This window comes from Pseudomonas sp. MWU12-2345, assembly GCF_023242385.1.
Lineage (GTDB): Bacteria > Pseudomonadota > Gammaproteobacteria > Pseudomonadales > Pseudomonadaceae > Aquipseudomonas > Aquipseudomonas gingeri_D.
Window position 1 is genome coordinate 976,743 of the sequence record NZ_JALLJA010000001.1, and the last position, 56,176, is coordinate 1,032,918.

Below are 56,176 nucleotides of genomic sequence, written 5' to 3' on the forward strand. Positions count from 1 at the left end.
CTCTACAGCGTCGCCCTGCTGGGGTGGCTCAAGTACCGCGCACGTCTGCTCGAGCGTGGGCCGGGCCCAAGCCCACAATGGCGCAAAGCTGAAATCGCGGTCGTGCTGGCCTTTGTCCTGATGGAGCTGTCCCGCGCCTACACGCAGCTAGGAGGCTGATATGACCCTCTACACCAACGACTATCTGGAGTACTACCTCACCCTGGTGGGCTGGCTCGTCGGCAACGGCATCTGGGACGTGCTGATGGACTCAGGACTCTTCGCCCTGCCGTTCTTTGCGATCCTGCTTCAGGAATGGCTCAAAGCTCGTGATGAAGGCGCTGATGAGGGCAACAAGGGCCTGCTGGCCGCCACCCGCATCGAGAACCGCCTCTGGCTGGCCACCGCCGTGATCATGTTTGCGGGCGTGCCCTTCATTGAGCTCAACCTCACGACCCTGCAGTTCGATGACAGCCGTTCACAGCAATGCCAGTACCAGGTGCCGATGCCCGAGGACACCGGCTGGGGACGCTCCTTCACGTCCCTGAACAACCAGAGCGCCCGCGTGCCCGTGTGGTGGTGGTTCGTGCACTCAATGTCCAAGGCAGTGACCGGCGCCGCAGTGGCGGCCATTCCGTGTGGGACGGATCTGCGGCAGATGCGCATGCAGGTCAACACCACCCGACTGCATGACCCAGTGCTCACCCAGGAAGTCGCGGACTTCACCAACGACTGCTACGGCTACTCCCGGGCCAAGCTGTTTATGAGCCGCCCCACCCTGAGTGACGAACAAACCAATGACATCAACTGGATCGGCTCCCGGTACTTCAACCAGCAGTCCGGGTACTACGACACCTACCACTCCAAGACGCCGAGAGCCGAGTGGCCCTACGATCCGGTGCGAGACATGGGGTTGGCCGAGGTCAGCCATGGCGGCGGTTACCCGACCTGCAACCAGTGGTGGGCCGACAGTGACCAGGGGCTGCGCGCACGGCTACTGACTCAGGTAGACATCACGCTGCTGGATCGCTTTGTGCGGTGGGCCAGCTCCATCCCCCTGGATGAAGTGAACGATGCAGTCATTCGGCAACTGGTGTCGCCGAGTAGCCAGCACATGACCCAAGGGCAGCTCTACTCTGACTATGGCGGTCAGGTGCAAAGCTCCATTTACAACGACTTGAGTCGAGCGGTGGGCACCATTGGCTTATCGATGGGAACGGCTGCGTACTTCCCGGCGATGGACGTTGTGCGCCAGGCGCTACCCATGGTGATGGCGGCGCTGAAGATGGCGCTGGTGATCTGCATACCACTGGTGCTGATTTTCAGCACATACGACCTGAAGGCCGCCGTCACGGTTTCAATCGTGCAGTTCGCGATGATCTTCGTGGACTTTTGGTTTCAGCTTGCGCGCTGGATCGATACCACGATCCTCGACGCCCTGTATGGCCAAAACTCGCCCTACTCGAATCTGGAGCCGTTGATGGGCTTGCACAACATGCAGGCCGACATGCTGCTGAATTATGTGATGGCGGCCCTGTTCATTATATTGCCAACGTTCTGGATGACTGCCTTGGCTTGGGCAGGCATACACGCTGGACCAATTATCCAAGGGTTGGTAGGTGGAACCAGTGGAGCCCAACAACAGGGGGGCAAGGGTGGGGACATAATGATAGGGAGCATTCAAAAAAATACGATGCCAAAGAAAAAGACAAAGAAATGACTCCTACAAGTCACGATCAAACCTCGGGTCATGAATATATTTAGGTGCATGGGGATCAGGACAGAGCTCTTCCACATCATAATCTACTATCTCTCCGCCACAGTCTGACTCTTCTCTCCGAAGTCCCTGGAGCGCCAAAAGTCCAACGATTAACAGGGACATCCAAAAAGCCAAATACAAGAAACAACCTGCAAAAAACAACCTCACCGACCACTTCAGGATGCCCGCCAGAACGGCGGGCACACCTTTGTCCTTTAGCCACCCCATGGCTGTATCCTCAGACCTCAGGTAGCGGCCGGAGAAGCGCCCCAGCGAGAAGCCCAAGTGGTATGAAGGTCCCTGATTCTTACTGTCGTCTGCCATGCTGCTGACCTCTGCTGTTGAGATTCCATTCTTCGCACAGTTCAAAGGTGCGATTGTTCAGACCAGCTTTGCAGATGATCCGCAGAAGCGCCTGTAGGGCTTTTCGGCAAATACAGACAGATTGGCCTTTTAATGGAGAAGCTGTTGAAGTGGCATCACCCTCGCGGACCTTGAAACTGCCAGCTTCTTGCCGTTGCGTGGTCGAATCTATCGATGTCGGATCAGGTCAAAGCTCCTCCACTTCAGAGTCCACTCTCTCTGCACCGCAGTCGGGATCCTTTCTCAGAATGCCCATCAGCACCAAGAGTCCAAGAATCAAAGGCACTATCCAAAACGCCAAATACAAGAAACAGCCGAGAAAGATCAGCCTCACTGACATTTTCAAGACGTCGGCCAGAACCGCGGGCACGCCCTTGTCCTGTAGCCAACCCATAGCGGTATCCTCAGCCCTCCGGTAGCGGCCAGAGAACCGCCCCAGACAGAAGCCCAGCCGATAGGACGATCCACGACGGGCGGCAGAAGGCCCGCCCCCTTCGCTGTTGTGTTGTGCTTTGCATCGTGCCCACCAGTCCTTCAACGTCTGCATCTGTGCCTGCGAGGCCGCAATGAGCTCAGGATCAGAGGTGGTTTTGATCACCTTCACGACAGCCAACTCGGCGTCGAACCGGTGCACCGTGTATTTGTAGTTGGAGCCGCCCTCTTCTTCCGTGTATCTGGACTGGGTGACATGTAACACAGCGTTCGCCCCCCACAGCCTGGCGGTCTCGATCAGCAGTTGGCGGGCCTTGTTGAGGTCACTGGATTCGCTCCAGCCTTTACCCGTGATCAGTACCCTCTTCATGCCTTTCGGTGGGCCGGCTTTGGACCAGACGAAATCGTAGGGTTCAACATAAATGTCTGTCGGGCCAGGTCCAGGAACCACACGTTTTGCCTTCGAGCCCTTGGCAGAAGGTGTCGGCATGAACGTGACGTTCTGCCCGGTCACCAGAGGCGCTCGACCTTCGACGTCATCAAGGTGGAAAAAGTACTGCTCCCTGTCCTCCCCTTTGATGAAACCGTACCCCTTGATGGGAACAAAACTGATGACGACACCTGCGATGCTACCGGCGGCTCTACTGTCCATGTCTGCCACGTAAATCTCTCCATAGTCATACCTCACTGGTAGCCCGTCTGCTGCTTCATCCACCCCGAAGCTCAGCACAACGTTTCAAAGAACCCGCGGCCGTTACTGGCCTGCAGGCCCTCAGCTTCGCAGATGGATACGAGACATATGCGTAGGGGAATTCGCAAAAACAGTGGGTATTTTTCAGCAGGAATCGCCGCCGCTCGAGAGCTCACGGCGACCTTCAGGTGTGAAGTTGGCGCAGGGTGGACGGAAGGGAGTTTTTTGAGGTTCGGCGAACCGCTGAACGAACGTTTCTTGGTCGTGATTTGCTAAGGCCAGCAAGACAACTCGCTTTCCATCGAGTGAAATTTCCTAGAAAATCCTGACCGCTTGTTTGCGCCTGATCTCGCGGCTAGGCTGCGTTCCGTCACTGCCAATTCAGTGACCGGGTTTAGCAGCCCATTGTGATCAGGCGCACGGCGCCACCTTCTACGAGGCGCTTTTTTTCAGCCTCCGTTTTATGGTGGTCGTGCGCAGGGCACTTCGGTGCGCCGGTTTTCCTGATCACCGGTCTGCTAACCTGCGTACGGCTGCCACCCCCTCGTTTAGCAGCGATGTTGGCAGCTCCCTCAACAGATCGGGAGTAACCACTCTATGTTCAAACCCACCCCTAATCCGCCTGTTTTCTCCAACGTTGAATCCATCGACCCTCGTATCGCCGACCGGGCTTTGTCTCACTACAACCTCGGTCCAAGCGCAGGGTCAAAACCTGCCTCTGTCACCGTACTGCATGATCACCTGAATGATCCCAGACATCAGGAAGACGTACTGGCAGACGTCTACTCGATTCTGCAATCCGCTGCGGCCACTGCTTATGAAAACGCCGACAACCAAACCGGTGCGAACCGCAAGGTGGCGATGGGCGTAATGCATTTGATTGAGTTGGCACAGCTGAGAATGGATTCGGTGCTGAATGAGCACGCGGTCAGCGGCTGACAGCAGTCCAGAGAAGAACGGGAAGCAGAGCTTCCCGTTCACTTTCATTTGAGGATGAATCCGTCCCAGCCCTATCAAGTGATTACCTGACACCTGCTGAGACCGAGATAAGAAGCTCAGGTAGTGTCCGGGATTAGTTGACCACTACATACCTGTCTTAGCCAGCGCAACCATGTGATTCCTCCGAATCCGAAGACCTTCCACAGTGTTCATCCTCGCCATATGGCCTTGCAAGTGGACTGGAATTCTCCATCAGCGTAAACATCGGTAACGATTTCCGGTACGACGGATGCACTCTGATTGAAAAAGGTTGCCGCTTCGCTCGATCGCCCCTGAGCGCACAAGATCTTTGTGGCGTTAATCGCGATAAATCGGCGAGTCCTGTTCTCGCTTGGGTTCAGCTTCCAAGCACGACTGATGCTGGCCAGCGCAGCAGTGAACTGGTTCGTCCGAAACTCTGAGTACGCTTTGAAATTCCATGCCAAAGGGTCATTGGGATTTTGTTCAATCGCAGTGTTGAAATTTCGCAACGCGCTCTCAAAGTCCCCTTTCCGTACATACGCCCGCCCCTCGGCCATTCCGGGCGCCAACTGTTGATCTCCTGAGGCACTCACAGCGCGAGGAGTGACAACCAGTGGTGGAACAGAGCTGTCCTCTTCAGCGGTATCCTGTTGCGCCATAGAAACTCCGTCGGTTTTTTGAGCACTAGAGCGTTGTAATGCGAGCTCTCGTCTAATCGTGTGAACCTGGGCGATCAGAGCATCCGCGTCCACTGGGAGTACAAGTCTCGCTAAGGCAGTCAATCTCAACTCAGCGTCAGGCTCATCTGACATGATCATGTCTATGTGATCTTGCAAAAATTTGACTCGGGTGGCGTCCCTAGAGCGCTCCATCTCGCTCTGCTTCAGTTTCAGGTCATCTGCCTTCTGCTGTAGCTCTACCTCCTGCCGGTGGGCATCAAGCTTCAGCCGAGCCGACTCATTGAGGTAGCTAGACGTAGCGGGGATGATAACTACAACAACGCTAACAAAAGCGCCTACCCATAAAACTGTTCGGTTGTGACTGCTTTCCGACCTGAATTTTGTGTCTTCGAGACGAAGCCTGTCGCGTTCGACTCCTTGGTTGGAGGTATCCTGATCCAATCGCGTTTCCCCACATAGACAATAGGTGATGGTAATGGCACTAAGCTACCCACACCTATGTCGCATTGCCACTCAAGTAGTTGCACTTCCTTGATCATTTCGAGAACACCAGGGCCGATAGACGTGGAATCAATGGTCTTGGCACAATGTTCACTTGGAAAGGAACCCACCCAAGGAACACCATGGCCCGCCCCGTACCCCCTCTGCGTTCAATATTGATGATTGTCGGACTGCTGCTGAATGTGGGCACGCCTGCCGTGGCGGCGTCCTTCGATTGCCAGAAAGCCTCGACACCGGTGGAACGAGCTATCTGTGCCAGTCCCGAATTGAGCGAGCTGGACAGCACCCTTGGTGCACACTACAACCGGGCAATCACCAAGCTGGCGCCTGATCAGCGCGATGCCTTACGCACTGGTCAGCGTACTTGGTTGAAAACTCGCGACGCCTGCGCCGCTGAACCAGACAAACTGGCTGCTTGCCTACAACCGCTACTGAGCCAGCGGGTAATCGAGGTGGGTACGCTAACTCAGCCGGGCACGGCGGCCCTGGACGCGACCATTGCCAGCATTCCCTACCACCCGGCCGAGGCGGCGCAAGGGCTGAGGCGTTATCCGAGCAGTGAGTTAGCCGCGGCCTGGCTGGTTTACCTGCATCGTTTTGAGCCGGCCAGCGGAGTGACGCAAGACGAAGCCGACGCGAGTCGCCAGCAGGTACTCAAGGCACTGACTGACGATGACTTTGCGCGCTCGGTGTTTAGCGACATTGAGAATGATCAATCGGTGAGCCGCGACCGGGTCGAGTTGACGCTGCTGCGCATGATGATCGAACGGGCAGAGTACGCGTTCTTCGCTGACCAGCGCGCCTTTGTGCACTGCTTTGTTTTCTCACGCCACGGTGAGGCCGCCTACGAAGCCTTTGGCTCGCTCTACGGTTCTACTCGTGACACCTTTGCGCCGATCTGCGCGCCCCAGGGCAACCTGTTTGAACAAGGTCCCTGGAAGCAACTGAGCGGCAGCTTTAACGAAGCGCTGTCTGCGGCGAGCGGGAATGCCGGCACCATTCGCTTTGCCAGCTATGCCGAATGGCACTTGATGGCGCTGCGGGCTACGGTGTCTCCCCGGGACTTTCTCAAGGCGCCGGCTGCAAAGACGGATGATCCCGAACAGAACGTGCGTGACTGGACCGACGACAAGTCCTGGCCGAAAAAACAGCGTCAGCAGGCCTTGGCTGCGGTTGAACCCGCCCGACAGGCGACCAGCACCTGGTTGCAGCACGAGCGCGGTTTATCCGCGAGCGAGGCGCAGCAGGCCGCGCGTGAAATCGTTCGGCAGTGGATGAGCCAGCGCCTGGATTTCATTAGCGAAAACAGCGGGGCCGGGTAAGCCCCCGTTACTTTTCCAACTACTCGTAAGCGCAAGCTTTTTTGATACGGTCGATCAGCCATCGGCCCGCAGGTCCAGGAAGAGCCGTTGCAGAATGCACGGCGGATATTCCCAACTTCACGCCCTCCCTAGGTATTCCTTCGACATCAAGAACAATCAGTGTGCCAGCAGCGATGTCTTGCTCAACCATATGAAGCGGCATGCTGCCCCATCCAACCCCATCCTTGAGAAACGCGTATTTGGTTGATAGATCTGCCAGACGCCACGTCAACGGTGACAACACACCGAAGTCCTGCCCGATCATTAAATCAGAACGATCAGTCAGAACGAGCTGAATGTGTTTCGCCAGTTCATGCCTTGGAGTTTTTCCAACCCAAGAGGCCAGCGGGTGGTCATGAGCCGCAACCATGACGAGCGAGACCTCGCCGATACGCTCGCTGGATAGCGATGCGAAAGAGACTGGCAGACTCCCCAAAATGCCTAAGCTGCAACGTCCGTCCAATATTGGCTGGTAAGCCGCACCCAAGGCCTCTACGAAGATTTTCAAGGGTGTAAGCGGGAACCGGATGGCAAACTCTTTCGCGACGGCTGTTATCGACGATGTCGGGAAGAACACGTCCATTACCACGGACAACTCCGGTTCTATCCCCGAGGACATGAGCTTTGCACGGGCCTTCAACGTATCTACGCCTGACACGATGCTCCGCGCATCCGCCAACAAGAGCACTCCTTCTGGAGTGAGCTTGGGAAATCGACCTGAGCGGTCGAACAGCACAACACCAATTTGGTTTTCCAGGCCGCCGACCCATCCACTCACTGCTGACTGCACCCGATTGAGCTTCCTGGCCGCGGCGGAAAAGCTTCCCTCATCGACTGCGGCGATAAATGTTCTGAGCTGATCCAGTGACACCCCGTCGAGCATAACGCCTCCAACCATCCCAAAAACAGATACTTCACATCTCAATATACCGTCTTTTCAGATCCAACTCAGCGGCAGATCATTCTCAACGCTTCCCCCCTACACCTCGAAGGTCAGTCACCATGCAACTCCTCCATCTTGATTCCAGCCTGCTGGGCACTCATTCAGTTAGCCGCAACCTGTCCTCTGACATCGTTGCTCGTTTGGTAAAGCTGCAACCTGAGCTCCGCGTGATTTATCGTGATCTCGCAGACGACCCTGCATTGCACCTTTCGGGAGCCCACCTAGCGGCATGGCAGGGTATCGACAACAAGGACAAGGTGTTGATTGACGATCTGTTCAAAGGCACCGCCTACATGGATGAGTTACTGGGGGCCGATATCGTTGTGATTGGCGCGCCCATGTACAACCTGTCGATACCTACACCTCTGAAAGCCTGGATTGACCGGATTGCGGTGGCCGGCAAAACGTTCCGCTACACCGCCACCGGCCCCGAAGGCTTGCTAAAGAACAAGCGAGCGTTCATTGCCTCCGCTCGTGGCGGTGTCTATTCAGCGGGAAACCCTGCTGCCGCGTTGGAGCATCACGAGAGCTACTTGATTGGACTCTTGAGCTTTTTGGGCATCACCGACACGACCGTCGTTCGCGCAGAAGGTGTCGCGTTCAGCCCCGAGGCGAAAGAAGAAGCCGTTACTCAAGCACGAAGAGCCATTGCTGCCATTACGGCCTGACATCTCGACTCGCAGCCATCTTTTGAGGAACTCACCATGACTTATTCCATCATTGGTTCCGGAAAACTCGGAACAGCCCTTGCACGCCAATTTGCCCGAAATGGTATCGAGTTCGGACTGGCCAACACCCGTGGCCCGGACACTCTCACAGCGCTTGCCCAAGAACTGGGCAAGCCAATGATTGCGCAGTCCCTCCAGGAAGCGCTCAAGGCAGACATTGTCATCCTCGCCATCCCGTTCAAAGCGCACCGAGAGATCGGGCTCACAATTTCCGATTGGAACAACAGAATCGTGATTGATGCTATGAACACCTACGGGGTTTCGCCGGAGGAGCTCGGCGATAGAGAGTCGACTGACATAGTGGCATCGGCGTTTATCGGCGCACGAGTGGTCAAAACCTTCAATCAGTTACCAGCAGCGCTGCTAGCTAAACACCCTGAAGAAAATGGCGGGCGCAGAGTGATGTTTCTATGGGGACGTGACCACGATGCCAATACCGATGTCGTCGATTTGGTCGGACAGCTTGGGTTCGCAGCGATCAATCTAGGGATGATCGAACAAGGCAGCAAGCTGCTAAGCCTGGGCGGCCCGCTCATCCTTCAGAACATCATTAAACACCCGTGAGTGAACCGGTTCGAATGACGGCCACCACCCGTTGTCCGTGGTATCGCGAACTTCGAACCGTCTACTTCGATTGCCAGCGTGCTCCAGGTCGAACGAGCGGCCGTATGGCGCGCATTAGCCGTGATTTGTTAGCGCTAGCAAGACGACTCGCTTTCCCTCGAGTGAAATTTCCTAGAAAATCCCGGCCGCTTGCGCCCGTTATTTTCGGTGGCTAGTCTGCGTTTCGTCACCGCCCATTCGGTGACCGGTTTTGACAGACCGATACTCACAGGCGCAAGCAGCGCCCCAATCACCATTGCAGGCGCGAGCCTGTCGTGCGTGTTATGGCGGCTGTGCGCAGGGCATCTTCGGGTGCGCCGGGTACCTGTGTCCGGTCTGTCAACCTACGTACAGCTGCCACCCTTCCCTGTTTGACAGCAGGCGGTGGTAGCCCATCACAGGAGCTCCATCATGTTCAAAGCCACACCCAACCCGCCGGCGACACCCAGCCCATTAGACCTCACCCCTGATGCCGTCGATCGAGCATTGGCGCACTACATTTTTTCGCAGCCCTCCACATCCAAACCCTCTCGACCCGGCAACGTCGCGGGTCCAAACCTTTGGGAGCAAGCCCTCGTCGATGCCTGTTCCATTCTCGAATCGGCCGCGGCCATGGCCTACGATCATGCAGACAACCTCACAGGCTCAAACCGCAAGGTCGCCATGGGCATGGTTCATCTGATTGAGTTGGCGCAACGCCGAGTGGACTCAGCGCTGGAGGAAAAGCTTCAAGGGTTTCGGGCCTGACTGAAGTGGACCTGCGGCAGCGTTTGCTGAAGGTCGTCTCGTAAGAGGGGCCGAGCTTTCCTTACTAAAACGGTAACCGCCTCAAAGGGCGGTTACCGAATCAGCAAGCCCTCACACCAGCCCGTCGGCGATCCAACACTGGACGAGGTTCCAGACCATGGTCAGGTTCATTTTCCATCTGGCCCAGCCGTACAAATCAGATCTGAATCGAGGGCAAACCCCAGAGGTGCCACTGCACACTCAATTCCCCCGATCATTCCTTCAATCCATCTGCTCGAACCGCCGCCGCTTCATGAACAATCCCATCCCCATCGCCACGGCAAAAACCGACAGCAACCCCAGATCAAACCCCAACAAGCGGGTCTGACCTGCCACAACGCAGCCAACCGCACCCGCCGCCACCAACACCACTCCTAGCCACTTGCGTAGCAGATACGGTTTGAGGAATTGATCGAGCAGAAAGGACACCACCAAGGCAATGACCAATTGAGTAATGTCGGACATGTACGTCTCCAGTCAAGTCTTGATGATCAATGTCGAGAGGGTGCGTTGCGGGCCGATACCGCCGTTGACCTGCGCCTCGATGCTGACCAGTACGTCGCCAGCATGGTAGGTGGGTAGGATTTCATTGGCATACGTGCGCACACCGGCCCCTACAGGTATCGCCACGTAAGAGGGGGCCACGGCCTTGGCGGCGGCAGTGAAGGCCATGCCTGCAAGGTTGGCGATCGTGGTGCGTTGGGCGTTGAGGGCATCGCCCTGTTGCCGGGTCAACGGCTTGGAGATGCCGATCATCATCACGCACGGCAGGTTTTTGGCCAGCATCTTGTCGTACACCTCGACGACCTTGCTGTTGACCTCATAGTGGGCGCTTTTTGCCTCGCCAAAATGCAGCTCGCGCAGGCGCCCACGTTCGCTGTCGGTGAGGGTGATCTGCGAGATGTTGAAGACGATCCCGTGATTGCCCATGTATTGAAAAGTCCCTTCGAACTTCATCGCGCGCTTCCTTTCGGCACAAAGGTGGCGATTCTCTACAAGGAGCGCGTTGGATTCAAATCATTTCACCTTGCTGGCAAGGCGGCGGGTGCCTTCATCGATCAGCTCGCACAGGTGTAAGCGTCCGCCGCACGCACACCTCTCGTAGCATTCGCGCGCGTCGTGGCGACGGTGAGACTGGGCGGCTCTTGCTGCAGGTCTGGTGAGGGGGATTAACGGTCCTCTCACCAGACCTGCAGCAATTTCCGTAACGGTTATCGAATCCTCAGGCCCTCACACCAGCCCGTCGGCGATCCAACGCTGGACCAGGTTCCAGACCATGGTCAGGTTCAAGGTGGGTTCGCACTCGGCCATCGACATGGTCACCTCCAGGACGGATCGTGGGTTCTGCATGTTGGTGCCCTGCTCTTTCGTCAGGCGGACCCAATGCTCCCACAGGCGGTTCTCTTCTTCAGGGCCGACCAGAGGCCAGCGCCCCTTGCGATGAGGAATCCCAAGGATGTCACGCCGAACGGCGACCTCTTTGGCCGGTAAACCAAAGAGCTCTGTGATCATGGGTGTGCTGGCACCTAGGCTGATCGCGCGGCGGATTGTGTCCTCTTCATCCGCATTGCTGGCATGGGCCAACAGACGGTGGACGACGGTGCCATCCACGGTGATCTTGAACCAGGGAACCGGTGAGTTCACCAAAGTCCCCATGCTGCGAGGATCAATCAGGGTTTGCAGATCTTTCTCTTCGAAGCCCATGGCCAGGCAGCTGCGCAGCTGACCATTCTTGATGTTGTCCAAAACTTGAAAGGCGACAGCCAGATTCAAAGGGTGCACGTGTACCTCCACCATTCCATGGTTATTGATCGGCCTCAGTCACAAGCCGTTCGCTCTCATAGCCCTACAGTCCGTCGGGCTCTATGTGTTTTCACGATACCCATTGCGCTGGACACTCAGTATCTCGACACCTGCCCAGTCCTCCATACGACAGGCCAGCTCATACAGAAAGCCATGGCTTTTCAATTGCTCTGTGCTGAGCTTGAGCTGGACTGTATAGGTGGTATCGACTGGGGCATCAGGACTCAAATCCATTTGTTTGTTCTCCCTGTTGTGGCTATCGCTCCAGGTGCGATAGGCGGTGATGGCTGATCGACCGGCGTCAGTTTTCCCGTGCGAACCTGCGAAAACGTTCCGCGGTTTCATCGAACCGGTCTGCTCCGCAGCGGCTCAATTTTGTGGTGCCCCTAATTATGTAGTGCACGCATAAGGAAGCTTCTGTCAGAAAAAGCGCCTCTTCAAAAGGGAAAAGCATATGTCAGTTGTGAGGCAGCTATTTTCTCGAGGAATACGCCAAAATTCACTCAGCTCTCCAGCTCAGAACAAATCACCTGCACGCGACAAGCGAAGTATCTCCTTACAACCACCCGGGAAATGGCTGGCTATCTCAGCTAAATGATTTAGCTCGATTATTAGATCGGGATGACGGCTGGTAACAACCTCTTCCCAAGTGGTGTTGTCTTCAAGACCACCGTGTACTGACAGCTCATTGATCGGTTGAGGCTTACTCAGCCTTTGCGAGTACGAGCCGTCGCAATGGACCACCTTACAAAACCAAAGCCGCTGTCAACGGCTTAGGAGGCCGAAGTGCTAGATCCAGCATCAAAATATGATCTGACATCTACTGAAAGTCTGTTGAATCGAAACATCTCAAATCAGGGTGATAAGTTAAATTATGCAATTAGTGAGCTCTGCACGTCTATCAAAGAACAGAATAAGAGCATAGCCGCTCTCAGCAATACCGTTGTCGATCAACATCGCGAGCTTCGTAACAAAATCGCCGATGACGTCGTGGTTAAGATTGGTGAAGAACGCGAAAGAGTCAAAGAGCAAAGGACTTTCATAATCATGTCGTGGCTGGCCACTTTAGGCGTGGTACTGATAATGTTTTTAGTTTTTCTTACACCTGTTACTAAACCGGTCTCAAAGACCGAGTCGTCTACGCAGGCACCAGCATCAACTGATATTTCGGTTACGACGACGCAATGTGAGTCAACAGACGCGCAGCTCTAAATCCACGCGTACACCCGATGCAGTATTGAACAGTTGGGGTTGTGCCAGGACGCCACTATGGACAGCGGTGTCGCTACCGACGCAGTCGTAATGACCTGGCGTCTCCTGAGGCACAGCCCGTGACAGTTCGTGCGATACAAGAACACTACATCCAGAACTGAGAACAGAGCCCCCTGCTCTCTGTACGACTGTGCGCGGCATACGTGTAGTTACGCGCAACAAGCTAGGCCGTTTCCTACATTCTCACCGGAAGTGGCTGGCTATCTCACCCAGTGAGTTTGGATCGATGATTTGACCTGGTTAGCTGTCGTTGGCAGCACCTTCCCAAGTGGTCGTGATCTTCGAGGCCACGGTGTGCAGATAGCACATTGATCATCCCTAGTTCGCCCAGCATTCGGAAGTGCGAACAGTCGTCGACACCCTCGCCGATCGAATGCAGCAACCCACCGTGACGGAGACCTACCGTCAGGTGGTGCCTCCTCGTCACGTTTTCATTGAGGTAGGAGACACCATGAGTAGATCTATGGCCATGTATGACGCGCTGTCAGACATCAGCGTACCACCGGAAAAAGCCAAAGCCGTCGTAGAGGCTTGGGAGGCCGAAGTGCGAAACGTAGCAACGAAATCCGACTTGGTACGAGCGGAGAAGCAGTTGATCCAAAAAACCGTCGATCTGGGTCGAGAGCTGCGTGGCTCGATCAAAGAGATTAGCGACACGGTCAAAACACATACCGAGCAGATAAACACGCTCAGCCAAGCGATAGTCACCCAGAGGATCGAGCTTCGCGCTGAAATGAAGGAACAAGGCAGCGAGATTCGTGCTGAGATCAAAGATCAAGGTAACGAGCTTCGTGCATCAATAGAAAAGCAGGGCAGTGACTTCCGGCTTGCTATGGAAAAACAGGGCAACGGCTTCTCTCTTGCGATGGAAAAACAAAGCAACGAACTTCGACTTGCTATGGAGAAACAAGGAAACGATTTCCGGCTTGCAATGGAAAAACAAGGAGGCGAGCTGCGGCTTGCAATTGAAAAGCAAGGCAGCGAGCTGAAAAAATCCATTTCGGACTTAGCTGCTGACGTTGATAAGAAAATGACTGTCACATGCTGGAAACTCGGCATAATTTTCACTTTCATAATCGTTCCATTAGGAAAATTCACCTTCGATTATGTTGCTAAAGAATGGCCGTTCTGATTCATCGTTTCACCGCTCTACCGGAAGGTTTCGGCCTGAGGTTTAAACGCTATAAGACGTGGGCACTGTCCGCGTTGCTCTGATACACCACAATTTCTGCCCATGCGGGGAACACTCCCCGTCCGGGCGCAGTGTCTCTCCGTTTTGGGCTTTTCCTGGAGAGACCTATGAAACTCGATGCACTCACACCGCAACAAGAAGCACTGCTCGACTTACCTGTCGTATTTACCCCTAGGGCGTGGCATGAGAGCGTTTACATAGCGAAGCCACTGAGCATCGCCGAACAGGGCTTTCGCCTGACTGCAGTGCTTCAGGCCGTTCGCAATGCCATCATTCAGGAGTCTTGGGATGATGAGCCATTGTTCTTTGACTTCAGCCACAAATGCTTTCCCTTTACGGGTGAGCGATCGGCACTGGCTCTGTTGGATCTGCGTCTGGTAGTAGACCGTACGGAAGCAGAACGGCATGTGCTGACGCTCATGCTCAGGCATGAAGCCGAGGCGCTTGAAAAGCGGATTCCTGGAGAGTTCTTTGCTCTTGGTGAAGTCGTCATGACCCAGGGTGTAGAGGCGCTTGCTCAACAAGGTCTGTTGGACATAGCGCATTTTCTGGACCGTCACCTTTGTGGTGATTGGGGAGAGCTACCTGGGGCGGACAGACTGAAAAATGAGCGGGCGGTGCTGACCGGCGCCAGCTTGTTCTCGCAATACGACGTTGACGTTGGAGCGGCGAAAAAGCTCTGGATCATCACTTCGGCAGACAGGCGATTCACCTCCCTACTCCTGCCAATAGAACCCACCCTACCCCAGTTTGACTGAGGCTCACTGACCGCCTACCCGCCTTTTCAGGCGAGTAGGCGGTTTTTGCATTCAGGGTTGGGCGAGACCCGCGCTGGATGCTGGTGCTGCTATTGCGACAGTCCGGTGTCGGCCAAAAGCGGACGGTCGATTATTTACTATCGAACGCGAACGTTAAGCCTGATTCTGTGCCAGAAAGAATTCTGCATGGGGAACTGAGTATGTCCTGGCTAAGAGCGCCTGGGCGTCCATTAAGGCAAGTCGCCACCTCCCTCTCTTCTGGGACTGATGAGCAGACCTCATGAACCCTTGCCGATCTACCCGTCTAGTCTCCACTCGTTAGCTGGCTTACTGTTTCCCAACGCAAACGTCGGGAGATCGAAATGCACAAGCGCACACTTGGAAACAGTTCACTCGAAGTGTCAGCCCTGGGCTTGGGTTGCATGGGCCTGAGCCATGGCTACGGCCCGGCGACTGACACACAACAAGCCATTACGCTGATCCGTTCGGCGGTTGACCGAGGCGTTACGTTCTTCGATACCGCCGAGGTTTACGGTCCGTACCTGAACGAGCAAGTGGTGGGTGAGGCATTGGCGCCAGTTCGCGATCAAGTGGTCATCGCCACCAAGTTCGGCTTCACCTTCGGTGCCGACAATAAACAGCAGATTCTAAATAGTCGCCCTGAGCACATTCGACTCGCCGTCGAAGGCTCATTGCGCCGACTTAAGACCGATTTCATCGATTTGCTTTACCAGCATCGGGTTGACCCGGACGTACCGATTGAAGACGTCGCCGGTGTAGTGAGAGATCTGATTGGGGAAGGCAAGGTCAAGCACTTCGGCCTTTCGGAAGCCGGTGCGCAAACCATTCGCCGCGCACATTCGGTGCAGCCAGTCACGGCGCTGCAAAGCGAATACTCATTGTGGTGGCGTGAGCCTGAGCAGGAAATCCTGCCGACGCTCAAGGAGCTGGGGATCGGCTTCGTGCCGTTCAGCCCACTGGGCAAGGGTTTTCTCACCGGCACAGTAGCGGCCGACGCCACATACGGCAGCGACGATTTTCGAAGCATCGTGCCGCGTTTCAGCCAGTCGGCACTGCAAGCCAATCAAGGGTTGGTGGTGTTGATCCGCCAGATAGCCGCGCAAAAAAAAGCGACACCGGCGCAGATCGCGCTGGCCTGGTTGCTCGCGCAGGCACCGTGGATTGTACCGATTCCCGGGACGACCAAATTGCATCGCCTTGAAGAAAACCTTGGCAGCGCGGACATCACCCTCGACGCGGGCGAACTCCAGGCCATTGACACCGCACTGGCGCAGATCCGCATCGAAGGCGAGCGTTATCCCGAGGCCCTCAAGGCGCGCGTCGGGCGATGAACAACGATCACGATCCTCTACGGCGCACGGTCATCGCCGCACTGGCGAGCGCCCCGTTGCTGTCACTCGCCGACACGCAAACCGCCAGCGAAATACCACGTTCAGGCTCGCGAATTCTGGTCGCGTACTTTTCCCGCTCCGGCAATACCCGCGTGGTTGCCGGGCTCATCCAGCGCGGATTGGGTGCCGACCTGTTCGAGATCCGTCTGGCCAAAGCCTATCCCGAGGACTACCTGCAAACCGTGGAGCAGGCGCGTCAGGAGCGCGACAGCGGCTTCGAGCCCGAGCTGGAAAGCAAGGTTCACGCTCTGAGCGACTACGACACGATTTATCTCGGCTTTCCGATCTGGGGTGAGACCACCCCGCCAATCGTGCGTGCTTTTCTGAGCGCCCACGACCTGACTGGCAAAACCCTCATCCCCTTCAACACCCACGGTGGTTACGGCTTGGGCAATAGCCGCAGCATCCTCGAAAAGCACGCGCCCAAGGCTAAGCTGATGGAAGGATTTGTGATGGAGGGTGAGCAAGAGCGCAAGACCATGGAGCGCGTGAATGGCTGGCTGAGCGATCACCCTCACACACGCTAATCGATTTCTGGATTGGAGAAGCACCATGAAAACCCGCACGCTGGGCAACGGCCTGGAAGTTTCCGCAATGGGCCTCGGCTGCATGAGCATGACCTCCGCCTACGGCCCGGCCGCCGACAAACCGAGCATGATCAAGCTGATTCGCTCGGCCCATGAGCAAGGCATCACCTTGTTCGACACCGCCGAGGCGTATGGCCCATTCGCAAATGAAGAGTTGTTGGGCGAGGCCTTGCAACCGATCCGCGAACAGGTGGTCATCGCCAGCAAATTCGGTTTCGATATTGACCTGGTCACCGGCGCACGAGGCAGCGGCACCAATAGCCGACCCGAGCATATCCGCGCCGTGGCAGAGGCGTCATTGAAGCGGTTGCGCACCGATTGCATCGACCTGTTTTATCAGCATCGCGTTGATCCGCAGGTGCCGATCGAAGACGTTGCCGGCACCGTCAAGGAGCTGATCGCCGAGGGCAAGGTCAAGCATTTCGGCCTGTCCGAGGCCGGTGTGCAAACCATCCGCCAGGCACACACCGTGCAACCGGTAACGGCGGTGCAAAGCGAGTATTCGCTGTTCTGGCGTGGCCCGGAACATGAACTGCTTGGCGTACTGGAGGAACTGGGTATCGGCTTCGTGCCGTTCAGTCCACTCGGCGCTGGCTTCCTCACGGGTCAGATCGATGAGCACACCCAGTTTGACGCCAGCGACTTCCGCAATTTTGTCCCGCGTTTTTCACCTGAAGCGCGCAAGGCCAACCTGGCGTTGGTCGGCGTGGTGAAGGCCGTTGCCGAGCGCAAGCAGGCGACGCCTGCACAAGTCGCGCTGGCCTGGTTGCTGGCGCAGAAACCATGGATCGTGCCGATCCCGGGCACGACCAAACAACACCGACTGGAAGAGAACCTGGGCGCGGTAGAACTGGAACTGACCGGCGATGATCTGCGCGTGATCAATGAGCAGATGGCGCAGATCCAGGTGCACGGTGAACGCTTGCCGGAATCGGCGCTGAAGATGACCGGGCTCTGAGCCTTACCCCCGCTGCTCCGGGCTCGGAGCAGCTTCACTACCTGACCTGAGTTCATTCGATGAACCGATTGATCGCACCGCTCGTTGCCTTGTCGCTGTTGAGCGCAGAAACCCAGGCCGCCAGCGAAATCCGCATCACCCATAATGGCGCCCAGCCCTCGATCAAGGGCGCAGCGGAAAACTTCACCGGCACGGTACGCGTTGATGGCCTGTTCAAGGGTGATCTGCCGGCGCGCATCGGCGGCGGCACGGTGACCTTCGAACCCGGCGCGCGTACCGCTTGGCACAGCCATCCATTGGGGCAAACGCTGATCGTCACCGCCGGGGTTGGCTACGTGCAGCAAGAAGGTGGGCCGCGTCAGGAAATCCGTCCGGGCGACATTGTCTGGATTCCGCCGCACACCCGTCACTGGCATGGTGCCACCGCCAGTAACGGCATGACTCACATCGCGATTGCAGAAGCCGAGGACGGCAAGACGGTGACTTGGGAGGAGAAAGTCTCGGAGGCGCAATACGCCGGCAAATGAAGTAACGGAATGTGTCGGAGCCAGTAGCGCGGCACCTCCGCGGTGAGCCATCAAAACACCTCAAACCCCCGTGTTTGTGCGACGACGCCGGGTTTTGAGCGGCAATCGTAAAAACCACTCATGAGCCCTGCTCAGGAGTCCTTGCGCAATATCGGGGTTAATCACTACAACCGTCCTCCGTACGATCCAGTGACACCGCAGTGACCCAGCAATGCACGGAGCCTTTCATGATGACCACTGACGCTAGCAAGTCCCGCCCCCATCCCGCGCTAATGGCGCTCTGTCTAAGCCTTGGTGTGATGTTCAGTGTTACCACTCAAGCAGCCGAGGCATCGCAAACCATGACCCGCACACAAGCCAGCGCAGAAACACTGTCGAGCCAACAGCAGGCGATTCCCCTGATCGCAGCGTTTATGGCGACCAGCGACATGCCCAACCTCAACGTAGCCCTCAATCAAGGCCTCGACGCCGGCCTGACTATCAGCGAAACGCGGGAAATTCTGGTGCAGCTCTACGCCTACGTCGGCTTCCCGCGCAGCCTTAATGCCTTGAATGAGCTGATGACCGTGGTGCAGGCGCGCAAACAACGCGGCATCGACGATGCGCCGGGGCGTGAGCCTGACCGGGCGATTCCAATCGGTGATGAGCTTCTGGCGACGGGCACCGCGAATCAAACAAAAATTTCCGGTGGCTCGGTCAAAGGTCCGGTGTTCGAGTTCGCTCCGGTGATCAACCGATTTCTGCAAACCCATCTGTTCGGCGACATCTTCGAGCGCGACAACCTCGACTGGCAAAGCCGCGAACTGGCGACCGTCGGGGCGCTGGCAGCGACGCCGGGTGTGGAATCGCAATTGCGTTCGCACATGCTGGCGAGCCTGCGCGTCGGGCTCAGCGCAGCGCAGTTGAGTCAAGTCACCGAGCAGTTGAAAAAGCACGGAGATGCACAGACCGCCGAACGTGCAAACACGGCGCTGGCCCAGGTCCTGGCGGCTTCGGGGAAATAACATGAAATATGCAAAATACTTGCTCTGCATCACCCTGCTCAGCCTGTTGGCAGCTTGTGCGAACCAGCCCGATGGCTCAGGCCCTTTACTGATTCAGGCGCAAGGCAGCTTCGCCGCCGGTGGAACGATGACCACTGCGCCGGGTACGTTCAACCCGCGCAAGCCGATGGCTCCGGATGGCCAGACCTATCACGGTGACCATGCCTACACCTTCTACCAAATCCCGGTCGATGCCCGGAAACTACCCATCGTGATGTGGCATGGCGCAGGCCAGTTCTCCAAGACCTGGGAAACCACCTCCGATGGCCGCGAAGGTTTCCAGACCATTTTCCTGCGCCGCCATTTCGGTGTGTACCTGATCGACCAGCCGCGACGTGGCGATGCCGGCCGTAGCATGGTCGAGGCGACGGTCAAACCGACGCCGGACGAACAACTGTGGTTCAACCAGTTTCGCATCGGCTTGTGGCCCAACTATTTCAACGGTGTGCAAGTAGCCAAGGATGCACAGACGCGCGAGCAATTCTTCCGGGCAATGACACCGAACACCGGGCCGTTCGACATGGGTGTGGTGTCTGATGGTGTGTCGGCGGTCTTCGACAAAATCGGCCCCGGCATTCTGTTCACGCACTCGCAAGGTGGCGGGCCGGGTTGGCTGACCGCGATCAAGAATGACAAGGTCAAGGCCATTGTCGCCTTCGAGCCGGGCAGCAGCTTTGTCTTCCCGCAGGGTGAGGTGCCCGCGCCGATCCCCAGTGCCTTCGACACGGTGCAGGGTGCGGCCGTGCCGATTGATCAGTTCATGGCGCTCACGCGCATTCCGATCCTGATCCTCTACGGCGACAACATCCCGGAGCAAGCCGTCGACCTTCCCGCTCAGGACAGTTGGCGCGCACGGCTGAAGATGGCCCGGCTTTGGCGCGATACCGTCAACCAGCACGGCGGTGACGTAAGGCTGATCCATTTGCCGGAGATCGGCATCAAGGGCAATACCCACTTCCCCATGTCCGATTTGAACAACGTGCAGATCGCGAATCTGGTGTCGAGTTTCCTAAAAGAAAAGCATCTGGACTAACCAGGGCTCACATCCAATTTTTTTACTGCCCTTCTTTGATTGCTCAGGAGTTTCACGTGATAAACACCTTTATGAAAGCCACGCTCATGTCGGCGCTGGTTGGCCTTTCTGCGGGCGAAGCCGGAGCGGCGGACTACAAAAAAAACCCGTTCACACTGGCTTACGACGGCGCCATTACCAGGAACGAGCCGGGCAAGGTCAACATCCATCCGGTCAGCTACAAGCTCAATGGCATGGACATCGCCGCCAACGTTTACACCCCGGCCAACTACGATGCGAAGAAGGTCTACCCGACCGTTGTGGTCGCGCATCCGAACGGTGGCGTCAAAGAGCAGGTCGCCGGACTGTACGCCCAGCGCCTGGCCGAACAGGGCTACATCACGATCACCGCCGATGCGGCCTACCAGGGCGCAAGTGGCGGACAGCCTCGCAGCATCGACAAGCCGGCGTATCGCATCGAAGACATCCATGGCATGGCAGACTTCATCAGCCAATATGCGGGCGTCGATAGCACGCGCCTGGGCTTGCTCGGGATCTGCGGCGGCGGTGGCTATTCGTTGGCCGTCGCGCAAACCGACAAACGCTTCAAATCGCTGGCAACCATCAGCATGTTCAACTCCGGTCGGGTGCGTCGCAACGGCTACAACGACTCGCAACTGGACAGCGTTCAGCAACGCCTGCAACAGGCTTCCGCTGCGCGCGCTCAGGAGGCGGCCGGCGGTGCTGTGCTCTATTCGGGTGACGCCAACCTCACCGACGAGCAGATCGCCAAGCTGCCCTTCGAGCTGTATCGCCAGGGCTACGAGTACTACTGGAAAACCCACGCGCACCCGAACTCAACGTTCAAGTACACCACCAGCAGCCTGTTGGACCTGATGCGTTTTGACGCGACCAATCAGATTGAGTTGATCAATCAGCCATTGCTGATGATCGCCGGCAGCAAGGCTGACAGCCTGTACATGACCCAGGATGCATTTCCCAAGGCCACCGGCACCAAGGACAAGGAATTGTTCATCATCGACGGCGCCACCCACATCGAAACCTACTGGGTCCCGCGTTATGTCGACGCGGCAATGGGCAAGCTGACAACGTTCTACGCACGAACCCTTTGATGGGCTGTTCGGGGATCGCGTATCCATGCGGAACCTGCTTACATGGAATAATTACGCGATCCCCATGAGAGGCTCTCATCAATGTCACGCGCCAATCTCAACGATCTGCAAGCCTTTGTGATCATTACCCGCGAAGGCAGCTTCACCCGCGCTGCGGCGCAGCTGGGCGTCTCGCAGTCTGCGCTAAGCCATACTCTACGTGCCCTTGAGACGCGACTCGGGGTTCGTCTGCTGACCCGAACCACCCGTAGCGTATCCCCTACCGAAGCCGGTCAACGGTTATATCAATCCATGGCGCCGAGGTTCGAAGAGATTGAATTCGAACTGGCAGCGCTCAGCGAGTTTCGTGACACCCCGGCAGGGAACGTGCGGATTCAAGCATCCGAACATGCAGCCAACAATATTCTCTGGCCCAAGTTGCTGAAGGTGCTTCCCGACTATCCGGACATCAAGGTCGAAATCACCGTCGACTACGCACTCTCCGACATCGTCGCTCAGCGCTATGACGCAGGGGTACGGCTTGGTGACCAAGTGGCCAAGGACATGATTGCCGTTCCTATCGGGCCGTCCTTGCGCATCGCGGTCGTGGGCTCACCCGAGTATTTCAAACAGCGCCCAGTGCCGAAGGTGCCGGGTGATCTGGCCGCACACAATTGCATCAATCTGCGCCTGCCCACCCATGGAAGCCTGATGCAATGGGATTTTGAAAAGGATGGTCACGAACTCAAGGCGCGCGTTGAAGGACAATGGACGTTCAACAGCAGCGTGCCGATTCTGCGTGCCGCCGTTGCGGGATGTGGGTTGGGTTTCCTTCCGGAAGATATGGTTGCCAAGGAGATTACCGAGGGAAGCCTTGTGCGAGTGTTGGAAGATTGGTGCCAACCCTTTGCCGGTTACCATCTCTATTACCCCAATCGCCGTGAACATTCATCAGCGTTTGGCGTTGTAGTTGAAGCGTTGCTCTACAAGCGATGAGTCATCGACCATCAAGCCGTCTCAATTTTTACCCCCGCCTCACAAACCCGCGATTGAGCAGATGCTTTGGATCGATTGCAGTCGTCGACGAACGGATGCAATGGGTCGATAGCGACCACGGCACGCTGTGCCTGATCCACTCTTGTCCTCCCCCAACGTGGAGGACACCACCATGAACACTATTGCTACGTACCGCCATCAGCCTTGGAACAAGGGAAAGCTAGTCGGCCAGAAAGTCCCGCTTCGAGTCAGAGATATCTGGGCCATCCGGGTCAGACTCCAGCTCGCGGAGAAGACACGGGATCTGGCTCTCTTCAACTTGGCTATCGACAGCAAGCTGCGTGCCTGTGACTTAACCAAGCTGCGAGTACGAGACATAGCCCATGGAGAACATGTGTCGTCACGGGCCATCGTGATGCAGCAGAAAACTCAGCACCCAATGCAATTTGAAATCACTGAGCAAACCCGAACGGTTCTGGAGGCTTGGATGCATCAGGCCCGCCTTCGTGCTGAGGACTTCTTGTTTCCGACCCGGCTACACGACTCAGACCATCTCTCCACCAGACAATACGCTCGAATAGTCAAAGCGTGGGTGACAGCCATTGGCCTTGACCCAGCCATGTACGGTACTCACACGCTACGAAGAACCAAGGCATCGCTGATCTATCGCAGGACGAAGAACCTGAGAGCTGTCCAACTCCTGCTTGGTCATACGAAGCTTGAAAGCACCGTCAGATACCTGGGAATCGAGGTCGATGATGCCCTGGAAATGGCGGAACAGACGGAAGTCTGACCATCTATAGCGACGGTCGATGCTAGACCGTCGCTATCCGACCCATAGTGGACGTTCGCTAGGGCTGGGCTCGACTAAATAGGAGGTAGCTTTCGCCCGTGGGCCGTGCTTTGAAGGATTGGGGTAGTTAGGTGATGGTGAGAAGGCGCAGGATGCGTTCGACCGGACGGTACTCCAAGGCCACAACTACCCGTTCCGGGTGACCACCAACTCGCGGGAACTCAAGCAGGATGTTGAATTTGGTGAGCTGGTGGGTCGGTTGGCTCACCCACTCGAGGTTATATAGGTAGTTCATCCGCAGCTTGCTTCGGATTGCGGCCTCGAGTTCAGCCTTAGTCAGTTCGGCCAAGCCGGCCTTTTGTAGTTTTCCGAGCTTCGTGGTCTGAAGGTACTTCTCGAACTTGGCGTCCTCAATGAAGACGGTGAACTCTGCCAGCGGTGCCGCAACAGGGGACATGGCCCTTACCGCGATCTCCAGGTCGTCGTCGGTGATATCGAGCAGCAGACGCTCAGGTTTGTACGAGAGGAAGGTGTCGAAGTAGATCAACTGAATACTTCTGAGTCGGAAACCTTGTTTCACGTAGTCATGCTGGTGGAGGTTGCAATCCTGCGTATTCGGTCAGGGCTATCGTCTGACGGAAGTGCTTCAGTCCATTCGCGAAGCCGTCATCCAGGAAGCGTGGGATGATGAGCCTTTGTTCTTTGACTTCGGCCACAAATGCTTTCCTTCCACAGGTGAGCGATCAGATCGAATCCTGTTGGATCTGCGCCTAGTCGTAGATCGAAAGGAAGATGAGCTGCATCTGCTGACGCTCATGCTCAGGCATGAAGCCGAGGCGCTTGAAAAGCGGATTCCTGGAGAGCTCTTTGCTCTCGGTGAAGTCGTCATGCCCCTTGGTGTCGAGGCGCTCGTTCAACAAGGTCTGCTGGACATAGTGCCCTATCTGGATCGCCACCTTTGTGGTGACTGGGGAGAATTACCAGGGGCGGACAGACAAAAAAACGAACGGGCGGTGCTGACCGGCGCCAGCTTGTTCTCGCAATACGACGTTGACGTCGGAACGGCGAAGAAGCTCTGGATCATCACCTCGGCAGACAGGCGATTCACCTCCCTGTTCCTGCCCATTGAACCCACCCTGCCCCAGTTCGACTGAGGCTTACTGACCGCCTACCTGCCTTTCCAGGCGAGTGGGCGGTTTTTGCATTCGGTTTTTTGTGGTGAGATCCTCTTCTGGGGGGGCTATTGCGCCGCTTGCTGATTTTTTAAAGCAATTATCTAATCCGACATTGCCCAGCGATCATGACCCTATGCGCAAAATCGGTTTGAGCGTGTCTCCCCGCTCACTGTCGGCAGCAGCCTCATTAATCTGTTCGAACTCATAGAACTTGACCATTTTGTCAAAAGGAAAACGGCCTTGCAGATACAAGTTGACCAGGTCAGGAATGAACTTCTGGGGCACGCTGTCTCCTTCGCAGATACCACGAATGCTTTTGCCATGAATCAGCAAGTCATTGACGTCGAAAGACGCGAGTGTGCCCAGGTGCGATGCCCCGACCACGCCTACACAACCCAGCCCTCCCAACGCATCCACCGACTGACGCAACACCGACGTAATACCGGTGGACTCCAAGGCAAAATCGACGCCGCCCCCCGTGATTTCGCGAACTGCCAGAACCGCGTCCTCCTCCTTGCTATTAACCACGTGTGTAGCCCCAAGCTCTATTGCCAGGCTCAAGCGTGAAGGCACCACATCCACCGCGATGATGGTCGTGGCGCCTGCCACCCTGGCCCCCAGAACGGCACTGAGGCCCACCGCACCTGACCCGAAGGCAACAAAGCTGCTCCCGGGGCGGACCTTGAGCGAGTTGATCACCGCCCCTGCCCCCGTCTGAATGCCACACCCCAATGGCCCAAGCAATTCAAGAGGTGCTTCTTTCGGTACCTTGATGGCGTTGTTTTCGCGACTCAACGCATAAGTGGCAAACGACGATTGGGAAAAAAAGTGGTCATGTAACGGATGCCCCAACGCGTCGTCGATTGCTGATTGCCCGTGTGGATCTGCCCCGCTGAAGTTCAGGTTATAAAAGTCCTCGCAGTAGGAGGATAGCCCCCCTGAACAAGGCCGGCAGTGACCACAACTGCCGTAGGTCAGTACAACATGGTCACCGATTGCCAAACCTCTAACCAGCGGCCCTATCGCTTCAATCACCCCAGCCCCTTCATGGCCGAGGACCACCGGCAATGGCACCGGGTAATACTGATCGCGAATAATCATGTCGGTGTGGCACATGCCCGTGGCGACAATCCTGACCAGCACTTCATCGCGCTCAGGACGACGCAGCGTCGCCGTTTCAATCACAAACGGAGCGCCCTTGGCACGTACCACAGCAGCTTTTATTTGCAGCATTTTGGAGTCAGTCATCACGGGTCCTTAATGTCAGTGGCAGGCGTCGAACTGCGACTACGTTAAGGCGACTTGTGCTTCGGGCAGTATCAGCACGGCGCCACGACTATCAAATCCCAGACTAAATCACTCTGAATGCGTGAATCATCAGGGGCTATTAGCGAGCACGACGGAACGTATCGGAGGGTTTCTCGCCGAAAGCGCGTCGGTAGTCGACTGAAAACTGCCCTAGGTGCAAGAAACCCCAGCGAGTCGCCAAGTCGGTGACGCAATCCCCTTCGCTTGGGTTCAATAGCGCTTGGCGTACATTGCGCAGGCGTACCTCTTTGAGATACCGCATTGGGCTGATACCACGCCACTCGTGAAAGCTACGGTGCAATGAACGGATGCCACAGTGTGCTGCCTCGGCAATATCCAACAGCGTGACGGCTTGGTCGGCGTGCTCTTCTATATATGCTACGGCGCGCTTGAGGTAGGCAGGATTGACGCCGCTGGAGAGCGGTGAGCGAGAGACATATCCATCGGATTGAGCGCAGAGCAAAGACAGAATCAGCAGCTCTTCCGCCCGAGGTAGCAGTAACGCCCTGCTTTGGGGGCTGGTCGCCGGATCGAGAATATGACGCAATTGATTCAACGAGGCGTGCCATAACGCGCGTTGGTTGTCATCATTTATTACCTGGGAGCTAAGCGGAAACTCCCAAGGCTTGAGATTGGACATTGATCCGGCAAGCTCAACGATTCGCTGGCAGTCTATGCGTGTCACCAACTGGCTATTGTCTGAGTCGTAAAAGTAGCGGGAGTGCTCACCTGGCGCGACCAAAACGGTCGTGCCCACGCCCCCGATACTCTCCACTGACGGGGTGCTGATCGTTGACTGACCGCTGAGTGTGGTCAATACCAGAACGAAATCATCGAACGGCTCTGGCTCGATGGTGATGTCTGTACCGTAACAGAACTTCGACAGACCGATCGACTGCCCGGGCATGTTGTACATGCTCGCTGGATCCCTGCGCAGTCCCCGGGTGTGATAGCGATAGGACGTGTACACGCGGCTTACCTGTTCATTCGCTTGACCCAGATCGGTAGTCGCAAACAGCAACGACTGCTGGGGCATATCGGCAGCTCCGGTCAGCGCCAACGCCCCCAGTGTGGATGGCTGTGCGGTGTTGTCCCAAGAGGTCGAAAAGCTCATTGCCGATGCTCCTGTGCACTCTGCGATGCACTCATGTTCTACGAGCTTTCTGAATACTCCAGTCAACGGGTTGGCGCAATGCCTATGGCAAATTTGGGCAGGCATTTGATAGTCGTGGCCAGTCTTTGATATCGCACCTTTCGGTGCTCATTCGAAGATAGGGAACAGGGTCGAACAAGTCGTTTCGATCCACCGATTGGTCACTTAACAATCATGAGCCTGTTACTGAAAACCGATTACCCCGCTTACATTGATGGCCAACTTGTTCGTACGTCGATGACATTCCCAGCAGTCAACGCTTCTACCGGCGAGCACCTTGCCTCCATCGCGCGGTGCACCGCCGCCGAGGTAGATCTTGCGGTACGCGCTGCGCATCGCGCGCAAAAGGAGTGGAAGCTCACTAGCTTTGAGCAGCGCTCGGCGTTACTCAACCAACTGGCGGACGAACTGGAAAAAGCCGCACCACGCCTGGCAGCGATTGATGCCGCAGACGTTGGCCGACGCATAGGCGAAGTGCTTACCGACTACCACATCGCCGTGGCGCAATACCGCTATTTCGCCGGGGCGATCCTGACACACGAAGGCCTCGGGCGCCCGATTCCCAATGGCTATCTGATTGCAAAGCGCGAGCCCGTTGGCGTCGTGGGTCAGATCATCCCATGGAACGTGCCGGCGATCATGGTTGCCTTGAAGGTGGCTCCGGCGGTTGCCGCGGGTAATACGGTGGTGCTCAAACCAGATGAAAATGCCTCCTTGTCGACACTGGAGTTCGCAGAGCTCGCCGGCCGTATATTGCCTGCCGGGGTAATTAACGTGGTGCCTGGTTTTGGTGCTGAAGTAGGTTCGGCGATCACCGCCCACCCTGATATCGCCAAATTGGCTTTCACCGGCAGCCCTGAAATAGGCAGAGTCATCGGCTGCGCTGGCGCTCAACGTCTTGTGCCGGTGTCGCTAGAGCTGGGAGGCAAGAGTCCCAACATCGTGTTCCCGGATATTGCCGACATCGACGCTGTGGTCGACAACGTGCTGTTTGCGGCCATGTACTGCAACGGGCAGTCGTGCCTGGCCGGTACCCGGCTGTTCATTCATGACGACATCTACACGAACTTCATCGACAAGCTGGCCAACGCAGTGTCCCGATTGACAGTAGGCGACCCGATGTCCGAAGCCACCCGCGTGAGCGGCCTGATCAACCGCAAGCAGGGCGAACGCGTGCTCAACTACATCGAGGCAGGCAAGGAAGAAAAAGCCAGGCTACTGGTGGGGGGGCAGCGCGTGATTGTCCCGGGCAATGAGTATGGCTACTTCATTCAGCCGACGGTGTTTGAAGCCACCAACCAAATGCGCATTGCCCAGGAAGAAATCTTCGGTCCGGTATTGAGCGTGATTCGTTGGAACGACTACGACACCCTTCTGGAACAAGCCAACGACGTACGTTATGGACTGGCCTGCGGGATTTATACCTCCAATCTGGGTAATGCGATGAAAACCGCCGATGCCCTGGAGACGGGTAACGTCTGGATCAACCACTACTTCAACCTCAACAGTGGCGCGCCGTTTGGCGGCGTCAAAGAAAGTGGAATCGGCCGCGAGCATTGCCACGAAACGCTCAACCAGTATTCGCACCTTAAATCCATCACCATCCAGAACGACGTCATTGCGCCGTGGTTCGCGCCTGCACCCTAAGCCCCCCCAGTGCCGGTTCTATATTCGTCTGGAAAAAGTACTGATATCAAAGGAGCACCTATGTATTCAGTTCGATGGAAAACAGCACAGGTTGTAGTCTTTTCTTCTGCTGTCAGCCTATTGGCGTCGACAGGAACCATTTTTGCCAAGGCAAGTGAGGCGTCCGTGGAAAAAGAAATCGGCGTTCCGAGTTTGCACCTGGATTATGATTTGGGCATGCCAACGGCCGAAACCGTTGAGCGGCTTTATAATCAGATGGATTTTCAGCGGGCCGTACAAAGTTACTTATGGGCGATTCCGATTATTGGTGTACAAAGTTCCAAAGAGTCACTGGTTGAAAACGCCGGGGCGAAGAGCGGTGATGTGGTATTTGTCAGTGGTTTTCGTGACGTCAGCACCATGCGAGGCTCTAACGTCACCACCCCGTACTTTTTCAGCCACTTTGACCTCGCACAAGGCCCTGTGGTCCTGGAGTATCCGGCAGGCGCGACGGCCAGCTCGCTGATCGACTGGCGCGACCGTCCAATTGCAGACTTGGGCGGGCCAGGCGTCGATGCCGGCAAGGGCGCAACGTTCCTGTTGCTGGGTCCTGGCCAGGAGGTTCCGAAAGACGCGCCTGCTGGCGCTCACGTGCTGCACTCGAAAACCTTCAAGGCCCTGTTGTTCGGGCGAATTCTGGATAACGACCCGCAAAAAATCCAAGACGTACTCTCCCAGGCTCGCTTTTATCCCTACGGCAAAGATGCGCCCAAACACGTCACTATTTTGAAATTCAAACCGACCGGTGAACTTAAATCCATGGCGCCGCCCAAGGGTCTGGCGTACTGGAAAAGCTTGTCGGCGGCCCTTCAAGGAGAGGTCGTCGAAGACCGGGACCGCTTCTTCATGGCCATGCTTAAACCACTGGGCATAGAAAATGGCCAGCCCTTTGCGCCAGACAGCCGGCAGATCGAAATTTTGAACAAGGCCGCCGAATTGGGTGAAGCCATGGCCAAAGCCAACGCGTTCAGTAAACGATTGCCCAAGATGAAATACCGCCCGGACTCCAATTGGGAATACCTGATTCCCCCCTATTATTCCATGCAGCAGGACATTCCGGGGGGCACGTTATTTGAAGAGCGCACTGCATTCTTCTATGAAGTGATGGGCTCGTCCGAGGCCGTAATGACTCGAAAGTCGGGGGTAGGCTCTGGCTACCTCACCGCGTATCACGACAAGAAAGGCGCGGTACTGGACGGCGGCAAAACGTACAAGCTGCACGTGCCGGCCAATCCTCCGGCCAAACTGTTCTGGTCAATTACGCTGTATGACACCCAATCGCGCACCTTTATTCAAAGCGCCCAACAAATCGTCGACCGCTCCTCCAAGGACGACTTGATACGCAATGCAGATGGCTCCGTGGATATCGTGATGGGGCCAAAGTCACCAGCCGGATTGGAAAAAAACTGGATACCGACAATTCCCGGGCGATCTTGGTATGTTTATTTCCGTCTGTTTGGCCCACTTGAACCTTACCTTGATCAAAGTTGGAAGTTGTCAGACATTGAACTTTTGGCGCAAACACATTCGCTGCCACAGTAGTCCTCAGTCCTTGCGTGATTGCTGTCCTCGCCGCTCTGGAGTGGGCAGCCGACACCGGCTATCGACCCGTTATAAACATGTTAGAGCGAGGAAGCCTTGCAACTCCCCTCGCGGCATCACCGTCGCCGACCGCCTTCAACCGTCTATACAAGAATAAAAAGGAAACACCATGCACTTAACTATTATTCGCCCACTTGCGTTGAGTCTATTGTTACTGGCCTCAAGTACTTCTGCATGGGCAGCATTGCTCGACAGTGGCGCAGTAGCCTCTCCCGACAAATACGGCGCTCAGGCCGCAGCCGATATACTCAAATCCGGCGGCAACGCAGTAGATGCCGCAGTGGCCACAGCCTTCACACTGGCCGTCACCTATCCGGAGGCTGGCAATATCGGTGGAGGCGGTTTTATGACCTTGTTCGTCAACGGCAAGCCGTACTTCCTCGACTACCGTGAAACAGCACCCAGTGCGGCAACGCAGACGATGTACATCGACGAGAAAGGTAACGCCGTCGCAGAGATGAGCCTGGTGGGAGCAAAGGCGGCCGGCGTGCCAGGCACGGTAATGGGCCTGTGGGAGGCTCATAAGCGTTTTGGCAAACTGCCATGGAGTGATCTGCTCAAGCCAGCCATCGGCTACGCCCGTGACGGATTTGAAGTCGCCAACAGGCAGTACGCCTACCGCAAGGACGCCCTTGGCCTGTTCAAGGACAAGACCAATTTCGCAGACTATTTTGCAGCGTTGAAACCGGGCACGATCTTCAAGCAAGCCGAACTGGCGAAGACGCTGGAACGTATAGCGGTTAATGGTCCGGATGAGTTTTACAAAGGTCATACCGCCGACCTTTTAGTGGCACAGATGCAACGCGACGGGGGACTGATCACCCACGAAGATCTGGCCGGCTATCAGGTCAAATGGCGCGATCCGATCACCGTTCAATGGCAGGGCAACACCCTCTACACCGCGCCACTGCCGAGTTCAGGGGGCATCGCCCTCGCCCAGCTTATCGGGATCAAGGAAGCCCGGGCTGCCGACTTTGCAGGCGTGGAATTGAACTCCGCACGCTACATTCACTTGCTCGCAGAAATCGAGAAACGGGTGTTTGCCGACCGCGCCGACTATTTGGGTGACCCAGGTTTTTCCAGTGTGCCGGCGGCTGAACTGACTGATGCGGCCTACATCAAAAAACGCGCCGCCGAGGTCAATGCGAATGCGATTTCACCCACGGTCATGGTCAAACCTGGACTCGAGTCTCACCAAACCACCCACTTTTCCATTCTGGACGCGGACGGCAATGCAGTCAGTAACACCTACACCTTGAACTTCGACTACGGCAACGGGGTGGTGGTTAAGGGCGCAGGGTTCCTGCTCAACGACGAGATGGACGATTTCAGCGCCAAACCCGGCGTGGCCAACGCGTTTGGCGTCGTGGGCGGAAGTGCAAACTCAATTCAGCCGGGCAAACGCATGCTGTCCTCTATGAGCCCGAGCATCGTTACGCGAGACGCCAAGGTCAGCCTGGTGATAGGGACGCCGGGCGGCTCACGGATCTTTACCTCTATTTTCCAGGTCATGAACAACGTCTACGACTTCAAATTGCCACTGGAAAAAGCGGTCGCCGCCCAACGCGTGCATCACCAACTCCTGCCCAAAGACACGATCTTCTATGACGCCTACGCCCCTCTGATAGGCAAAGAAGCCGAATCACTTAAAGCCATGGGCTACACCCTGGAACAGCAGCCCTGGAAGATGGGCGACATACAAGCCATACGTGTTGACGGAAAGAAAGTTGAAACTGCATCCGACCCAAGAGGCCGCGGCGTAGGAATGGTCGTCACACCCTAAGCGTGGCAAAAACCAATAAAAACAATAAAATGCCAACCACTTGGATACTGCAGGTATGAAACCAGTCACCTCGGGCCTAATTCTATTAGCCGTCACCGCCACCTCGGCTCCCTTCCTCCAGGCCAGCCAGCAATCTACTACGAACGGCATCATTGAGGACAGTCAACTAAAGGTCCTCAATCGTAACATTTACATGAATCGGGACTTCAAAAACGGTGACCGAAGCGCCAGCGGCCACAGTTATCTGGAAGAATGGGCGCATGGTTTGATCACCACCTATTCTTCGGGTTTTACCCCAGGCAGCGTTGGTTTTGGCGTGGATGCTTTCGATTTTCTAGGGGTAAAACTCGATTCGGGAGATGGGCGTGTTGGAACCGGACTGCTTGAACGTAAAAAAAACGGCGATCCCAAGGATGAGTATTCGGTTGCTGGGGCAGCCATTAAGTTTCAGGTTTCCAATACAGTGTTGCGATACGGCGACCAACTGCCATCCTTGCCGATCTTCGCCATCTCCGACACACGTTTACTGCCTGAATCTGCCAGTGGCGCATTGATTACCAGCAACGAAATTAAAAACCTGGGCCTCAACCTTGGGCACTTTACCGCCATGCGAAATCGCAATCAGACTTCGCGCGACAGTAAGAACCTCAAGTCCATCGATTTTTTTGGAGGAACGTATCGTTTCACCGAACAACTCGCCAGCACACTTTACTGGTCTGAAACAGAGGATTACTACCGCAGATCCTACGCCAACGCAAATTACTCATTGCCGGTATCTAGCGACAAGAGGTTCCTGTTTGACCTCGGCATGTACGACACAAAAAGCGTCGGCGCCGCGGTTGAGCGAGCCTGGGACGGAGATAAGTTAGATAATCAGCTGTTTAGCCTCTCTGCAGCCTATAAGTTTGGGGCGCATACGATCGCTCTGAGCCACCAGCGAGTCAAAGGCGACGGCGGTTATGTGTATGAATTAGGCAGTAGTACGATGTATGCAGTGCACTCAATTCAGGTCTCCGACTTTAACCAGGAGGGTGAACAGTCATGGGGGATACGTTATGACCTTGACATGGAGGCTTATGGTGTACCGGGTCTCAACTATATGATGCGCTATGTCAGGGGCAGCGGTTTCACCAACAAAAATACGGATAACGGAAAAGAATGGGAGCGCAACATTGAAGTAAAGTACGTCGTACAAAGCGGCCCCATGAAAAACATGAGCGCACGAGTTCGCTGGGCAACTTTACGCAGCTCTGACATCGACAACTGGAATCTGGAGGATGTACGTTTGATTTTTGAGTACCCAATCAACGTCTTTTAGCCCACTGCTACGCCCCGCCAACGCCCTTAATACCTCAGTCAGCGAGCCGATATTGTGAATATTGGCTCTCTGGCTGTGAAACTCTCCTCCCCTTTGTGAAACAGATTTCGACGCCAGTGGCGTCAAACTCCTTGCGGCCCATACCGCATCAGCCCAGCAAAATCGGCACATCGATAAGCCCCCCGCGTCTTGCTCAGGCCGGCTCCGGCTCGTGTTTTAAATCAATCTTTTGATGTATCCGTTCACCGCTGGCAGTCGCTCCAAACCCCACGTATCAGCTCCTTCAACATCAACGCCTCCTCCCAGCGATCCGTAATGTCACGCCCATCAGCCCCCGTGATCGCATAAGGCGGTGGGCCGAGTTCGCAGGTGAAGGACAGGCTGGTGGGTGTGTTCGGCCGAGCCAGCCAATCCTCGATCCCGTAGCGCCACCAGCCCAGGCACCGCTCCAGACAGGGTCGATGCTGGGCAAAGCTCAAGGGCACCTGGACCTGTTCACCGTTGCTGACACGACCATGGAAACCCCAACTACGGCGCAGGATGGCATGGATCTGCTCGTCGTCTTCGGCGTTGGCCGGCTCAGGTAACTCCCTGCCCACGACGTAGTGGGACAAGTCAGCTAACAGTTTGAGATCAGGCATTTGCCCAAGGAGATCAAGCGTGAATAACAAGTCACTGGTGAGACGATAACGATGGGTTTCCAACAGGATCGGAAAGTCCACCTGCTCGGCCAGACGCTGCCAGCCTTCGATCAGTTCAATGGCTTGCGCCCGTGTGCGCGGCCGGACATCGGCCTGCAGCGTCAGGTGGTGGCAGCCGTAGCGGGATACCACATCGAGTGCGGTCGCCAGGTCATCCACGGTCCGGGGGAACAGTTGACCTTCGATTTGCAGGCCCTGCGCCTTGGCGGCGGCACTCAGGCGTGCAGCCTGTGGCGCAAGCCAGAAATGCTCGGTGATCCCGTCGAAGCCCGCGGCGGCGATCTTTTCCAGCTGCGCTTCAATGGACAGATCGCAGTGGCCACGGTGATCTTGCATGGCCCACAAGGACTGAAACACCAGGAATTCGCGCATGTCAGGTCCTCAGCAGTTGTTTGAGCGATACATCGGCATCGGCTAAAGCAACCACCGAGAGAGGGTTATGGTTGGCAATCAACCGTTCGCACAACTTGATGTCCTTGGCGATGCTATTGCCCTGGCCCCAGCCGCAAGCCCCTAGCAGACGTTGTTCGGCATCGAGGTAGAACAACAGGAAACCGCCATCCGCGGTTGCCCGGCTCGCTGTCGGTTCGGTGTTTGCGATGATGCCCGAGGTTTGCAGCCCCCAGTCGTACTGGTCGGACCAGAAACCGGGAATGACGTCGTAGGGCTGCTCGCCGCCCAGCAAGTTCAGTGCGGCATGACGGCCCTGGGTTTCGGCGTTGCGCCAGGTTTCCTGACGCTGGAATCCTCCTTGCGGATGCAGGCGAAACTCACAGACGTCGCCTGCCGCAAAGATGTCTGGTGCACTGGTGCGCAACCGCGCATCGACGCGAATGCCCTGACCGACCTCAAGCCCGGCAGCCACGGCCAACTCGGTGTTGGGTTGTATGCCGATACCCACCACGACCAGATCGCAAGGCAACAACTGGCCGTCGACCAGTTGCACCGCCTCGGCGCGAGTGGCGCCCAGCACCGTTTCTATCGCTACGTTCAGTCGGACATCCACGCCCTGACGGCGATGCAGTTCCAGCAGGACACTGGACAAACGCTCCGGCAGGACACGACCCGCCAGGCGCGACCCAGCTTCGAGCAAGGTCACCGTACAACCCAGGGCGCGGGCGGTCGCAGCGACTTCGAGGCCGATAAAGCCGCCGCCGATGATCACCAATCGAGCGCCGGGCTGTAGCGAAGCGCGCAGTGCCATTGCTTCGTCATGGGTTCGCAGATAAAGCACGTTGGGCAGATGCCCCGGCACTGCGGCCAGCAGTCGCGCCCTGCCCCCGGTCGCGAGTAACAGGCGGGTGTAATGCAACCAACTGCCGTCGGCCAGCTGTAATCGATGTTGCTGCGGATCGAGGCTTTTCACCGGGTTGCCAGCCAGGTGCTCGATGTCCAGTTCGGCGAGCCGAGCCTTGTCGCACAGGCTGTACCCCGCCAGATCAATCGTGCCCTGCAACAGTCCCTTGGACAGCGGCGGACGCTCATAAGGCGGATGGGGCTCATCGCCGATCAGAATCAGGCGACCGCGATAACCTTCGCCGCGCAGGGTCAGCGCCGCGCGGCCCCCGGCATGCCCGGCGCCGACGATGACCAGTGGAGCATTGGCAGGATTCATGGTGCAGACTCCGCGCAGTTAAACCGTAATGGCGAGCTGGACACGTCCCGACTCGACCCGTACCGGATAGGTCTTGAGGTTGACGCACACCGGCGCGCCAAGGGCTTTTCCGGTGCGGTAGTCGAAACGTCCGTTGTGCTTGGGGCACTCGATGACATGGTCCATCACCAGGCCATCTGCCAGATGGATGGATTCGTGGGTACACAGGCCCGCCGTGGCGAAGAACTCGTCGTCGGCAGAGCGGTAGACGGCATAGGTGTGCGGACCGTGGTCGAAACGAATGACATCTTCTTCATTTATTTCGCCCACGGCGCAGACGTCGATCCATTGATCGGTCATGGTGTTTTCTCGTGTGGTGGTCAACCCGGGAGGTGTCAGGCCGGCGTTGCGTCGGCTTCAGACTGGGTGCTGGTGGCCGGCGTTGCGCGTTGTGGCAAAGGGCGACGGATGAAATACGTCGGGTCTTTGCGCTGCCTCCAGATGGTCGGGAGGATTTCCTTGAAAGCCTCGAACAAGCCGGCGTACGGCGGCGGGCAGTCGTTACGGATTTCTTCGTGAAGCTGCGCCAGCGCATGAAACGGCACCATCGGATACATGTGATGCTCAAGGTGATAGTTCATGTCGAGGTACAGAAAACGCAGCAGCGGGTTCATGTAAATGGTGCGGCAGTTGCTGCGGTGATCGAGCACGTCCTCGGCCAGGCCGACATGCTGCGTCAGGCCGAACAGGTAGGATAGCCAGCCTCCGTACAGGGTTGGCAGGCCGATAAACATCAGCGGCAACCAGCTCTGCAGATACAGCGCCGCGCCTACGGTGAGTGCATAAATCACCAGCCAGATACGCGCCGCCGTAAAGACCTTGGGCCACTCGGATTCGGGGATAAAGGTCTGCTCTTCTTCCGTCATCCGTCCGGTTGCATGTCGGCAGACTGACCACATCGTCTTGATCGCGTAAGGCATCCTGAACAGGCTCAGCACCATACTGATCAGGCTAGGCGGACGCGGCTCGACGATCTCCGGATCGCGACCGACGATGATGGTGTCGGTGTGGTGCCGGGCGTGGCTCCAACGCCAAACATGGGGTTCAAACATGAACATGAAGCTCGACAGTTGATAGACCGCATCATTCATCCAGCGGGTTTTGAACGCCGTGCCGTGACCCGTTTCGTGCCAACGGGCATTGGATGCGGTGCCATAGAGCACACCGTAGGCGAAGAAGAACGGAATGCAGGCCCAGGAGCCCCAGAACCAGTAACCCGCAAATCCGGTGACGACCATCGATAGCAACCAGATGGCGGTGTCACGCAAGGCCGGGCCGTCTCGACGCTGCATCAATTCCTTCATGCGTTTACGGGAAATCTGCGATTGGTACCAGCGGGCTGACACCAGGCCTTTTTGCGCCGCTTTGGCGGCTTCCGGACCGATCAATCGATAATCCCGAGGCCCGGGTTTATCGGGGTGTTCAAAGGCTGCGTGTTGTTCAGGCATTTTATTGTTCTCCGCAAGCTTGATGGCTATGGGCACTTTTCGACGCGGGATCACATCGTTGGAGAGACGATAGAGAGCCCACTGATTACCCTCAAGCCCTTGAATACATTTCCTATCAAGCTATCATCCAGGCCCATTGAAGCTTGATAGTTTTCTATCACGGCGCTGCCGGACCAGCCATGAACACTACTAAACGCCCAACCATCGCCACCGTCGCCGAACACGCTGGCTTGAGTGTCGCCACCGTGGACCGGGTGCTCAACGCCAGGGCGCCGGTCAACCCGGCGACCGCCGAAAAAGTGTTTCAGGCCGCTGAAGCGGTCGGTTATTTCGCCGCCAGGCTGATCGGCCAGCGGATTCGCGAATGTCGTCCCAGCTACCGTTTCGGCATCCTCTTGCTTGGCACCGCCCAAGCGTTCTACGGTAACGTGGCTGCCGCCATCTCCGAGGCTGCGCAGCGCCAGGCTGGCGTCAACCTGAACCTGCAATTCGAATACGTCATCGATCGCACACCCAGCGCGATCATTGCCCAAATCGAACAACTGGCGGTGCAGTGCGACGGCCTGGCAGTGGTCAGCTTCGCGCATCCGCTGATCCAGGCCTCCATCGCTCAGATCAAAGCCGCCGGCGTGCCGGTGATCGCGCTGCTCTCCGACATTTATGAGGCCGCGGATGAGCCTTACGTCGGCCAGGATAATCATGAGGTCGGGCGCACCATGGGCTGGCTGATGGCTCACACCTGTGGCGCGCGCAAAGGCAGTGTCGGAGTGCTGCTCGGCGGCCACCGCTTCCTCGGTCATCAGGCGCGGGTCGAGGGGTTGCGCAGTTACCTGGCGGAGCGCGCACCGGGGTTGCGGCCGCTGGAAGCAGTGATCAATCTGGACAACAACGACATCACCGAAGAGGCGACGCTGGACCTGCTGGCGCGGCATGACGACTTACGGGGTTTGTGCGTGGTCGGCGGTGGCGGCGACGGCATTATCAGCGCCCTGTCGCAACTGCCGAAGCAGCCGTCGCTGTGCTGCATCCTGCAGGAATCGACCGAGCTGTCGCGCAAGGCCCTGGCGCAGGGGTTGATCAGCCTGGTCATCGACTCCCAGCCGAAATTGCTGGCAACAGCGCTGATCGACCTGCTGATTGAACTGCAAACCACGCCCGACTTCGATCCGGTGCGACATCGAATCCACATTCCACTGCAAATCCTGACCTCAGAGAACGCTCGAAGCTGAACCTGTGGCGAGGAAGCCAGGTCCAGTCAGCCCGTCAGAAGTCCGGCCCCGACCGAAAAGTATCAGCACTCAGCCCATACCGATTCATCTTGTTGTACAGCCCACCACGAGAAACATTCAGCTGTCTGGCGGCCAGGCGGATGTTGCCGCGGGAATCCTCGAGGGCCGCGATGATCACGTTCATTTCATGGGTACCGAGGTCCAGGGCCGCCCGGGGTTCAGGCACGCCTCCCCGCGCCGCAGGCCGCACTCCCTGCCTGATTTCGAGCGGTAGATCTCCGGGCTGGATCAGTTCGGTCACCGACAGATTGGTCGCGCGCTCAATGGTATTTTCCAGCTCACGAACATTACCTGGCCAATGGTAAGCCGACAGGATATCCAACGCCTCTGGCGAGAAGCCTTGCACCGACTTGCGCAACGACCGGGCGCAACGGCTGAGAAAATGTCGCGCCAATAACGGCACATCCTCCCGGCGCATTCTTAGCGGCGGAACCGTCAAGTTCAGTACGTTGAGCCGATAGTAAAGATCCTCGCGGAACGCGCCATCGGCCACCGCCTGACTCAGGTTGCGGTGGGTGGCGGCGATGATGCGCACATTCACCTGCCGGGATTTTTTTGCGCCCACCCGCGTCACCTCGCCTTCCTGCAAGACCCGCAGCAGGCTGACCTGGGCATCGAAGGACATGTCACCGATTTCGTCGAGAAAGATCGTTCCGCCATCGGCCAATTCGAACTTCCCGGCCGAGCCGCCACGGGCCGATCCGGTGAAAGCACCCTCTACATGCCCGAACAGTTCGCTCTGCACCAGGTCTCGCGGAATCGCCCCGCAATTGACCGCCACAAACGGACCACTGCAACGGTCACTGGCGTTATGGATCGCCTGGGCGAACAGCTCCTTACCAGTGCCGCTTTCACCTAAGATCAGCGTGGTCGAGTCACTGCGACTGGCGATCCGCCCCAGGTGCAAGGCGTCCTGAATCGCTCGCGAGCCGCCCTGAATGGTTTCAAAGGTGTAGCTGGCCTGAGTGCCGATGATCCGCCGGGTAATTTCCCGGATACGTCGGTTCTCCCGTAACGAAACAATCCGCCCACCCTGTTCCAGTGAGCACACCGATACCAGGCACGCCAGGTGGCTGCGGTCAGGCAACTCGAAGGTGCAGTCCAGATCCCGCAGCGCCTCGCCACTGCGCAGCAACATTTCGGCAGTCAGCTCGCTCTGCCCCAGGCGCTCGAACGGGCTGCCCAGGAGGTCCCGGCCGACGCGAAAGAGTTGCCGGGCATAACGATTGAGCGCCTTGATGCAGCCACGCTCATCGAGCACCACCAGCCCTTCGTTGAGCACTTCAAGGACGGCTTGCTGTTCGTCCAGCAGGGTCTGCAAGGCCATCTGTCGCGACACCGCTTCAGCCGCGGCCTGCACGGTGCCCAAAGTGTGGAAGTGGAACCAGCCGGGCTCGGCGGTCAGGGTCAACATGCCCAACGTGCGGCCCTGGGCATCGCGGATCGGCGCGGCGGCGCAGTGCATGCGCCGCCGGCGCAGGCCAAGCCCGAAATTTTCCTCGGCCAACACATAGACCAATCGGTCTTCGGCAATCGCCAGCCCCGTGCAATTGGTGCCCTGCACTGACTCCAGCAAGCGACTACCCACTGGCGTGAGATCGAGGCCGCAGAAATACAGCGTCGTGCCCTCGGCATCGGTCAGGTTGATATGGCCCCTGGGGTTGTATGCCAGCAATCCACGCATAACTTCCGCTGCCGCGATGATCAACACCCGATTGGCCGCCAGCGTTGCGGCCAGATCGGCGGGGATGACAAAGCGATACTCGCCATCTTCAGGATCGAGGCCGGCACTGACGCTGCGCAGCCACGAATCCCAGATCACCTGCCGAACCTCGGCGGGTCGATCAATGCGCCCCTTCAAACACGCCTGCCAGGCCTGCTCCAACGCAGCGATCGGTCCTTCACTCAACGACGCAGGACCGAGCGCGGTGATGTAATCGAGGTCTTGCACGCTGAAGGCCATTGGCTGCTGGTTCACACCCTACTCCCGTGTTCATATTTTCAACATGTCAGTATAGACATGTCATAAGAATGAACACTTATTTCAACGACATTCGATTAACTCATTAAATATCAATAAGTTAAATATTGGCATAGCACTTGCTGACAGCCTTGTACCAGCGAGGGCATTCCTGCTGTCGAGTCATTGAACAACAATAAAAGGAAGTCATTCATGAGTGCATCCAAGACCATCCGCCTCGGCCTTATCGGCGCCGGCCGCATGGGCAGCTTTCACGGCCTGACCGCAGCCCGGCACATTCCTGGCGCTTGTCTGGCCGCCATCGCCGACCCGACACCCGGACAGGCCGCGCGCCTGGCGGCAGAGTTGGGGGTGGCGCGGGTCTATATCGATCCACAGCAATTGCTCGATGACCCGGAGATCGACGCGGTCCTGATCGCCGCTCCAGCCCGCAGCCATGCCGAACTGGTGATCAGCGCCGCCCGCGCTGGCAAGGGTGTGTTCTGTGAAAAACCCATGGCCATCACCCTGGACGAAGCCAACCGCGCCATTGCCGCTGCCGCCGATGCCCGCATCACGCTGCAGGTCGGCTTCAACCGGCGCTTTGCCAGAAGCTTTCGTGCCGCCCACCTGGATGTGCTCGCCGGCCGCATCGGCACGCCGCAACTGCTGCGCTCGCTGACCCGCGACCCGGCGCTGAACAACCCGGCCGCCTCGCCGCAGTGGGTGATTTTTCTCGAAACCCTGATTCATGACTTCGACACCCTACGCTACCTGAACCCGGGCGCCGAAGCCGTAGAGGTGCATGTCATGGCCGATGCCCTGATCGCTCCGGCGTACAAGGACAAGGGCCTGCTGGATACCGCCGTGGTGACGATTCGCTTCGACAACGGCGCCATCGCCACGGCCGAAGCCAACTTCCAGGCGGTGTATGGATACGATGTGCGCGGGGAAGTTTTCGGCAGTGCCGGCATGCTGACCATGGGCAACGTCAATGACTCGGACCTGGTGCGCTACCTGGCCGGCGGTATCCAGGCCGACACCCTGCGCCTTGACACCGACCTGCTGCGCGATGCCTACATTGCCGAGCTCAATCATTTTGTCGGCTGCCTACGCTCCGGGGAAAAACCCTTGGCCAGCGGCGAAGATGCTCGGGCGGCCCTGGCGATTGCCCGGGCATGCATCGAATCCTTTCAACAGGGCAACACAGTACGCGTGCAAGGAGCCCATTGATGAGTTTCTCACCGTTCAAGTTGGCAATCAGTGCCGAGATGGTCTTCCTCGACCTGCCGTTCACCGAGCGTGTCAAACGTATCCACGGGCTGGGTTTCAGCGCCGAAATCTGGGACTGGACGAAGAAGGACATAGCTGCACTGGTTGCCACCGGCGCCGACTTCACCTCCATGACCGGCTATATCTCCGGCAACCTGACCGACCCCGAAGAGATCCGCCAGTTGCTCGACAGCGCCCGGGAGTCATTGGCCGTGGCGGAGCAACTGAACTGCCCGAGCCTCAACCTGCATGGTACGGGCCTGGGTGACAAAGGCCTGCCGGTCAAACCCGTCGCCAACGCCAGCGGACGCATGTGGCTGAGCGCCTGCAAGACCCTGGAAAAAATCGCCCGCCTGGGTGAAGACGCCGGTCGGGTGTTCCTGCTGGAAAACCTCAACACCAAGGTCGACCATCCCGGCACTCCGTTCGCCCGCGCCGACGACACCCTGGCGCTGATCGAGGCCGTGGGTAGCCCGCACCTGAAGATGAACCTGGACCTCTACCACGCGCAGATCGGTGAAGGGAACCTGATCGAACTCATCCAGCGCGCCGGCCCTGCCATCGGCGAAATCCAGGTCGCAGATGTCCCGGGGCGCAAGGAGCCCGGCACCGGCGAGATTCATTATCCGGCTATTGCCAGGGCCTTGTTCGGCATGGGATATACGGGCGTGGTCGGGCTCGAGGGCTGGGCCAGCGGCGACAGCGAAACGGCACTTGAGCGCTTTCGGCAGGCGTTCACGCTGGACTGAGGGAACGGGCGCTCCTGGCGGATCTGATCCGCCGAGTGCCGGCAGCCCACAGGTTTGATCTTGATGAATTTCAACTCATAACAACAAAAGGAAAACCATCATGCGTCGCTACGCACTGCTTTTTGCCACGCTGTTATTATTCTTCAGCCAATGGGCCGCCGCCTCCAGCTATCGCATCGGCGTCAGCATTGCCAGGGTTGACGACAACTTCATGACCTATGTCCGCAGCGGCCTGGAAGACGCCGCTAAAAAGGAAAACGTCCAGATCCAGTTCGAGGATGCCCAGGGCGACGTGGTGCGCCAGCTCAATCAGGTCCAGGACTTTCTCAACCAGAAGGTGGACGCGGTCATCGTCTTGCCCGTGGACACCGCTGCCACCGCCAACGTGACCCGCGCCGCCGTCGAGGCGAAGACCCCGTTGGTCTACGTCAACCGCCACCCGGACGAACGTACCCTGCCCAAAGGCGTGGTCACTGTGGCGTCCAATGACATTGAGGCCGGACAGCTGCAGATGCGCTATCTGGCGAAAAAGCTGGGGGGCAAAGGCACCCTCGCGATCATCATGGGCGACCTGGCGCAAAACTCCACGCATGACCGCACCGAAGGCGTCAAACAGGTGCTCAAGGACTATCCCGGCATCAAGATCGTCGAACAACAAACGGCTGAATGGCAGCGCAACAAAGGCATGGACCTGACTAGCAACTGGCTGCTGGCCGGCGCCAGCTTTGACGCCATCGTGGCCAACAATGACGAGATGGCCATCGGCGCCGCCATGGCACTGCAGCAAGCCGGTAAAGCCAAGGGTGAAATAGCAATTGTCGGCATCGACGGCCTGCCTGACGGACTGGCAGCGATCAAGCGCGGGATGCTGGTCGCCTCGGTCTTTCAAGACCCCAAGGCCCAAGCCAGCGTCGCACTGCAAGCGGCCATCAAAATGATCAAGGGCGAGCCGGTCGAGACAGATGTCTGGGTGCCCTTTCAACTGATCACACCGGAACAGGTGGCCATGTTTGAGCAACATTACAAATAGCGTCGAATGCTCAGCACTGACGCCGCTTTCCCGCTCTGGGATTAGCACTGATTTTGCAATGACGAACGAAGACTAGAGAGCGGTTTCGGTAAGCACAAGGTGAAAGGATTTCCCAGAAAACATCAGTCATTGGAAAGCGAATTGTCTGATGACCGCCTTCAGGAAAAAGATAACAGACTGGAAAACGCACAAACAAGAACGCCACTCTATTGAGTGGCATTCTTGTGTATTTTGAGCGGAAAACGGTCTACCGGCCCCACAGCAATCCACTGATTCCAAAAGTCTTTGTCGCACAACAACAACCTAGCTGACAGGAAAGATTATGGACAGCGGGACTCTTGAGATCCAGTGCACGTGTTGCGGTTATTCAAGCCCAAGACCGGCACGTCCCAGCGCGTTCAGGCGCTCTACGGTGAAACGCTCCTCCCAGGCCTTTTCGTAATCTTCACGAGGAAAGTCGTCAGGGGACACGCCCTGCTCGAATGCCCTACACACATCCCTGGCGTAACGCAGGTTTTTCGGGCACATAGGCGCCGCGGGCACGTACATGACGTTGCCCCAGCCCTGTTGATTGTCCACGGGCGCGACGCTATGGATTACATCGCAGTGCCACCAAACCGAGTCGCCAGCCTGAACATCCGGAATCGGACTCAACCCCTCGACCAGCAGCGGGTGCCATTTTCGGGAAACCGGAAGAACCTTGCCTGGCGCGACCCCACACAACTCATCTTCGGGCACATCATCGAGCAGAGGCCGAAGCAGCAGGTAGGCCATCGCTTTCGGGATTGGCAAGGTATGCAATACACCCTGATCGGCCTTCATGTCAGACAGCGCGGTCCATCCTTGAAACGTCCGGAACGCAGAGCACCTCACTGTGTCTTTGTAGGCGTACTCATCGACCTCGGTGCGGAAGGCTGCGTCCCAGGGATCGTATGAACTGAAGTTGTTATTGTAGATTTTGTCGAAGATTTTCAGGTACGCCGGGTGCAACCAGCGCTCCAAAGCACCTGAGTCGGTATGGGGTCCAAGCCCCTTTGAGTCTGTGCCTGGCGGACGACGGCGTACCCGATCTGGATAAAGTGCGTTGACATCCGGATTGAACCATTCCTGACCTTGAGAGTAGGTCGTCCACAGGCGATTCAAGAACGATTGTGCTGCGCCCATCCGCTCATCCTGACGGAGCTGCATTTGCGACTCAGACCAATAAATAGGGAAAATCTCGGGACGAGATGCCTCCAGGCTTCCGAAAAACTGGTCGGCAGGACCACGATAAACCGCATCGAATTGGTTTTTGTCCAAGTAATCCAGCAGTCCTTTATCCCACCCCAATACCTGTCCTCTGGGGAAATGGTTTCTGATGACGACACAGCCCCTGCGCTTGATCAGGGCCAACTGCTCTTCGGTGACCTTGTCTACGCTGATGTCTTCAAATTCCAGCACAGGCCATCCCGAGCCTGTGAGTGCCTCCTGTTCCTTGACTGAGGCGATTTCGACGGCAATGAATTCACTGACCTGTGCGAACAAGGATTCCACGTTTCCGATCTGCGCGCGTAATGCCCGCTTCATCTTGACGATGCTATCCCTGTAATTTTCCGGAAGCGTAGCGCTTTCAAAGGCCTGGTATTTACTCACGGGTTTACCTGCTGCTTTTGTTATTCATGCAGGTATGGAACCACTTTCAGTTACGGCAGCGGCAGCCTCATTTGAGGCGTCAGGTAGTAGGATTATGGCGTTCTGATCAGATAGTCCTGGAGTATCGATCTACTGAGCATGAGTCCTTTACTGAAAATGATGGCCGTGCTGTCGGCGAAATTCCGATGGTGTCAGCCCTTTCAGCGCCTTGAACTGGCGATTGAACAACGCCTGCGACGAGTAACCCACTTCCTCTGCAATCATGGATACCGTCAAGTGCCCCTGCATCAACAACGCGCACGCATGTCCTACCCGCAGTCGAACGATGTAGTCCAGAGCGGTACAACGCGTATGCCTGCGAAACATCCGATGGAATGCCGATACGCTGACACAAGCCATCTCGGCCAACGTGGGAATACTGAGTGCATGTGCATAGTGACCATGCACATACTCCAGGACTCGGTGGATGCGCGCGTCTTCGACGATGTGGCTGCCAGCCTTTGAGGCCAGTGCCGGCAGGATCCTGGTGGCATCGACGTCTCTTGCCAGCTTGTTGAGCACCGCAAGCAACGCGATTAATCGCTCGGACGGCTCCTGGTTGACCATTGCCTCGATGATTGGCCGTATTTCCCGAGAAACCGCTTCACTGAAACTCAAGGCGTGCTGAGCAGCCGCCAGTAATTGTCGAAGCTGTCCCAGCTCCGGAAACAACGTCACCAGCGACTCAGCCCATGCCGCTGAAAACCAGATCACCAGAGCAACATGCGGTTGTCCCGGATCAATGAGCTCCGCTGACGACCAGCTATGGGGAACATTAGGCCCCAGCAGAATCAGATCCCCATCATCGTAAGGTGCGACGTCATTGCTGATGTAGCGGTGGCCACGACTGTTCAACGTGAGCGTCAGCTCGTACTCGGGATGATGATGCCATTCGAACGGAATGGCGTCCGACAAGCGTCTGTTCAATAGCGCCCAAGAGGCATCCGCCTCCGTTGGCACTTTCTCGAAACTGGGTCTCATGGCGACGGATTCTGCTCTATAACTACCCTAACACGCCATAATCGTACCACTCAGTATCCATACACACACTGTCAGGCGATAAGCCGGAATCGGCCAAAAACGGACATTTTCCAGCTCACACTCGCACACTGGTATCCCATGCCTTTTCGCCTACATCCAGCGCTATAGAGGCAATGGCCTGTCCTGCACAACCCGCTTCATAACAAGCGTCGACGTCAAGCGCTGCACATTGGGCAATGTCGACAGGCTTTCATCATAAAGCCGTTGAAATGCGGGCAAATCCTGGGTGATGACATGCAGCAGATAGTCCGGCTCGCCAAATAACCTTTGGGCATCGACCACCTGCGGGATGTCAACGAGCGCCGTCTCGAAAGCCTCGACAGCCTGCCTATTCCCCTCGCGCAATGTAGCGAACACCATGGCGGAAAAGTTAAGACCCAATGCGCCCGGGTCCAGTTGTGCTCTATAGCCGAGCAATACACCCGACTCTTCCAGGGCCCGTACTCGTCGATGACAAGGGGAAAGACTCAGCCCCACACGCTCGGCCAGTTCGGTGACCGAAAGACGACCGTCCCTTTGCAGCTCAGAAAGAATCTTTCGATCAATCCTATCCATTTGGAAGAATCTCCCCTTATTGCACGAACAAAATGATTATCTTTGGAAGTAAATTCTAACAATAATTCATTATTCTTCTTCGCACCAATAATTACCGGAGCCGGACGATGCAGCACGCGGTGTGTCAGCAGCAGAGGTGGGTGACACCATGACCTTGAGCGTTTTTGTTGCCTTTTGGGCAGTGTCGATTCTATTCGTCATCACGCCAGGCGCAGATTGGGCCTATGCGATTTCCGCAGGTATGAAGGGCCGAGTCGTCATACCCGCCGTGGGCGGGCTCTTATCCGGCCATTTGATCGCTACCATGATTGTTGCTGGTGGTGTTGGCACGCTGGTTGCGAACCACCCCACTGCCTTGACCGTACTGACCGTTGCCGGGGCGGGCTATCTGCTTTGGTTGGGTCTAAATATGCTTGCCCACCCCGCTACGCCACACTCTGATGATGTTCAGACGTCAGGTTCCTGGACGCGCTGGGCGATCAAGGGCCTTTGCGTGAGCGGGCTGAATCCGAAGGTGTTCCTGCTGTTCCTGGCACTGTTGCCTCAGTTCACCGACGCCACCGCTGCCTGGTCTGTGCCGATGCAGATGATTGCACTGGGGCTCATTCACACTGTCAGTTGCGGCGTGATCTATCTGCTAGTCGGATTTGGCTCACAGGTGGTACTGCAGGCACGTCCAGTTGCGGCTCGTTTGGTCAGCCGACTCTCCGGCGCAGCAATGATCACCATCGCGATCGCTTTGCTCATCGAGCAAATGCTGGGTTAATCCATTTTTAAACAAGGCGACACCATGACCGATCAGTCTTCACCATATGGCGGTATCTCTGACGTCTCCCAGGCACCGCGTGTCCGGATCCCCCATCTAAAACAAATGAAAGTAGAGGGGCAGAAATGGGCGATGCTCACGGCTTATGACATGTACAGCGCAGCCATCTTCGAGGAAGCGGGAATACCCGTCCTGTTGGTCGGCGACTCTGCGTCCAACAATGTCTATGGTAATGAATCCACCCTATCCATCACTGTCGACGAACTTATCCCTCTGGTTCGCTCGGTCAGCCGTTCGACACGGCGGGCACTGGTGATCGCCGATCTTCCTTTCGGCTCTTATCAGGCCTCGGCGGAACAATGCTTCCATACCGCCGTCCGGTTCATGAAGGAAGGCGGTGCGCATGCTGTCAAACTCGAGGGAGGAGTTGAAACGCTGCCTCAGGTCGAGAAACTCGTTCAGTCCGGCATTCCCGTCATGGCTCACATCGGCTTCACGCCGCAGATGGAACATCAACTAGGTGGTTACCGTGTTCAAGGTCGGGGCGAAGATGCGCAGCGCCTGATAGACAGTGCCAGAGCGTTTGAAGCAGCGGGTGCATTTGCTGTTTTGATCGAGATGGTGCCGGGAGATGTGGGGCGAGCGATCACTGAAGCCGTTTCAATTCCTACCGTCGGAATTGGCGCGGGCAACCAATGCGATGCACAGGTGTTGGTCTGGCAGGATATGGCAGGACTGCGCACCGGTCGCTTGCCGCGATTCGTCAAACAGTACGCTGACCTTCGTTCAGTGCTTCACACGGCGGCAAGGGACTTTGCACTTGAAGTGGGGGCAGGAACGTTCCCAGGTCCCGAACACACATTTTAACTGCGCGGGAATCGTTATGAAGAGCCCCAGAGAACGCGCAGCTGAAGGTTTACAGATAGGCGACCGGTTCACGATATTCCGCTGTTTTTCAGATGAGGAGATTCGTCAATTTTCCCAAATTTCTCGCGACTACAATCCGGTTCACTGTGATGCACGCTATGCGCAACTGCGCAGGTTCAAGACGCCCATCCCCAAGGGGTCAGTTTTGGGCCGGCGTTGACAGGTAGTGACTAATCCTGCGTTGCTGCCTGCCTGAAAGTGTCCGAATGGCCGTGAAATCGGTGTCCGGATGGTCATGGAATCCGCTGGATTGGCCCTACAGCCAATCGCCCTCGCCCCCCCTAACGGAAGACCGTGATTTCAGCGGCACGCAAGAGATCTCTCTTTCCCTTGAGTGAAATTTCCTAGAAAATCCTGACCGCTTGTTTGCGCCTGATCTCGCGGCTAGGCTTCGACTCGTCACTGCTCATCAGTGATCGGGTTTAGTCGCCCGCGAAACTACGGCGCACTGCGTCCCCTTTGAGACAGGCGTTTTTTATCGCCTGCACAATATGGTGGCCGTGCGCAGGGCACCCTCGGGTGCGCCGGTTCCCTAGTTTCCGGTCGACTAACCTGCGTATGGCCGCCACCCATCGTTTAGTCGCGATCTGCGGCGGCTCCATTCAAACTAGGGAGTTACGCCACATGTTCAAACCCACCCCGAATCCGCCTGTTTTCTCCAACGTTGAATCCATCGACCCTCGTATCGCCGACCGGGCTTTGTCTCACTACAACCTCGGCCCGGGCGCAGGATCAAAACCTGCCCCTGTCACCACGCTGCACGATCATCTGCATGAACCCAGGCACCAGGAAGACGCCCTGGCCAACGTCTACTCGATTCTGCAATCCGCCGCGGCCACGGCCTATGAGCACGCCGACAACCAGACCGGTTCGAACCGCAAGGTGGCGATGGGTGTGGTGCATTTGATTGAGTTGGCACAGCTCAAAATGGACTCTGTGCTGGATGGGCAAGCAATCAGCGTCAGCGGCTGACCACGTTCTGCGGGTGAGCGGAAAGCCGGGCTTTGCGCTCATCCGAGTCTGAAGTTTAACAGCGGTATTACCCCCCCCTCAGCTTGCCTCAAAGAATGGCAAGTCAGATGGGTGTGATGCGGACGGTGGATGACACCGCAAACAAATCGAGTGAAGCGTCCGTCATCTGAGGCCAGCTACCGCTGTTCAATTTACAAAATATCGAATTGCTTCAGAGCAATCATCATTGCGATCAGCAGAAAGGCAACCCCCGTCATCGTAGTCCACTGACTCTGAGCGGTGAAAGCGAACCAAGAACCCTTAACTGGGTATTTACCTAACGTAAGCAACTTCACTATCGGCCAGCCAATAGGAAAGCAGACGGCAGTAACAACATAATCCGCCAATTCGTCTCCCATCTTGATGTGCCTTTGTGTTCGGTTGGTGGGGCGAGCGAGGAAGCTAAGCCAGCGTCAGTCGCAGGTCAAGACTCGGAGCTAGGTGTGCAGTCTGCTGAAGCCCCCTGCCCCATTCTGTACTGACGCCAACGACCTGAAAAAGCTTGTAGCAGTTCGGGTTTTGACAGCCCCCTGCGGCGTTATTCATTGTGTCGGTGCATACCGCTGACGTTGTCAACACCCTGTCCATGTAGCTTGGATCCGGGAGGCTACGATGCGCCATTGCGCATGATCCACTCCCCAGGTCGCAACGCTTCCAGTAGCGCGACCGATCGACTGCTGTCGATGGAAGCTCTGCTGTTGCTTCACTGTTTCCCCCATACGGGCCTCGCCCGTATGGGCCAGGTCCTCCCTTAATCTTGGAGGCTCCATGAAAATGGAAACTGTTTTATACAAAGCGTTGGTCGCATCCAACGTTCCAGAAGTACACGCTACTGCCGTCATTGAGGCAATGGAGAAAGAGATGACCTCAACCCTTGCGAGTAAAACTGATCTCGCGGTGCTTCGTGCCGAATTGAAGATCGACATCTCCGAGCTTCAGAAAAGCCTCGTGAAGCTTGACGCCAAGGTGGATATCTTGAGCAAAAACCTGACGATACGTCTCTTGTTGATCATAGGCGCCACAGCCGGTGTATCTTCCGGCTTGGTCACTTCTGGACTCAAGTACCTGGCGTAACACCATCCGTTGTACCCACCCACGCGGGGAATCCTTCCCCGCCGGGAGAAGTGTTCTCCGCGTTCCGCTTCATGAATCTGGAGAATCACCATGCCCAATATTTTCTGCAACGAGCCTCAACCGCTCGGTCTTTACTCCGTCAGCGCAGACGCTGACACGCTGATCGAACACCGGCTCCCTGCGATGCCCGCAGCTGATCGGCCTTCACTTCATGGGCGTGGTGTTTGTCGACCATGCCCACCCAACACCTTCTGTCAGGCCACTGATCTGTCGTCAGGTCGGCAAGACAGATACCTCACTCTGCGGCTCCGGCTACGAACAGGCCACATGCGTTCGTGCGGCTGATCGTCGTCACGCGGCTCCATTGATGTTGGGTGTCCTCCACGGCTCCTGACCACGGTTTCAACCTCACATCCATCCATAGGGATTCTCGCCCTATGGGGCGAGCTCAGTCCCGCCCCCAGGAGTGCTTTATGGGAAAGCTACTGAATGTGCTGTGCCTACCGTTTCCGTTCATTCGGAATCCTTACGTCCCCGATTCGTTTCTGCGCCTGGACGCGTTTCAGCGGCAGTTCACGATCATCTGCAGCGGTGTCATGCGCTTGCCGGAAGAAGCGCCGCGTGTGGGTTACTACCAAGTCACCGGCGCGTACGAGGTGGTGCATGCGGGTCTGATTGAAGACGCCATTGTGCTCTGTACCTCACGGTTCGAGGAGCTGCATGCGTATCCGAAACTGAGTGCAGCGGAGTCGTTCGATCCGCGCACGGTCGAGGTCTACTACACCCCGTCCGAGGCCTGTAAACGAGGCCCTGTGATCTGTGAACGCGCTGATGTTCAACGGGTGCTCTCAGGCGTTGTTGGCCCCTCTGAGATCGTTTGGCGACGTCCCTGTCGTACGGATGAAGACGTGCGCGTGCTGGAGGCACGGATACAGGCACAGCTCGCACAAGCCAACGAGGACATGCGTGTAGAGGCCTACGAATCAGCGAATCTTGCCCGTCGACAAGCCAGGGAGCTGAAAGGCTTTTTGGTTTCACCCAGATGGCGAGTGCCTGTGTTGAAGGCGCTCCACGATACAGGCGTCACCTGCTGCACCTACTGATACTCAAGGCTGGATAAAGCCTCAATAACCGTCACCGGGAAATCACCTCCCGGCCGGGGCGGTGATTTCTCTGAACTGGAGAAATCTCATGTCCCCACAACCGAACCCAGATCGCGTCAGCAAGATGAAGTACTCACTGTCCGTCACGCCACGGGCCTGGGACAAAGCGGTGCAGAGCAATCAGTACCGATGTGGTTCAACCTACGAGAGTCGGCTGTTGGATCTGCTGCACGCCGTGAGCAAAGCCCATCACCGGCAACCGGACGCTCGGCAGATTCACTTCGGGCTCTACCAGCGGCTGCACACAGGGCGTCGCACGAAGCAGTCCTCTCTGGAGCTGACGCTCAAACTGGTGGAAACGGACCCAGAGACGCCGTATCTGCTCCTGTCACTCAAGGACGAGCGGGTTGATTCATAACCTGGAATCGGCCTACAGCAACACCTCACTCAAGCCCGACGCTGTCGGGCTTTTTTTTCATTTCCGTCACTCGATTCTGTTCAGATTTAGCTTGAGGCAAGTTTTAGCAGATAGGAGAACCTGAAAATGGCTGCATTGATCTCATCCTGAGTATCACGAACGTAGTGCGACAGTTTTAATTCTCAAGAGCAATGCGTTGGGCAGGCTTGTTGAGAGGTTGCGACAGTTTTGCGTGGCTTTGGAGGTATCTTGGAGGCTGCAAATTTTGCGGAGCGTCTGCGACAGCTTTAATTCTCAAAATCCATACATCAGGCTAATCGCCGCCTCACTTTTCGTTGCCTGCAGAGCAACGCTACCTGAATAAAGTTGCTCTTGCTGCGTCTGGTCAATGCAGCGAACATGACTCTCGACAACGCAGCACCTGCCTGAGCAGTACGTTGCTGGCTGTCATACCTCCCCTGCATACCCGCAAGCCCCGAATAAGGGCCTACGGGAGAGTCATGTCTAATAAAAACGAGAATTGAAAATATGACCAGAAATACAGGCAAGCTGTGTGCGCTGTTTTTTACCTTCGCCGGTGTGAACCTGGCACATGGCGCCGATACCGGGTTCCTAGAACAGTCCACGGCGACCTTGCAGACCCGCAACTACTTTTTCAGCCGGGACTTCTCCGATCTCCACGGAACAACGCAGTCATTGTCACAGGAATGGGCCCAGGGCTTCATTCTCAACTTCGCGTCCGGGTATACGCCCGGACCGATTGGATTTGGCTTGGATGCTGTCGGTAAATTCGGCATCAAGCTCGATAGCAGTCCAGGTCTGACTAACACGGGGCTATTACCGGTAAAGAGCGACGGCCAAGCCGCTGACGAATATGCTCGACTGGGGTTCGCGGCCAAGATTCGCATTTCCAAAACCGTACTGAAGTTCGGTGAGCTGCAACCCAATCTGCCAACATTGGTGTTCAGCGATATTCGGCTGCTCCCGCCGACTTACCAGGGCGCGAGCGTTACCAGCACTGAAGTTCCCGGCCTGACGCTGCAAGGCGGGCATCTCACCTCGACCAGCCTGCGCAACGAGGCCGGCGAAAGCCGACTGCAGGCCTTGCTGGGCAACAAGCTACAAGGTCAGGTGTCGAGTGATGCCTTCAACTACGCGGGCGCCGATTACACGTTCAACGATGAACGCAGCACCGTGAGCGCCTGGTTCTCGCAGTTGGAGGACATCTACGACCAGAACTTCTTCGGCCTCAAACATAGCCAGCCGATGGGAGACTGGGTGCTGGGCGCCAATATCGGTTACTACGATGCTAAAGAGGAAGGTCGAAAACTGGTCGGCAAGATTGACAACCAGTCCTTCTTCTCCTTGCTCTCGGCCAAGCATGGAGGGCATACGTTCTATGCCGGTTACCAGGGCATGTATGGCGACAGTCCCTTTCCCCGGCTTTTTCTCAATGTCAGCGCACTGGGCAATGAACTGCCGACCTATGAGTTCGTCTCCACCCACGAACGCTCCTACCAACTGCGTTATGACTATGATTTCGCCGCCCTGAAGGTGCCCGGCCTGCTGGCCAGTGCTCGCTATGTCACCGGCAACAACGTGACGACAGCCGCGGGTTACGAAGGCAAGGACCGGGAACGTGATCTGGACCTCAGCTACACGTTCCAATCGCCCCAGCTGAAGGGCCTCGCCGTACGCATACGCAATGCCGTCGCGCGTTCCAACTACCGCACGGGCATCACCGAGAACCGTTTGGTCATCAGTTACACTTGGAAGCTGTTTTAAGAACAAAGAGGGGGCGAACAACTTCACCCCCTCTTGCGTTGCCATCACCTTCAACTGACCTCAACGGTCATCTCTATTTCGACGCACGCCCCCAACGGTATCTGCGCCACGCCAAATGCCGAGCGGGCGTGCTTCCCCCTATTGCCAAACACCTCGGCGAACAGCTCCGATGCGCCGTTGGTGACTAAGTGTTGCTCAGTGAAGCTGGGGGTCGAATTCACCAGACTCATCACTTTAACAATCCGAACGACCCGATTCAGATCGCCGAGATGCGCGTACAGCGTCGCCAACAAGTCGATCGCCGTCGCACGTGCGGCCGCGTAACCGTCTTCAGTGGTCAGTGTATCACCCAGTTTTCCCGCCCATACCTTACCGTCTTTCTTCGCAATGTGCCCAGACAGGTAAACCAGATTGCTACTTTGCGCGCTCATCACATAAGCGGCGGCCGGCGCGGTGGTGATGGGCAAGGTGATTCCGAGGTCGTTGAGACGGATATGGATGTCATGTTCACTCATGGTCTTCTCTCTTCACTGCAAATATGCCAGCGCCCGGGTTGACCGGGCGCTGGCGAAGTTGATGGGGTTGAAACCTGTATCAGCCCGGGATCGGCTCGTGACTGAAAGCCTCGACTTCGCGAATCAGGCTCTGCGCGGCCATCATCACCAGATCGCGCCCCTTGTCCGGTGTCGCCTGCGCCGGGTCCGAGCCCATGCGGCCATCCAGATGGCGCGCGCGGAAGTCGTACGCTTCACGGATAGGCCCCCACGGCGCTATCCGCGGCGAGTACTCGGCCGTTTTGATCGAGTCTGGGTAGGCCCATTGGGTGACGGCAATCTCGGACGGCGTGGCATGAACGCCGTGCCCGGTCGGGAACTGTTCCTTGGCCAGGTCGCCGACCCCTTCGAGGTCCCACCAGTTGCACAACTTCAGCGCAAACCCCGCCGGGCGTCGGGCAAAACTGGCCTCGGCGTAGAGCTCGGAGAATGCCGCCTCAATCGACGCGACGTTGCCACCGTGCCCATTGAGGAAGAGGATTTTTTCAAATCCATGAGCCGCCAGCGAATGCACCCAGTCCCCAATCGCGGCAATAAAGGTCGACGGGCGCAGCGAGATGGTGCCGGGAAAGCCGATATGGTGCTGGGCCATGCCGATATTGAAGGTCGGTGCAATCAGGATGTCCGCGCTTTTTTGCGCTTCGCCCGCAATGATTTCGGGGCACATCCAGTCGGTGCCCAGCAGGCCGGTAGGGCCGTGTTGCTCGTTGGAGCCGATCGGAATCACGATGGTACGGCTGCGCTCGAGAAATTCCCCGATCTCGGCCCAGGTCGATAGATATAAAAGCATTTTCGGTTCCTCTTTGATTTCAGTGACACGGGATTGCTCAACCCATGCTGTATTCGCGGGCCGAACTGCCGCGCGTTCGCGGTTTGGTCGAAATGATCACGAAGGCCGCGCACAGGAATACGCAGCCTACTGCAACAACCCCCGCATTCAGGCTGCCGGTGGCGGTTTTTGCCCAGCCGATCATGGCCGGCCCCCAGAAACCACCGCAAAGCCCGATGGTGTTGATCAAGGCAATACCGCCTGCCGCCGCATCGCCCTTGATGTGCTCGGACGGCATTGCCCACAACACGGTGTAGGCCATGAACATCATGCTGATCGACAGGCTGAGCAGCGCCAGCGACAGCAACAGGTTGCCGCCGGCGAAGGGATAAAGGATCAACAGGAGGGCGCCGATGGCCGCGGGTACCGCGCAGTGGTAGCGCCGCTCGCCCACCCGATCGGAGCGGCGCCCGATCCAGTACATGCCCAGGGCCGCGCCGACATAAGGAATGGCGGCATACCAACCCAGTTGCCGGGTATCGTTGACGCCCAGGGCCTTGATGATCGCCGGCAGCCAGAAGCTCATGGCATAGATCGAAAAGATGATGCAGAAGTACGCCGACGCCAGCACGTAGATCTTGGGGTCGCGCAACACCGCCCGGAACGAATGGCTGCGCGCCGCCGTCGCGCCCAGTTCGGTTTCCAGCAAGTGCTTTTCTGTCGCATTCAGCCAAGGGGCGTCCAGCGGTCGATCGGAAAGAACGAAATACATGAGAATGCCAAAGAACACACACGGCAACCCTTCAATCAGAAACATCCATTGCCAGCCGGCCAGGCCGCCCACGCCGGCAAATGCAGTGATCAACCAGGCGGACAACGGACCGCCAAGAATGCCGCCAATGGGCCCGGCAATGAACACGATTGCAATCGCCCGCGCCATGCGATTCGGGCCGTACCAGCGGGACAGGTAATAAATCATGCCCGGGGCAAACCCGGCCTCGAATACACCCAGCAGGAAACGCATGGCATAAAACGTCGGCACGTCGCGCACAAACAGCATGCAGGCCGATGTGATGCCCCACAGCACGAGAATACGGCTGAAGGTTTTACGCGCGCCGATGCG

The 56,176-nt window shown here is 57.0% G+C and carries 58 protein-coding genes and 1 pseudogene (2 of these 59 only partly in view); 36 read left to right on the top strand and 23 right to left on the bottom strand.

Going from position 1 to position 56,176, the window contains the following annotated elements; genetic code table 11:
- Positions 1 to 159 carry the end of a hypothetical protein gene (locus M5C71_RS03925; RefSeq protein WP_248767258.1) on the top strand. It extends 186 nt beyond the left edge of the window, so 159 of the gene's 345 nt are visible here — the last part of the coding sequence; its start codon lies off the left edge, out of view; it ends in the stop codon at positions 157 to 159.
- Position 160: 1 nt separating this feature from the next.
- Positions 161 to 1,699: a conjugal transfer protein TraG N-terminal domain-containing protein gene (locus tag M5C71_RS03930; protein ID WP_248767259.1), complete on the top strand. Its 1,539-nt coding sequence runs from the start codon at positions 161 to 163 to the stop codon at positions 1,697 to 1,699.
- 3 nt (positions 1,700 to 1,702) lie between these two features.
- Here M5C71_RS03930 and M5C71_RS03935 read toward each other — a convergent pair whose 3' ends face one another.
- Both M5C71_RS03935 and M5C71_RS03940 read right to left on the bottom strand, forming a co-directional pair.
- The gene (locus M5C71_RS03935; protein ID WP_248767260.1) at positions 1,703 to 2,062 is read right to left on the bottom strand and encodes a DUF3742 family protein; all 360 of its coding nucleotides are present in this window, start codon (positions 2,060 to 2,062) and stop codon (positions 1,703 to 1,705) included.
- A 226-nt stretch (positions 2,063 to 2,288) separates the two neighbouring features.
- Positions 2,289 to 3,185: a DUF3742 family protein gene (locus tag M5C71_RS03940; protein ID WP_248767484.1), complete on the bottom strand. Its 897-nt coding sequence runs from the start codon at positions 3,183 to 3,185 to the stop codon at positions 2,289 to 2,291.
- A 636-nt stretch (positions 3,186 to 3,821) separates the two neighbouring features.
- Between M5C71_RS03940 and M5C71_RS03945 the strand changes: the two genes are divergently transcribed.
- Positions 3,822 to 4,163, top strand: coding sequence for a hypothetical protein (locus M5C71_RS03945; RefSeq protein ID WP_248767261.1), 342 nt, complete (start codon positions 3,822 to 3,824; stop codon positions 4,161 to 4,163).
- 209 nt (positions 4,164 to 4,372) lie between these two features.
- Here M5C71_RS03945 and M5C71_RS03950 read toward each other — a convergent pair whose 3' ends face one another.
- Positions 4,373 to 5,305, bottom strand: coding sequence for a tetratricopeptide repeat protein (locus M5C71_RS03950; protein WP_248767262.1), 933 nt, complete (start codon positions 5,303 to 5,305; stop codon positions 4,373 to 4,375).
- Between the two features lie 182 nt (positions 5,306 to 5,487).
- On the opposite strand from M5C71_RS03950, the gene M5C71_RS03955 reads away from it, so the two are divergent.
- Positions 5,488 to 6,687, top strand: coding sequence for a lysozyme inhibitor LprI family protein (locus M5C71_RS03955; RefSeq protein ID WP_248767263.1), 1,200 nt, complete (start codon positions 5,488 to 5,490; stop codon positions 6,685 to 6,687).
- Positions 6,688 to 6,706: 19 nt separating this feature from the next.
- Here M5C71_RS03955 and M5C71_RS03960 read toward each other — a convergent pair whose 3' ends face one another.
- Positions 6,707 to 7,609 (bottom strand): LysR family transcriptional regulator, encoded by a 903-nt coding sequence (locus M5C71_RS03960; protein ID WP_248767264.1) that lies wholly within the window; start codon positions 7,607 to 7,609, stop codon positions 6,707 to 6,709.
- Between the two features lie 119 nt (positions 7,610 to 7,728).
- Between M5C71_RS03960 and M5C71_RS03965 the strand changes: the two genes are divergently transcribed.
- From M5C71_RS03965 to M5C71_RS03975, 3 genes are all read left to right on the top strand, one after another.
- Complete coding sequence (locus tag M5C71_RS03965) at positions 7,729 to 8,337, top strand: NAD(P)H-dependent oxidoreductase (RefSeq protein WP_152740718.1); 609 nt, start codon at positions 7,729 to 7,731, stop codon at positions 8,335 to 8,337.
- Between the two features lie 36 nt (positions 8,338 to 8,373).
- The gene (locus tag M5C71_RS03970) at positions 8,374 to 8,961 is read left to right on the top strand and encodes an NADPH-dependent F420 reductase (protein ID WP_248767265.1); all 588 of its coding nucleotides are present in this window, start codon (positions 8,374 to 8,376) and stop codon (positions 8,959 to 8,961) included.
- 450 nt (positions 8,962 to 9,411) lie between these two features.
- A complete protein-coding gene (locus tag M5C71_RS03975; RefSeq protein ID WP_248767266.1) occupies positions 9,412 to 9,747 on the top strand; it encodes a hypothetical protein in 336 nt (111 codons plus the stop codon).
- Positions 9,748 to 10,008: 261 nt separating this feature from the next.
- Here the strand turns inward: M5C71_RS03975 and M5C71_RS03980 are convergent, their stop codons facing one another.
- From M5C71_RS03980 to M5C71_RS03995, 4 genes are all read right to left on the bottom strand, one after another.
- Complete coding sequence (locus M5C71_RS03980; protein ID WP_103496983.1) at positions 10,009 to 10,251, bottom strand: hypothetical protein; 243 nt, start codon at positions 10,249 to 10,251, stop codon at positions 10,009 to 10,011.
- A gap of 12 nt (positions 10,252 to 10,263) precedes the next feature.
- Positions 10,264 to 10,743, bottom strand: a complete 480-nt coding sequence (locus M5C71_RS03985; RefSeq protein ID WP_248767267.1) for a hypothetical protein — start codon at positions 10,741 to 10,743, stop codon at positions 10,264 to 10,266.
- A gap of 273 nt (positions 10,744 to 11,016) precedes the next feature.
- Positions 11,017 to 11,568: a DUF2857 domain-containing protein gene (locus M5C71_RS03990; RefSeq protein ID WP_248767268.1), complete on the bottom strand. Its 552-nt coding sequence runs from the start codon at positions 11,566 to 11,568 to the stop codon at positions 11,017 to 11,019.
- Between the two features lie 81 nt (positions 11,569 to 11,649).
- Positions 11,650 to 11,934, bottom strand: coding sequence for a hypothetical protein (locus tag M5C71_RS03995; protein WP_248767269.1), 285 nt, complete (start codon positions 11,932 to 11,934; stop codon positions 11,650 to 11,652).
- Positions 11,935 to 12,375: 441 nt separating this feature from the next.
- Between M5C71_RS03995 and M5C71_RS04000 the strand changes: the two genes are divergently transcribed.
- The 12 genes from M5C71_RS04000 to M5C71_RS04055 all read left to right on the top strand — a co-directional run bounded on the left by M5C71_RS04000 (position 12,376) and on the right by M5C71_RS04055 (position 23,251).
- A complete protein-coding gene (locus M5C71_RS04000) occupies positions 12,376 to 12,801 on the top strand; it encodes a hypothetical protein (RefSeq protein ID WP_248767270.1) in 426 nt (141 codons plus the stop codon).
- Positions 12,802 to 13,312: 511 nt separating this feature from the next.
- Complete coding sequence (locus M5C71_RS04005; RefSeq protein WP_248767271.1) at positions 13,313 to 13,993, top strand: hypothetical protein; 681 nt, start codon at positions 13,313 to 13,315, stop codon at positions 13,991 to 13,993.
- A gap of 167 nt (positions 13,994 to 14,160) precedes the next feature.
- Positions 14,161 to 14,811, top strand: a complete 651-nt coding sequence (locus M5C71_RS04010) for a hypothetical protein (RefSeq protein ID WP_248767272.1) — start codon at positions 14,161 to 14,163, stop codon at positions 14,809 to 14,811.
- 362 nt (positions 14,812 to 15,173) lie between these two features.
- Positions 15,174 to 16,163, top strand: coding sequence for an aldo/keto reductase (locus M5C71_RS04015; protein ID WP_248767273.1), 990 nt, complete (start codon positions 15,174 to 15,176; stop codon positions 16,161 to 16,163).
- On the top strand, positions 16,160 to 16,750 hold the full coding sequence (locus tag M5C71_RS04020; protein ID WP_248767274.1) for a flavodoxin: 591 nt from the start codon (positions 16,160 to 16,162) through the stop codon (positions 16,748 to 16,750). The genes M5C71_RS04015 and M5C71_RS04020 overlap by 4 nt, the downstream gene beginning before the upstream one ends.
- A gap of 25 nt (positions 16,751 to 16,775) precedes the next feature.
- Complete coding sequence (locus M5C71_RS04025; protein WP_248767275.1) at positions 16,776 to 17,768, top strand: aldo/keto reductase; 993 nt, start codon at positions 16,776 to 16,778, stop codon at positions 17,766 to 17,768.
- 59 nt (positions 17,769 to 17,827) lie between these two features.
- Positions 17,828 to 18,295 (top strand): cupin domain-containing protein, encoded by a 468-nt coding sequence (locus M5C71_RS04030; protein ID WP_248767276.1) that lies wholly within the window; start codon positions 17,828 to 17,830, stop codon positions 18,293 to 18,295.
- A gap of 227 nt (positions 18,296 to 18,522) precedes the next feature.
- Positions 18,523 to 19,299: a carboxymuconolactone decarboxylase family protein gene (locus tag M5C71_RS04035; RefSeq protein ID WP_248767277.1), complete on the top strand. Its 777-nt coding sequence runs from the start codon at positions 18,523 to 18,525 to the stop codon at positions 19,297 to 19,299.
- A 127-nt stretch (positions 19,300 to 19,426) separates the two neighbouring features.
- Positions 19,427 to 20,371 carry an alpha/beta fold hydrolase gene (locus M5C71_RS04040; protein ID WP_248767485.1) on the top strand — a complete coding sequence of 315 codons (945 nt, stop codon included), beginning with the start codon at positions 19,427 to 19,429 and terminating at the stop codon, positions 20,369 to 20,371.
- Between the two features lie 56 nt (positions 20,372 to 20,427).
- Positions 20,428 to 21,483 (top strand): alpha/beta hydrolase, encoded by a 1,056-nt coding sequence (locus M5C71_RS04045; protein ID WP_248767278.1) that lies wholly within the window; start codon positions 20,428 to 20,430, stop codon positions 21,481 to 21,483.
- A gap of 81 nt (positions 21,484 to 21,564) precedes the next feature.
- Positions 21,565 to 22,458, top strand: coding sequence for a LysR family transcriptional regulator (locus M5C71_RS04050; RefSeq protein WP_248767279.1), 894 nt, complete (start codon positions 21,565 to 21,567; stop codon positions 22,456 to 22,458).
- Positions 22,459 to 22,630: 172 nt separating this feature from the next.
- Entirely contained in the window at positions 22,631 to 23,251 is a 621-nt protein-coding gene (locus M5C71_RS04055) for a tyrosine-type recombinase/integrase (RefSeq protein ID WP_248767280.1), read from the top strand.
- Between the two features lie 127 nt (positions 23,252 to 23,378).
- On the opposite strand, the gene M5C71_RS04060 is transcribed toward M5C71_RS04055, so the two are convergent.
- The gene (locus M5C71_RS04060; protein WP_248767281.1) at positions 23,379 to 23,798 is read right to left on the bottom strand and encodes a hypothetical protein; all 420 of its coding nucleotides are present in this window, start codon (positions 23,796 to 23,798) and stop codon (positions 23,379 to 23,381) included.
- Positions 23,799 to 23,850: 52 nt separating this feature from the next.
- On the opposite strand from M5C71_RS04060, the gene M5C71_RS04065 reads away from it, so the two are divergent.
- Positions 23,851 to 24,405, top strand: coding sequence for a hypothetical protein (locus M5C71_RS04065; protein WP_248767282.1), 555 nt, complete (start codon positions 23,851 to 23,853; stop codon positions 24,403 to 24,405).
- Between the two features lie 144 nt (positions 24,406 to 24,549).
- On the opposite strand, the gene M5C71_RS04070 is transcribed toward M5C71_RS04065, so the two are convergent.
- Both M5C71_RS04070 and M5C71_RS04075 read right to left on the bottom strand, forming a co-directional pair.
- On the bottom strand, positions 24,550 to 25,674 hold the full coding sequence (locus M5C71_RS04070; protein ID WP_248767283.1) for an NAD(P)-dependent alcohol dehydrogenase: 1,125 nt from the start codon (positions 25,672 to 25,674) through the stop codon (positions 24,550 to 24,552).
- A gap of 139 nt (positions 25,675 to 25,813) precedes the next feature.
- Positions 25,814 to 26,848, bottom strand: a complete 1,035-nt coding sequence (locus tag M5C71_RS04075) for a helix-turn-helix domain-containing protein (RefSeq protein WP_248767284.1) — start codon at positions 26,846 to 26,848, stop codon at positions 25,814 to 25,816.
- A 213-nt stretch (positions 26,849 to 27,061) separates the two neighbouring features.
- Here M5C71_RS04075 and M5C71_RS04080 point away from each other — a divergent pair, with 213 nt between their 5' ends.
- The 4 genes from M5C71_RS04080 (at position 27,062) to M5C71_RS04095 (ending at position 33,276) form a co-directional block, all read left to right on the top strand.
- Positions 27,062 to 28,534: an aldehyde dehydrogenase family protein gene (locus M5C71_RS04080; RefSeq protein ID WP_248767285.1), complete on the top strand. Its 1,473-nt coding sequence runs from the start codon at positions 27,062 to 27,064 to the stop codon at positions 28,532 to 28,534.
- 60 nt (positions 28,535 to 28,594) lie between these two features.
- Positions 28,595 to 30,115 (top strand): DUF1254 domain-containing protein, encoded by a 1,521-nt coding sequence (locus tag M5C71_RS04085; protein WP_248767286.1) that lies wholly within the window; start codon positions 28,595 to 28,597, stop codon positions 30,113 to 30,115.
- 169 nt (positions 30,116 to 30,284) lie between these two features.
- Positions 30,285 to 31,958 carry a gamma-glutamyltransferase gene (gene ggt, locus M5C71_RS04090; RefSeq protein ID WP_248767287.1) on the top strand — a complete coding sequence of 558 codons (1,674 nt, stop codon included), beginning with the start codon at positions 30,285 to 30,287 and terminating at the stop codon, positions 31,956 to 31,958.
- A gap of 55 nt (positions 31,959 to 32,013) precedes the next feature.
- On the top strand, positions 32,014 to 33,276 hold the full coding sequence (locus tag M5C71_RS04095) for an OprD family porin (protein WP_248767288.1): 1,263 nt from the start codon (positions 32,014 to 32,016) through the stop codon (positions 33,274 to 33,276).
- 242 nt (positions 33,277 to 33,518) lie between these two features.
- Here M5C71_RS04095 and M5C71_RS04100 read toward each other — a convergent pair whose 3' ends face one another.
- Genes M5C71_RS04100 through M5C71_RS04115 form a run of 4 tightly spaced genes read right to left on the bottom strand, consistent with a single transcriptional unit; the run spans position 33,519 to position 37,079 of the window.
- Positions 33,519 to 34,349, bottom strand: a complete 831-nt coding sequence (locus M5C71_RS04100) for a sugar phosphate isomerase/epimerase (RefSeq protein WP_248767289.1) — start codon at positions 34,347 to 34,349, stop codon at positions 33,519 to 33,521.
- Position 34,350: 1 nt separating this feature from the next.
- Positions 34,351 to 35,592: an FAD-dependent oxidoreductase gene (locus tag M5C71_RS04105; protein ID WP_248767290.1), complete on the bottom strand. Its 1,242-nt coding sequence runs from the start codon at positions 35,590 to 35,592 to the stop codon at positions 34,351 to 34,353.
- Between the two features lie 18 nt (positions 35,593 to 35,610).
- A complete protein-coding gene (locus M5C71_RS04110; protein ID WP_248767291.1) occupies positions 35,611 to 35,931 on the bottom strand; it encodes a MocE family 2Fe-2S type ferredoxin in 321 nt (106 codons plus the stop codon).
- 35 nt (positions 35,932 to 35,966) lie between these two features.
- A complete protein-coding gene (locus M5C71_RS04115; protein ID WP_248767486.1) occupies positions 35,967 to 37,079 on the bottom strand; it encodes a fatty acid desaturase family protein in 1,113 nt (370 codons plus the stop codon).
- Positions 37,080 to 37,258: 179 nt separating this feature from the next.
- On the opposite strand from M5C71_RS04115, the gene M5C71_RS04120 reads away from it, so the two are divergent.
- Positions 37,259 to 38,308: a LacI family DNA-binding transcriptional regulator gene (locus tag M5C71_RS04120; protein WP_248767292.1), complete on the top strand. Its 1,050-nt coding sequence runs from the start codon at positions 37,259 to 37,261 to the stop codon at positions 38,306 to 38,308.
- Positions 38,309 to 38,342: 34 nt separating this feature from the next.
- Here M5C71_RS04120 and M5C71_RS04125 read toward each other — a convergent pair whose 3' ends face one another.
- A complete protein-coding gene (locus M5C71_RS04125) occupies positions 38,343 to 40,331 on the bottom strand; it encodes a sigma 54-interacting transcriptional regulator (protein WP_248767487.1) in 1,989 nt (662 codons plus the stop codon).
- Between the two features lie 210 nt (positions 40,332 to 40,541).
- Between M5C71_RS04125 and M5C71_RS04130 the strand changes: the two genes are divergently transcribed.
- The 3 genes from M5C71_RS04130 (at position 40,542) to M5C71_RS04140 (ending at position 43,379) form a co-directional block, all read left to right on the top strand.
- Positions 40,542 to 41,561, top strand: coding sequence for a Gfo/Idh/MocA family oxidoreductase (locus tag M5C71_RS04130; protein ID WP_248767293.1), 1,020 nt, complete (start codon positions 40,542 to 40,544; stop codon positions 41,559 to 41,561).
- On the top strand, positions 41,561 to 42,349 hold the full coding sequence (locus M5C71_RS04135) for a TIM barrel protein (RefSeq protein WP_248767294.1): 789 nt from the start codon (positions 41,561 to 41,563) through the stop codon (positions 42,347 to 42,349). Before M5C71_RS04130 ends, M5C71_RS04135 begins: the two co-directional genes overlap by 1 nt.
- 100 nt (positions 42,350 to 42,449) lie before the next feature.
- Complete coding sequence (locus M5C71_RS04140) at positions 42,450 to 43,379, top strand: sugar ABC transporter substrate-binding protein (RefSeq protein WP_248767295.1); 930 nt, start codon at positions 42,450 to 42,452, stop codon at positions 43,377 to 43,379.
- Between the two features lie 363 nt (positions 43,380 to 43,742).
- Here the strand turns inward: M5C71_RS04140 and M5C71_RS04145 are convergent, their stop codons facing one another.
- The 3 genes from M5C71_RS04145 to M5C71_RS04155 form a co-directional block, all read right to left on the bottom strand.
- Positions 43,743 to 45,011 (bottom strand): DUF1479 domain-containing protein, encoded by a 1,269-nt coding sequence (locus tag M5C71_RS04145; RefSeq protein ID WP_248767296.1) that lies wholly within the window; start codon positions 45,009 to 45,011, stop codon positions 43,743 to 43,745.
- A 147-nt stretch (positions 45,012 to 45,158) separates the two neighbouring features.
- Positions 45,159 to 46,031 (bottom strand): AraC family transcriptional regulator, encoded by an 873-nt coding sequence (locus tag M5C71_RS04150; RefSeq protein ID WP_318654865.1) that lies wholly within the window; start codon positions 46,029 to 46,031, stop codon positions 45,159 to 45,161.
- Between the two features lie 162 nt (positions 46,032 to 46,193).
- Positions 46,194 to 46,646, bottom strand: a complete 453-nt coding sequence (locus M5C71_RS04155; RefSeq protein ID WP_248767298.1) for an Lrp/AsnC family transcriptional regulator — start codon at positions 46,644 to 46,646, stop codon at positions 46,194 to 46,196.
- Between the two features lie 148 nt (positions 46,647 to 46,794).
- Here M5C71_RS04155 and M5C71_RS04160 point away from each other — a divergent pair, with 148 nt between their 5' ends.
- The 4 genes and pseudogenes from M5C71_RS04160 to M5C71_RS04175 all read left to right on the top strand — a co-directional run bounded on the left by M5C71_RS04160 (position 46,795) and on the right by M5C71_RS04175 (position 49,311).
- A complete protein-coding gene (locus M5C71_RS04160) occupies positions 46,795 to 47,412 on the top strand; it encodes a LysE family translocator (RefSeq protein ID WP_248767299.1) in 618 nt (205 codons plus the stop codon).
- Between the two features lie 24 nt (positions 47,413 to 47,436).
- Entirely contained in the window at positions 47,437 to 48,279 is an 843-nt protein-coding gene (gene panB, locus M5C71_RS04165) for a 3-methyl-2-oxobutanoate hydroxymethyltransferase (RefSeq protein ID WP_248767300.1), read from the top strand.
- 16 nt (positions 48,280 to 48,295) lie between these two features.
- A pseudogene (locus tag M5C71_RS04170) lies at positions 48,296 to 48,469 on the top strand (MaoC/PaaZ C-terminal domain-containing protein); the annotation flags it as partial.
- Between the two features lie 494 nt (positions 48,470 to 48,963).
- The gene (locus tag M5C71_RS04175; protein ID WP_248767301.1) at positions 48,964 to 49,311 is read left to right on the top strand and encodes a hypothetical protein; all 348 of its coding nucleotides are present in this window, start codon (positions 48,964 to 48,966) and stop codon (positions 49,309 to 49,311) included.
- Between the two features lie 191 nt (positions 49,312 to 49,502).
- Here M5C71_RS04175 and M5C71_RS04180 read toward each other — a convergent pair whose 3' ends face one another.
- Positions 49,503 to 49,709 carry a hypothetical protein gene (locus M5C71_RS04180; RefSeq protein WP_248767302.1) on the bottom strand — a complete coding sequence of 69 codons (207 nt, stop codon included), beginning with the start codon at positions 49,707 to 49,709 and terminating at the stop codon, positions 49,503 to 49,505.
- 409 nt (positions 49,710 to 50,118) lie between these two features.
- On the opposite strand from M5C71_RS04180, the gene M5C71_RS04185 reads away from it, so the two are divergent.
- From M5C71_RS04185 to M5C71_RS04200, 4 genes are all read left to right on the top strand, one after another.
- Entirely contained in the window at positions 50,119 to 50,424 is a 306-nt protein-coding gene (locus tag M5C71_RS04185) for a hypothetical protein (RefSeq protein ID WP_248767303.1), read from the top strand.
- A 473-nt stretch (positions 50,425 to 50,897) separates the two neighbouring features.
- Positions 50,898 to 51,527, top strand: a complete 630-nt coding sequence (locus M5C71_RS04190) for a hypothetical protein (RefSeq protein WP_248767304.1) — start codon at positions 50,898 to 50,900, stop codon at positions 51,525 to 51,527.
- Between the two features lie 88 nt (positions 51,528 to 51,615).
- On the top strand, positions 51,616 to 51,945 hold the full coding sequence (locus M5C71_RS04195; protein WP_248767305.1) for a hypothetical protein: 330 nt from the start codon (positions 51,616 to 51,618) through the stop codon (positions 51,943 to 51,945).
- A gap of 528 nt (positions 51,946 to 52,473) precedes the next feature.
- Positions 52,474 to 53,730: an OprD family porin gene (locus M5C71_RS04200; protein WP_103495294.1), complete on the top strand. Its 1,257-nt coding sequence runs from the start codon at positions 52,474 to 52,476 to the stop codon at positions 53,728 to 53,730.
- Positions 53,731 to 53,780: 50 nt separating this feature from the next.
- Here the strand turns inward: M5C71_RS04200 and M5C71_RS04205 are convergent, their stop codons facing one another.
- From M5C71_RS04205 to M5C71_RS04215, 3 genes are all read right to left on the bottom strand, one after another.
- Positions 53,781 to 54,245: a RidA family protein gene (locus tag M5C71_RS04205; protein WP_103495295.1), complete on the bottom strand. Its 465-nt coding sequence runs from the start codon at positions 54,243 to 54,245 to the stop codon at positions 53,781 to 53,783.
- Between the two features lie 79 nt (positions 54,246 to 54,324).
- The gene (locus M5C71_RS04210; RefSeq protein WP_103495296.1) at positions 54,325 to 55,074 is read right to left on the bottom strand and encodes a creatininase family protein; all 750 of its coding nucleotides are present in this window, start codon (positions 55,072 to 55,074) and stop codon (positions 54,325 to 54,327) included.
- A 37-nt stretch (positions 55,075 to 55,111) separates the two neighbouring features.
- A protein-coding gene (locus M5C71_RS04215; RefSeq protein WP_103495297.1) for an MFS transporter crosses the window boundary here: on the bottom strand, positions 55,112 to 56,176 show its 3' portion. Its footprint extends 249 nt past the window's final position; 1,065 of the gene's 1,314 nt are visible here — the last part of the coding sequence; the start codon falls outside the window, past its right edge; its stop codon occupies positions 55,112 to 55,114.

Bases quoted from the DNA above. Each gene is read 5' to 3' on its own strand.
- M5C71_RS03930 (WP_248767259.1), top strand. From the start codon at position 161: ATGACCCTCTACACCAACGACTATCTGGAGTACTACCTCACCCTGGTG.
- M5C71_RS03935 (WP_248767260.1), bottom strand. From the start codon at position 2,062: ATGGCAGACGACAGTAAGAATCAGGGACCTTCATACCACTTGGGCTTC.
- M5C71_RS03940 (WP_248767484.1), bottom strand. From the start codon at position 3,185: ATGGACAGTAGAGCCGCCGGTAGCATCGCAGGTGTCGTCATCAGTTTT.
- M5C71_RS03945 (WP_248767261.1), top strand. From the start codon at position 3,822: ATGTTCAAACCCACCCCTAATCCGCCTGTTTTCTCCAACGTTGAATCC.
- M5C71_RS03955 (WP_248767263.1), top strand. From the start codon at position 5,488: ATGGCCCGCCCCGTACCCCCTCTGCGTTCAATATTGATGATTGTCGGA.
- M5C71_RS03960 (WP_248767264.1), bottom strand. From the start codon at position 7,609: ATGCTCGACGGGGTGTCACTGGATCAGCTCAGAACATTTATCGCCGCA.
- M5C71_RS03965 (WP_152740718.1), top strand. From the start codon at position 7,729: ATGCAACTCCTCCATCTTGATTCCAGCCTGCTGGGCACTCATTCAGTT.
- M5C71_RS03970 (WP_248767265.1), top strand. From the start codon at position 8,374: ATGACTTATTCCATCATTGGTTCCGGAAAACTCGGAACAGCCCTTGCA.
- M5C71_RS03975 (WP_248767266.1), top strand. From the start codon at position 9,412: ATGTTCAAAGCCACACCCAACCCGCCGGCGACACCCAGCCCATTAGAC.
- M5C71_RS03980 (WP_103496983.1), bottom strand. From the start codon at position 10,251: ATGTCCGACATTACTCAATTGGTCATTGCCTTGGTGGTGTCCTTTCTG.
- M5C71_RS03985 (WP_248767267.1), bottom strand. From the start codon at position 10,743: ATGAAGTTCGAAGGGACTTTTCAATACATGGGCAATCACGGGATCGTC.
- M5C71_RS03995 (WP_248767269.1), bottom strand. From the start codon at position 11,934: ATGAAACCGCGGAACGTTTTCGCAGGTTCGCACGGGAAAACTGACGCC.
- M5C71_RS04005 (WP_248767271.1), top strand. From the start codon at position 13,313: ATGAGTAGATCTATGGCCATGTATGACGCGCTGTCAGACATCAGCGTA.
- M5C71_RS04010 (WP_248767272.1), top strand. From the start codon at position 14,161: ATGAAACTCGATGCACTCACACCGCAACAAGAAGCACTGCTCGACTTA.
- M5C71_RS04015 (WP_248767273.1), top strand. From the start codon at position 15,174: ATGCACAAGCGCACACTTGGAAACAGTTCACTCGAAGTGTCAGCCCTG.
- M5C71_RS04020 (WP_248767274.1), top strand. From the start codon at position 16,160: ATGAACAACGATCACGATCCTCTACGGCGCACGGTCATCGCCGCACTG.
- M5C71_RS04025 (WP_248767275.1), top strand. From the start codon at position 16,776: ATGAAAACCCGCACGCTGGGCAACGGCCTGGAAGTTTCCGCAATGGGC.
- M5C71_RS04030 (WP_248767276.1), top strand. From the start codon at position 17,828: ATGAACCGATTGATCGCACCGCTCGTTGCCTTGTCGCTGTTGAGCGCA.
- M5C71_RS04035 (WP_248767277.1), top strand. From the start codon at position 18,523: ATGATGACCACTGACGCTAGCAAGTCCCGCCCCCATCCCGCGCTAATG.
- M5C71_RS04040 (WP_248767485.1), top strand. From the start codon at position 19,427: ATGACCACTGCGCCGGGTACGTTCAACCCGCGCAAGCCGATGGCTCCG.
- M5C71_RS04050 (WP_248767279.1), top strand. From the start codon at position 21,565: ATGTCACGCGCCAATCTCAACGATCTGCAAGCCTTTGTGATCATTACC.
- M5C71_RS04055 (WP_248767280.1), top strand. From the start codon at position 22,631: ATGAACACTATTGCTACGTACCGCCATCAGCCTTGGAACAAGGGAAAG.
- M5C71_RS04070 (WP_248767283.1), bottom strand. From the start codon at position 25,674: ATGACTGACTCCAAAATGCTGCAAATAAAAGCTGCTGTGGTACGTGCC.
- M5C71_RS04075 (WP_248767284.1), bottom strand. From the start codon at position 26,848: ATGAGCTTTTCGACCTCTTGGGACAACACCGCACAGCCATCCACACTG.
- M5C71_RS04080 (WP_248767285.1), top strand. From the start codon at position 27,062: ATGAGCCTGTTACTGAAAACCGATTACCCCGCTTACATTGATGGCCAA.
- M5C71_RS04085 (WP_248767286.1), top strand. From the start codon at position 28,595: ATGTATTCAGTTCGATGGAAAACAGCACAGGTTGTAGTCTTTTCTTCT.
- ggt (WP_248767287.1), top strand. From the start codon at position 30,285: ATGCACTTAACTATTATTCGCCCACTTGCGTTGAGTCTATTGTTACTG.
- M5C71_RS04095 (WP_248767288.1), top strand. From the start codon at position 32,014: ATGAAACCAGTCACCTCGGGCCTAATTCTATTAGCCGTCACCGCCACC.
- M5C71_RS04100 (WP_248767289.1), bottom strand. From the start codon at position 34,349: ATGCGCGAATTCCTGGTGTTTCAGTCCTTGTGGGCCATGCAAGATCAC.
- M5C71_RS04105 (WP_248767290.1), bottom strand. From the start codon at position 35,592: ATGAATCCTGCCAATGCTCCACTGGTCATCGTCGGCGCCGGGCATGCC.
- M5C71_RS04110 (WP_248767291.1), bottom strand. From the start codon at position 35,931: ATGACCGATCAATGGATCGACGTCTGCGCCGTGGGCGAAATAAATGAA.
- M5C71_RS04115 (WP_248767486.1), bottom strand. From the start codon at position 37,079: ATGCCTGAACAACACGCAGCCTTTGAACACCCCGATAAACCCGGGCCT.
- M5C71_RS04120 (WP_248767292.1), top strand. From the start codon at position 37,259: ATGAACACTACTAAACGCCCAACCATCGCCACCGTCGCCGAACACGCT.
- M5C71_RS04125 (WP_248767487.1), bottom strand. From the start codon at position 40,331: ATGGCCTTCAGCGTGCAAGACCTCGATTACATCACCGCGCTCGGTCCT.
- M5C71_RS04130 (WP_248767293.1), top strand. From the start codon at position 40,542: ATGAGTGCATCCAAGACCATCCGCCTCGGCCTTATCGGCGCCGGCCGC.
- M5C71_RS04135 (WP_248767294.1), top strand. From the start codon at position 41,561: ATGAGTTTCTCACCGTTCAAGTTGGCAATCAGTGCCGAGATGGTCTTC.
- M5C71_RS04140 (WP_248767295.1), top strand. From the start codon at position 42,450: ATGCGTCGCTACGCACTGCTTTTTGCCACGCTGTTATTATTCTTCAGC.
- M5C71_RS04150 (WP_318654865.1), bottom strand. From the start codon at position 46,031: ATGAGACCCAGTTTCGAGAAAGTGCCAACGGAGGCGGATGCCTCTTGG.
- M5C71_RS04155 (WP_248767298.1), bottom strand. From the start codon at position 46,646: ATGGATAGGATTGATCGAAAGATTCTTTCTGAGCTGCAAAGGGACGGT.
- M5C71_RS04160 (WP_248767299.1), top strand. From the start codon at position 46,795: ATGACCTTGAGCGTTTTTGTTGCCTTTTGGGCAGTGTCGATTCTATTC.
- panB (WP_248767300.1), top strand. From the start codon at position 47,437: ATGACCGATCAGTCTTCACCATATGGCGGTATCTCTGACGTCTCCCAG.
- M5C71_RS04175 (WP_248767301.1), top strand. From the start codon at position 48,964: ATGTTCAAACCCACCCCGAATCCGCCTGTTTTCTCCAACGTTGAATCC.
- M5C71_RS04180 (WP_248767302.1), bottom strand. From the start codon at position 49,709: ATGGGAGACGAATTGGCGGATTATGTTGTTACTGCCGTCTGCTTTCCT.
- M5C71_RS04185 (WP_248767303.1), top strand. From the start codon at position 50,119: ATGAAAATGGAAACTGTTTTATACAAAGCGTTGGTCGCATCCAACGTT.
- M5C71_RS04190 (WP_248767304.1), top strand. From the start codon at position 50,898: ATGGGAAAGCTACTGAATGTGCTGTGCCTACCGTTTCCGTTCATTCGG.
- M5C71_RS04195 (WP_248767305.1), top strand. From the start codon at position 51,616: ATGTCCCCACAACCGAACCCAGATCGCGTCAGCAAGATGAAGTACTCA.
- M5C71_RS04200 (WP_103495294.1), top strand. From the start codon at position 52,474: ATGACCAGAAATACAGGCAAGCTGTGTGCGCTGTTTTTTACCTTCGCC.
- M5C71_RS04205 (WP_103495295.1), bottom strand. From the start codon at position 54,245: ATGAGTGAACATGACATCCATATCCGTCTCAACGACCTCGGAATCACC.
- M5C71_RS04210 (WP_103495296.1), bottom strand. From the start codon at position 55,074: ATGCTTTTATATCTATCGACCTGGGCCGAGATCGGGGAATTTCTCGAG.